The sequence below is a fragment of the Pseudomonas sp. CG7 genome, from assembly GCF_023701885.1.
GTDB lineage: Bacteria > Pseudomonadota > Gammaproteobacteria > Pseudomonadales > Pseudomonadaceae > Aquipseudomonas > Aquipseudomonas zanjanensis.
The window spans coordinates 57,672-113,185 of record NZ_JABAEE010000008.1; the positions used below are offsets into that span (position 1 = coordinate 57,672).

Consider the following 55,514-nt stretch of genomic DNA (forward strand, 5'->3'; position numbering starts at 1 on the left):
TGATTGGCCTGATCGTGGTGATTGCGCTGTTCAAGTTCATTTTTTGAGCGTGGCGGCGGCGGTCTTTGGTTTGGTGTTCATTTTTTTCAGACGTGAAAAAGCCCAATCTTTGCAGATTGGGCTACGTCATTGCGGCCAAACGTTTCGCTTGCTTCATGACGACATCCATTCAGGGATATCCCGCATGGCGTGTAAAACTCGCCATACGTCAATGTGCTCATTGCGCTCTACGTAGAACACCAGATAGGGATAACGCTTCAGCGGCCAGCAGAGTAATCCGGAAATATCCAGCTCATGGGCGTACCTGGACATACCCGATGCCGGATGGCGGCTGATATGCGTATAGGCATTTTCCAGGGCGTCGATGAAATTGAGTGCCGCCTGCTCGGCCTGCTCACCTAGGTAATAGTTGATGGCGTCCTCTACATCCTGGCTGGCAAGAGCTCGCGGAATGACGGGTTTCGCCTTCATCCTCACCCTTTGCGCACCTTAGCCCGTAGAGATTCGAAGTAGTCGCCATTCACAGGAGCAGTGGGATCCGACTCAGCCCCGGCCAGTACCAGGCCACGAAGGTGCTGCCGATCCTGATCCTTGCGAATCAGTTCCCGCACATATTCGCTACTGGTGCTGTAGCCTCTCTGACTAACCTGATCATCTATAAAAGATTTAAGAGCGTCTGGCAGCGAGATGTTCATGGTACTCATGACTTTGCCTGTTTTTTGACAAAATTTGCCAAAGTATACACCCTTGGGCCTGCCTCGCCAGGGGCGAGCTCGCGGGGGGCCAACCATCAGACGTTCAGGTCGCATCGACATGACAGACATAGACACGGATAAGGCTGACTGGGAAACGCTTAACCTTGAATGGCATCAAGGCTTCGCGTTCATGGACGGCGTGCTGCTGGGCGACGGGCAAGTGCCTGATGTGTACATCATGCTCAGCCCTGAAGGCGCACGCCCCGGCGAGTTGGCACAAGCTGCCAACGCCGGGCACTATCCGCCCTCGCCCTTGCTGGCCGGTCAGCCGGTTTGGCGGCATCGACGCAGCCCTTGGGTCTTGCGCGACGTCCGGCGCGATTACTACCTGCTTCCAGCCTACCGGGCGCGCCACGGCTACCACGCGCTCCAAGCCTTGCCGTTTCGGTTCGACAGTGGCCTGGAAAGCCTCGGCCACCAGTACTGGCGTGACGCAGCCGGCGCCTATTGGTTCGGCGAGTACGCGATCAGCCAGATTCCCGAGGCCCGACCCGACAGCCTGGCCCTGTTGCCAGAGTCGCCCGCCTCAGTGACTTCAGCGTCCGCCCTGTTCAGCGACGGGATGAATATCTTTTTGCAGGGGCAACGTCTCGCCAGCGCCACGGCGCGGGTGCGGTATTGCAATCACCCGTCCTATCGAGTGATCGACGATCAGGTCTACAAGGGCTTCAAGCCCCTGCACCAAAAGGACGGCACGCCGCTGCCGGTGGCAAACCCGGACGACTTCCAGATGCTCGCCCAACGCTGGGGCACCGACGGACAGTCGATCATCGTGCAAGCGCAGCAAGGTTCAAGCATTTCCTACGAATACTTCTACCGCATCGACAATGCCGACCTGGCAACCTTCACCGTGCTGAATGAACGCTACGCCAAGGACAAGCAACGCGCCTATTACCTGACCGGCAAGAGCATCCGCTACGTTGGCGATTTCCACCTGCTCAAATGCTGGCAGCCGACGTTCGATGAATGCGGGCGCGTGGCCAGCGCCAGCGAATACGAGGATGATTATTTTGCCGTGGACGACAGTTTCGTCTATGCCGCCGGGACCCGCATGCGTGACGCCCATGGCCCAAGCTTTCGCCATTTGGGGTTCGACTATTACCGTGATCACCTGCACGTCTACAGGCGCCAGAAACGCCTCGATGTCGACGCGCAAAGCTTCGTCGTGACCCAGCTCTGTCGCAATGACCAGGATTACTCTCCCGTGCTGGCAGGCGACAAGCACGGCCCGCTGGGCTCAGACGGGATCATCGATGCGGCCATGCAAGAGGCCTGGGCACCTTATTTCGAGGCCCATCCGCAGTTGGAGGGTTACTGGTGGCACCGTTTGCGGGCAACAACCGAGGCCGCCCAAACACACGCGCAAACGCAGCCGCTACAGGCCATCGGTCTCGGATTCGAACTAGGCGACCAGGTGTATTTCCATGGCCGCGCGATCAGCGGGTTGGACGCAGCGAGTTTCAAATTGCTCGACACGCACCTGTGCGGCGATGCCCAGGGCTTGTATCTGATCCCGTTTCATAACGCCGAAACGCAAGTGCCTGAACGGTTTTCCCAAGAACCCGCGGAGCACTTCCGCGCGCTCGGTGGGCCCTACCTGACCGACGGAAAAACCGTGTTCTGCCACCGGATTTTCTACCATTCTCCCGAACCGATTCGTAAGGCCCATGTGGCTACCTTTGAGTCCTGCGGTCATGGCTGGGCCCAGGATCAAAATGCGGTGTATTACTACGGCGAGGCGAAAAAACGCCTACATCCCTCGGATACCCGCATTCTCGGCACCTATGCCGTCAGCCCTACCCTGATCCTCTCGGAAGGCAAACCGCTGGATGTACCGTTCGACCCCGACGAAGTCCGCGTGCCCCACCCTGATTTCCTGCAACTGGGCACGCGCAAGTTGTTCTGTCACCGACGGCCCGTCAGCGCCAAGCGTATCGACCTGGCCACCCTGGAATTCCTGAGTGAGCGCTATGCCCGAGACAGGAACCGAATGTACTACTACGACGGTTATGCAACCCTGACCGAGGTCGATGAAGCACAGTATCAGGAATCCCTCGGCCAGCCGGTGGCAAGCGTCTAGAACTGCGTCACCACCGTCACCCCTGCCGTGTCGAACCGGTCCATGTTCATAAGCGCATCAATGGATTGTTCGAGGCTGATGGTCTTGCCCACCAGTTTTTCAGGCGCCAGCTTGCCGGACGTGATCATGTCCATCATTGCGCCGTAACGGTGAGCCTGCATGCCATGGCTGCCGCAGATCTCCAGCTCATAGGCAATGACTTTGCTCATCGGGATCGCCGGCGTGCTGTGATCGGCCAGCATCAAACCGACCTGGACATGCCGGCCACGCCGTCTCAGATTGTTGATGGAGTTGAAGCAGGTCGTTGGATGACCGAGCGCATCCAACGAAACATGAGCGCCGCCCTTCGTCATCTCAAGCACCGCCTCGGTCACATCCGCCACACGGCTTGCATTGACCGTCGCAACGGCACCAAGCGACTGGGCAAGCTTGAGCTTATCGTCGGAGATATCAATCGCGATAACGTTCGCCCCGACAGCGTGGGCGATCATCACCGCTGACAGCCCCACACCACCACAACCATGAACCGCCACCCACTGGCCCGCCGTGACCTTGCCTTGATCGACCACCGCACGGAACGACGTGACGAACCGACAACCCAGGCTCGCCGCCGTGGCGAAGTCCATGTTGTCCGGCAGCGCAACCAGGTTCAAATCCGCCTGGTGAATCCCAACATACTCGGCGAAAGAGCCCCAATGGGTGAACCCCGGCTGAAACTGACTGTGGCACACCTGCTGGTTGCCGCTATTGCATTCCGGGCACGCGCCACAGCCACCGACAAAAGGCACGGTAATGCGATCGCCCACCTTCCATCGGGTGACGTCCTTGCCCACCTCCGCCACGATCCCGGCCAATTCGTGGCCGGGCACATGGGGCAGCCGGATATCAGGATCATGACCTTTCCAGCCATGCCAGTCGCTTCGGCATACGCCCGTGCCGAGGACCTGGACAACCACACCGTGACGCTCGGGGGTTGGATCTTCGACGGTCATCACACGTGGGGGTTGGGAAAAGGCTTCGTAAACGACGGCTTTCATGCAGGATCCCTCTACTTTGGAAAAGCGCTTTGCCTGAACCCTGGCTCGCGGACTGGCCTGGGCACAAACAAACGTCAACAGTAGCCACAAACGCTCCTGCACGTAAGAGCCTCTGTCGCTTAGAGGTTGCAGCTGTATTGATATTCGAAGGGGAAGAATACGGTATCGACCACCAAGGAGAACGGTGCGTCGATCAGCAGGAAAGGAATCAGCTTTCCTTTGGACGTGCCCACCAGCCACCAGTCAAAGCGCAGGCCGATGTAGGGGCATCGGTGCTTGTCGTAGTCCATTCGCATCGCGGTGGCCATACAGCCGCTTAGGCTGGTGATCAGCACCAGTAGAACCGCTTTCCGTAGCACGTAGTGTCCTTATTATGCTTTTTGCCCGGCTGCGCAGGCAGGCTTAGTCGGATCTTCAGCACCGGATGCGAAGGAACATGGCCACAAATTTTGCGCAGGCACAAAAAAGCCGATCTATCTGATCGGCTTAACTGCCTGATTTTACTCAGTAAATATGGTCGGGACGGAGTGATTCGAACACTCGACCCCTAGCACCCCATGCTAGTGCGCTACCGGACTGCGCTACGCCCCGACTAGGCGTGAATCTTGTTCCGCTTCTCAGCGGAACGCTCAGGAATATAACGCAAGCTTTTGAAAACTGGAAGTATTTAAAAGCAGAAATTATTTCTTGAGCACCACCAGTACATCTTCGAGCTCGGCGATCATCTGGCGGATCATCTGTTTGTACTGGGTGGTATCGTCCTTGGCCTCATCACCGGAGAGGCGCAGGCGTGCGCCGCCGATGGTGAACCCCTGGTCGTACAGCAGCGCGCGGATCTGCCGGATCATCAGCACGTCTTGTCGCTGATAATACCGGCGGTTTCCGCGGCGCTTGACCGGGTTGAGTTGAGGAAACTCCTGCTCCCAATAGCGCAGCACGTGTGGTTTTACCGCACACAGCTCGCTGACTTCACCAATGGTGAAGTAGCGTTTGCCCGGGATGACGGGTAGTTCGTCGTTATGACTTGGTTCCAGCATAAGCCTCAACTCGGGCCTTCAACTTCTGCCCTGGACGAAAGGTGACCACACGGCGAGCCGTGATCGGGATTTCTTCTCCCGTTTTCGGATTGCGGCCAGGCCGCTGGCGTTTGTCCCGAAGGTCGAAATTGCCGAAACCGGACAACTTGACCTGTTCGTTGTCTTCCAGAGCGTGCCTGATTTCTTCGAAAAACAGTTCGACCAATTCTTTGGCCTCCCGTTTATTCAGGCCCAGCTCCTCATACAGACGTTCCGCCATCTCAGCTTTCGTCAGAGCCCCCATACGTCACTTCCTTAACGTGGCGTTCAACCTGGTTTCGAGCGAGGTGAGGATATTTTGCGTTGCGGTATTCACCTCATCGTCATTAAGAGTGCGCGATGGATGCTGCCAGGTCAAGCTGACTGCAAGGCTTTTTCTATGCGGATCAATACCTTTACCCTGATACACGTCAAATAGCCTGAGGTCCGTTAGCCATTCGCCTGCATTTTCACGAATTACCTCCAGTACAGCACTGGAAGCGACCTCACGGTCGGCCAGCAACGCCAGGTCACGACGCACTTCAGGAAAGCGCGATAACTCCTGGAATTTCGGCATTTTCCCCTGTGCCACTTCGGCCAGGACCAACTCGAAAACGAAGACAGGACGATCGAGGCCCAGGGTTTTCGACAGTTCCGGGTGAATGGCACCGACATAGCCGACTTCACGCCCGTCTCGCTCGATCCGCGCAGTCTGCCCCGGATGCAGCGCCGGGTGCTTGCCCGGTACGAAAGTGAATGCGTCGAGCGCGCCGGCGAAGCCCAGCACCGCTTCCACGTCAGCCTTGACGTCGAAGAAGTCGACGACATCGCGACCTTGCGCCCAGCCTTCCGGCACGCGACTGCCACAGACGACACCGGCCAACATCGGCTCTTGCTTCAAGCCTTCCAACTGGCCGACAAAACGCAGGCCGCTTTCGAACAGGCGCACGCGATCCTGCTGGCGGTTCAGGTTGTGCTGGAGCGACTTGACCAGGCCCGGCCACAGGGACGAACGCATGGCGGCCATGTCGTTGGAGATCGGGTTGGCCAGCAACAGCGGCTCGACGCCCGGACTGAACAGCTCGAACTGGCGTGGATCGATGAAGCTGTAGGTGATCGCTTCCTGATACCCACGGGCCACCAGCAGGCGGCGCAGTTCCGGCAGGTCGCTGCGGGCTTCAGCCTTGGCTTGTGGGGCCAGGCGGGCTTGCGGGTAGCGAACCGGCAGGCGGTTGTAGCCGTACAGGCGGGCCAATTCTTCGATCAGGTCAACTTCCAAGCTGATATCGAAGCGATGGCTTGGCACTTCGACGCGCCACTGCCCTGCCCCAGCGGCGCTGATGTTCAGGCCCAGGGCGCTGAGCAGGCGTTCGACTTCGGCCGAATCCATTTCCATGCCCAGCATCTGGGTGATGCGCTGGGCACGCAGGGTGATCGGTGCAATCTTGGGCAGGTGCTGTTCGCTGACAGTCTCGATGACCGGCCCGGCTTCGCCACCGGTGATATCCAGCAGCAGGCCGGTGGCGCGCTCCATGGCTTCACGGGCCAGCTGCCAGTCCACGCCTCGCTCGTAGCGGTGCGAGGCGTCGGTGTGCAGGCCATAGGAACGAGCCTTGCCAGCGACGGCGATCTGGTCGAAGAACGCGCTTTCCAGGAATACATCGCGGGTGGTGGCGGATACGCCGCTGTGCTCGCCACCCATCACGCCGGCAATCGCCAGGGCGCGGGCGTGGTCGGCAATCACCAGGGTGTCGCTGCGCAGGGTCACTTCCTGGCCGTCGAGCAGCACCAGCTTCTCGCCCTCTTCGGCCATGCGTACGCGGATGCCACCGTTGATTTCGGCGAGATCGAACGCATGCAGCGGCTGGCCCAGCTCCAGCATGACATAGTTGGTGATGTCGACGGCGGCGTCGATGCTGCGCACGTCGGCGCGACGCAGGCGCTCGACCATCCACAGCGGCGTTGGCTTGGACAGGTCGACGTTACGGATCACCCGGCCCAGGTACCGCGGGCACGCCGCCGGCGCCAGGACTTCAATCGAACGCACTTCGTCATGCACGGCCGGCACGGTCGCGACCGTCGGACGCGTCACAGGAGCGGCATACAGCGCGCCGACTTCACGGGCCAGACCCGCCAGGGACAGGCAGTCGCCACGGTTCGGCGTCAGGTCGACCTCGATGCTCGCGTCGTCCAGGCCCAGGTGTTCACGAATGTCCTGGCCCACCGGCGCATCGGCCGGGAGTTCCATCAGGCCATCGTTGCCTTCGCCAATCTGCAGTTCGGCCTGGGAGCACAACATGCCGTTGGACTCGACGCCGCGCAGCTTGGCTTTCTTGATCTTGAAGTCGCCCGGCAGTTCGGCGCCGATCATGGCGAATGGGATCTTCAGGCCCGGGCGCACGTTGGGCGCGCCGCAGACGACCTGGAAGGTTTCCGCGCCATTGCTGACCTGGCAAATCCGCAGCTTGTCAGCGTCAGGGTGCTGCTCGGTGCCCAGCACCTCGCCCACCACCACACCACTGAATGCACCGGCGGCCGGTGTCACGCTATCGACCTCGAGGCCGGCCATCGACAGGCGAGCAACCAGCTCGTCCTGGCTTACCTGCGGGCTTACCCAGCCGCGCAGCCATTGTTCACTGAATTTCATCCTGCTCTCCTAAAGGTTCGTTACGACTAGCGAAATTGCGCGAGGAACCGCAAGTCGTTGTCGAAGAACAGACGCAAGTCGTTCACGCCGTAACGCAGCATGGCCAGGCGTTCCACGCCCATGCCGAAGGCAAAGCCCGAGAATTCTTCCGGATCGATTCCGGACATGCGCAGCACGTTCGGGTGAACCATGCCGCAGCCCATGACTTCCAGCCAGCCCGTCTGCTTACAGACGCGGCAGCCTTTGCCGCTGCACATCACGCATTCCATGTCGACTTCCGCCGAGGGCTCGGTGAATGGGAAGTACGAAGGGCGGAAACGCACGGCCAGTTCTTTCTCGAAGAACACCCGCAGGAATTCTTCGATGGTGCCTTTGAGGTCGGCGAAATTGATGTCGCGATCAACCAGCAAGCCTTCGACCTGATGGAACATCGGCGAGTGGGTGATATCGGAGTCGCTGCGATACACACGGCCTGGGCAGACGATGCGGATCGGCGGCCGCTGCGATTCCATGGTGCGGACCTGTACCGGCGAGGTATGGGTGCGCAACAGCATGTTCGCGTTGAAATAGAAGGTGTCGTGCATCGACCGGGCCGGGTGATGGCCTGGGATGTTGAGCGCCTCGAAGTTGTGATAGTCGTCTTCGACCTCGGGGCCTTCGGCAATGCCGTAGCCGATGTGGGTGAAGAACTGCTCGATGCGTTCCAGGGTCCGGGTGACCGGATGCAGGCCACCAGAAGTCTGGCCACGGCCAGGCAGGGTCACGTCGATGGACTCGGCGGCGAGCTTGGCGGCCAGGTCCGCCTCCTCGAACAACGCCTTGCGCGCATTGAGGACCTCTGTGACACGCTCCTTGGCAACGTTGATCAGCGCACCGACCTGCGGACGCTCTTCGGCTGGCAGGTTCCCCAGGGTCTTCATCACCTGAGTCAACTCGCCCTTCTTGCCAAGGTAGTGAACCCGGATTTGCTCCAGGGCATTGATATCTTCAGCGCTTTGCACAGCCTCTAGTGCTTGAGCGACCAGCGCGTCCAGGTTTTCCATGTACAGACTCCAGATACAAAATAGGGGAAGAGCTTTAAGGCTCTTCCCCTATTTATGACGTTTGACACCTGGGCCCACAGAGGTGGGCCCCGGTGACTGCCGGGGGTACTTAAGCCAAGGTGGCTTTAGCTTTCTCGACAATCGCAGCAAACGCCGCTTTTTCGTTCACTGCCAGATCAGCCAGAACCTTACGGTCGATCTCGATGGACGCTTTTTTCAGGCCAGCGATGAAACGGCTGTAGGACAGGCCGTTAACACGAGCACCAGCATTGATACGAGCGATCCACAGAGCGCGGAACTGACGTTTTTTCTGACGACGGTCACGGTAGGCGTATTGGCCTGCCTTGATTACCGCTTGCTTGGCAACACGGAATACGCGGGAACGCGCGCCGTAGTAGCCTTTAGCAAGTTTCAGAATTTTTTTGTGACGTTTACGGGCAATGACGCCACGCTTTACACGAGCCATGAGTTACTTCCTCTATTCTTGATCCAAAAATTAACGAAGGCGCAGCATGCGCTCGACTTTTGCCACGTCAGACGGATGCAGCAAGCTGCTACCGCGCAGTTGACGCTTACGCTTGGTCGACATTTTGGTCAGGATGTGGCTCTTGAAAGCGTGCTTGTGCTTGATACCGTTAGCAGTTTTCAGAAACCGCTTAGCAGCACCACTTTTGGTCTTCATCTTTGGCATGTTCGGATACTCCGCATTCAGTTGATAAACATAATCGCAAGGCCTGCCGTGCCCTGGTGATTACTTCTTCTTTTTCGGGGCGATGACCATGATCAGCTGGCGTCCTTCCATCTTAGGATGCTGTTCGACCGAACCGTACTCGAGCAGGTCTTGTTCAACCCGCTTGAGGAGTTCCATCCCCAGCTCCTGGTGGGCCATCTCACGGCCGCGGAATCGCAAGGATACCTTGGCCCTGTCCCCATCACTCAGGAAACGTACCAGGTTGCGCAGTTTTACCTGGTAATCCCCTTCCTCCGTCCCTGGACGAAACTTGATTTCTTTTACCTGAATCTGCTTCTGGTTTTTCTTCGCCGCGGCAATCTGCTTCTTCTTTTCGAAGATCGACTTGCCGTAGTCCATCACCCGGCAAACCGGTGGGACTGCGTCCGCGGAGATTTCTACCAGATCAAGCTTGGCTTCTTCAGCAATACGAAGCGCTTCATCAATCGAGACGATGCCAATCTGCTCGCCGTCAGCGCCAATTAACCGAACCTCGCGTGCCGAGATATTCTCGTTGATCGGGGCTTTCGGTGCAGCTCGTTTATCTTGTCTCATTTCACGCTTAATAATAATTACTCCAAATCTGGGCGACCACGCCGGGAAACCGCTTGCGCGAGGAACTCAGCGAATTCGGCGACGGGCATCGAGCCCAGGTCAGCACCTTCACGAGTACGCACAGCGACAGTCTGCATCTCGACCTCCCGATCTCCAATAACCAAGAGAAAGGGAACCTTGAGCAAAGTATGCTCGCGGATTTTAAAGCCGATCTTTTCATTTCTCAAGTCGGACTTGGCACGAAATCCGCTTTGATTGAGAGTTTTTTCGACTTCGGCGGCAAAATCTGCCTGTTTATCAGTGATATTCATGATCACTGCCTGGGTCGGCGCCAGCCACGCAGGGAACGCGCCCTCGTAGTGTTCGATCAGAATCCCGACGAAACGCTCGAACGAACCGAGAATCGCGCGGTGAAGCATGACCGGGTGCTTGCGACTGTTGTCTTCGGACACATATTCAGCGCCCAGACGGATCGGCAGGGTGAAATCGAGCTGCAAGGTACCACACTGCCACACGCGACCGAGGCATTCTTTCAGCGAAACTTCGATCTTCGGACCGTAGAAGGCGCCCTCACCCGGCTGCAGGTCGTACGCAAGGCCCGCGCTATCAAGGGCGGCGGCCAGGGCCGCTGCGGCGCGATCCCACAGCTCGTCGGAGCCGACGCGTTTTTCCGGACGAGTGGACAGCTTCATCTCGACCTCGGTGAAGCCGAAGTCGCGATAGACGTCCATGGTCAGCTTGATGAACGCGGCGGATTCGGCCTGCATCTGCTCTTCGGTGCAGAAAATGTGCGCATCGTCCTGGGTGAACGCCCGCACGCGCATGATGCCGTGCAGCGCACCCGATGGCTCGTTGCGGTGGCAAGCACCGAACTCGGCCAGGCGCATTGGCAGTTCGCGGTAGCTCTTCAAGCCCTGGTTGAACACCTGCACGTGGCACGGGCAGTTCATCGGCTTGATGGCGTAGTCGCGGTTTTCCGACTGGGTGGTGAACATGTTGTCGGCGTAGTTGGCCCAATGCCCGGATTTTTCCCACAGGCTGCGGTCGACCACTTGCGGCGTCTTGATCTCCAGGTAGCCGTTCTCACGCTGGACCTGGCGCATGTACTGCTCAAGCACCTGGTACAGGGTCCAGCCGTTCGGGTGCCAGAACACCATGCCCGGGGATTCTTCCTGGGTATGGAACAGGCCCAGGCGCTTGCCGATCTTGCGGTGATCGCGCTTCTCGGCTTCTTCGATGCGCTGGATGTAGGCCGCCAGTTGCTTCTTGTCCGCCCAGGCGGTGCCGTAGACGCGCTGCAACTGCTCGTTCTTCGCGTCGCCACGCCAGTAGGCGCCGGACAGCTTGGTCAGCTTGAAGGATTTCAGGAAGCGCGTGTTCGGCACGTGCGGGCCACGGCACATGTCGACATATTCTTCGTGGTAATACAGGCCCATGGCCTGCTCGTCCGGCATGTCTTCCACCAGACGCAGCTTGTAGTCCTCGCCACGGGCCTTGAAGACTTCGATGACTTCGGCGCGCGGGGTGACTTTCTTGATGACGTCGTAATCTTTCTCGATCAGCTGTTGCATGCGCTGTTCGATGGCGGCCATGTCGTCCGGGGTGAAAGGACGTTCGAAGGCGATGTCGTAATAGAAGCCTTCATCGATGACCGGCCCGATGACCATCTTCGCGCTCGGGTACAGCTGCTTGACCGCATGGCCGACCAGGTGTGCGCAAGAGTGGCGAATGATCTCCAGCCCCTCTTCATCCTTGGGCGTGATGATTTGCAGCGTGGCGTCGCTGTCGATGACGTCACTGGCGTCGACCAGCTTGCCGTTGACCTTGCCGGCCAGGGTGGCCTTGGCCAGGCCAGCACCGATGGATGCGGCGACCTCGGCTACGGAAACCGGGTGATCGAACGAACGTTGACTGCCGTCGGGAAGAGTAATAGTTGGCATGGCGCCTCCTCTCCTAGTGGTGACCCCTACCAAAGGTCACGTGGGTTGGGATGAGCCAGTACAAGATCCAGTCCAGGCCATTCAATGACGAACGCCTGCCTTACAGCGGCAGGAGCCTTGCGGCCAACCGGGAAACCGAACCAGAGTGACTGGGATTCAAATCAGGGTTATTCGGGTTCTTTGCCACCGGGACGAACGATCATCCGCAGCCTGGAAATAGCCGAGCCCGGCATGCTAGCACAGATGAACGGTCATCGCCGCGTGGGAATTGAAGCAGACGTAAATCCAGGGTTTTTATGCCAGAGTGCTGAACTGAAGCGAGCGCAACGCCTCAGATAACAAGACATCGACCCGAAAGGAGCATCTTCGCATGCGTCTGAATACATTGTTCGCAGTAGTCGCCCCCCTCGCCCTGCTGCTTCCACTGACCGCCCATGCCGACTGGCCAAAGGGCGAGCGCGAAAAATACATGGCCCAATGCACGGAGGCGGCAACACCCCAGATCGGCGCGGCCGCGGCCAAGTCCCATTGTGCCTGTGGCGCCGATGCGATCAAGTCCTACCCTGCCTCGGACATCCAGGCCTTGATGGACAACAAGGCCACCCCGGAGCTGCAGCAAAAGGCACTGGGGCAGATCGCAAAATGCAAGGCCGACAACAAGCCGAAAAAGTAAGAAAACAGGCTTCCCGAACAGGCTTGGCAGGGTGGAAAAACCCTGATTTCAGGCTTTTTTGAACGATTTATTCAGGTTTTACAGCTTTTTTTATTGTCTTTACTTTCGGCTGAAAGCCTTTAAAACCGGGCCTTTCAGCGGGTAAAGGCGATAAAGTAAACACGACTGATTGGCAAACAGCGCCTGCGGGGGGCTCCCAAATCGAACATTTCGACTATGATACCCGGGTGTGCCCAGTTGGCCTGAGCAGCACAGTACACTGAAAATATATGTTTCTTGGAGATACACCATGTCTAATCGCCAAACCGGCACCGTTAAATGGTTCAACGATGAAAAAGGCTTCGGCTTCATCACTCCTCAAGGTGGCGGTGACGACCTGTTCGTACACTTCAAAGCTATCGAAAGCGACGGTTTCAAAAGCCTGAAAGAAGGCCAGACCGTTTCCTTCGTGGCTGAGAAAGGCCAAAAGGGTATGCAAGCTGCACAGGTTCGCCCAGAGTAATTTCTCGGCGCACTAAAAAAACCCCGTCCATGTGACGGGGTTTTTTATGGGCGATTGAAAAGCGTCGATCAGCCGCAGTTCACTCGATTGATCACCAGGCTGGCATCGGTATTGAGGTTCAGGCGATCGGAGCGATATTCAAGCGTCACCATGTCGTTGGGCTTGAGGATCCGCGCATTCTGCGCGCCGGCACGGGTACGGGCCTGCTCCAGCAGCTCTGGCGAAGCTTTCTTTCCAATGGCGAACTCAGCGGCCTTTGCTTCGCAGCGGCTGTGACCGGTCTCGGCCGCCACAGGTTCAGGGGTCGATCCAGAGGTGTTGCTGCAACCGCTCAAGATCATGGCGGCCAGCAAAGTACTCAATGACGCGAGCTTCCAAGGCATGAAGCCTCCTTTTTTCGATGAATAAACAGTGAGCGTGCGACAACCTAAACAGCGCTTGGTTGCAACACCGCAGCCATCAGACTGGGAAAGCTGGCAGTTTGCCTGAGCCTGTTCCCGCTGTTCAGGCTTGAATCGTGACTGGATATGAACGCGACTCAATAAACGTCGATGTAATCGAAGGGTGGATTGGGCCAGTTGTCCTTCAGCGCGTTGTAGATCTGCATGACCCAAACCTCGTCACTGGCAGCGACGCGCCCGAGGTAGCCCGAACCCTTGGCCCAGGTCTCGAGGCGAAACCGTAAACCGTCAATGTCGGTGCCGCCGACCACCCCCGAGGACAAATAGGCGATGCCGCCTTTGGTCACGCGCAGCTGGGTATGCTCGTCATCACTGGCCGAGGCCAGCAACTGACGAACCGCCTCGACGGTCAGGCCATCAGGAGCGTTCAAGTCGATCTGCACGGTGGGGCTCCTTAAAAATAAAAGACCAAGTGTCGCACAGCCCTCCCCCAATGCCTAAGTCGCAGTGCCAAATTCTCGGCAAAAATGGTTAACTCAGCCTACAGACCTCCAACTCGCGAGCCCGACCATGAGCACCGTCAGCATCGAAGCCACCATCAATGCCAAATGGTCGCAGGGCCACAGCTCCTATAGCCCGGGCAGCCCGGAGGAACTGGCGCTCATCGGTATAGAATTGTTGGTGAAGGCGCTGGGAACGGAAGTCGCCCGCGATTTCATCCAGCAGGCCTTCGAGCGTTACCCGAGCATCGTCGACGCCGTGGATTGAGGCTCATGCACCCGCAGCTCCGGCCTGCGGGCACATGACAAGCTAGTTACTTCAGGCGCGCCAGGCGCTCGGTCAGCAGGTCGAAGAAGCCCTGGGCATCGCCGTTTTCCACCCAAAACGCGTTCTTCGGTGCCTTCAAGCCGTCGTACCAATCGACGATGGTCTGCCCGAACGTCGGCCCCTCGCGGCTGTCCACGACGACATTGACCGAACGGCCGGTGAACAATTGCGGCTTGAGCAGGTAGGCAATCACCGTCGCGTCATGCACCGGCCCGCCCGTCATGCCGTAGTGCTCCATGTCGCCCTTGACGTATTCGTTGAGGATATCGCCCACCAGCTTGCTGGCGTTATTGTTCAACGCCGCGATCTGCTTCAGGCGCGCTTCGCTGGTGAGGATCTTGTGGGTCACGTCCAATGGCAGGTAGGTCAGCTTCACGCCGCTCTTGGCCACCACCTCGGCCGCTTGCGGGTCGGCGAACAGATTGAACTCGGCCACCGGCGTGATATTGCCGCCGTTGAAGTGCGCGCCGCCCATGATCACCACTTCCTTGATGCCCTGGACGATATCGGGCTCCTGGACCAAGGCCAGCGCCAGGTTGGTCTGCGGACCCAGCATCGCAATGGTGATGCTGTGGGGCTTGGCAGCCTTTAGCGTGTCGATCAGGTAGTTGACGGCATTGCCCTCGGCCAACCCCTTCTTCGGCTCATGTACCGTGACACCCGACAGGCCTTCCTTGCCATGGATGTTTTCGGCGTAGATGGGCGTGCGCATCAACGGTTTCGGCGCACCGGCGTAGACCGGCACGTCTTCGCGCCCCGCCCATTCACGGGCCAGGCGAGCGTTGCGCGAGGTCTTGTCCAGGCGCACATTGCCGGCAACGGTGGTCAGCGCACGGATATGCAGTTCCTCGGGCGATGCCAGGGCGAACAGCAGCGCCACCACGTCGTCAGCGCCCGGATCGGTGTCGATGATCAAGTCAATTTTTTCCGCCGCCTGGGCGCTCGTTGCGGTGATCAGTGACAAAAGCAGCAGACTCCGGATCAGTTGATGCATTTTCTGAGCATAGCGGTGCATGGCGCACTCCTTGTGCAGGGTTGAACAGGATTAGAACGTCACTCCAGCGACCAGCACGATATTGCAGTACGGCGAGCATTCGCCGGTGCGAATGATCGCCCGCGCCTGTCGGCTGATGACCTTGAATTGCTCATGACTGACCAGCGCCCGCTCGCCCAGCGCACCCTCTGCATTCAATGTTTGCAGGGTCGTCAGGGCCGACGGTTGCTTGTCGAGGATTTCCTCGGCCAAAACATGGCTTTCCACCTGCATTTCGCTGAGCACCACCTTCAAGGTGCTGACAAAGTCAGGAATGCCATGGGTCAGGGCCAGGTCGATCAACTCGACCTGGGGCGGCACAGGCAGGCCGGCATCGCCGATGACCACCTTGTCGCCATGGCCGAGGGAAGCGATCAGTCGTGACAGTGCCACATTCAACAACGGCGTCTTTTTCATGATTTGAAAGCCTGTACGTCCAGCAATGTGGGAATTGAAGGTTGCGCGCCGGATCGGGTGACCGACAGCGCGGCGGCGGCCTGACCGAAACGAATCGCTTCGACTTCGTTCTTGCCGCCAGCCAGGGCTGCCGCGAAGCCGCCGACAAAGGTGTCTCCGGCCGCCGTGGTGTCCACTGCCTTGACCCGCGGGGCCGGGAAATGTTCGAAGCTGGCACCGTTGGCGAACATCAAGCCCTGGGCCCCCAGGGTCACGATCACCTTGCCGGCACCGGCGGCGATCAGATGCGCTGCGGCGGCTTCGGCGGTTTCCAACGATTCCACCGCCAGCCCGCTCAGCACCGCGGCTTCGCTTTCATTGGGAATCAGATAATCGACGCAGGCATACCAGTCGGCCGGCAACGCACGGGAAGCCGGCGCGGGGTTGAGAATGACGATTTTGCCAAGCTCACGGCCGCGCTTGAGGGCATGGCCGACGGTGGCGTCCGGCACCTCGAGCTGGCAGATGATGACATCGGCGCTTTGCAGCACTGCATCGACACTGTCCAGGACCTCGGCGGTAAGTGCTCCGTTGGCGCCGGCGACGATGACGATCGCATTCTGGCTGTTGTCATCGACGACAATCAGCGCCACGCCACTTGAATCCTCCACCACGCGCACCGCCTGGCAGTCGATGCCCTCGACCAGCAACGCGCCGCGCAATTGCTCGCCGTAGGCATCGCTGCCCACGCAACCCACCATCGATACCTGCGCCCCCAGGCGCGCGGCAGCGACCGCCTGGTTGGCGCCCTTGCCACCCGGGATGGTGGCGAACGATTGACCAATCAGCGTTTCACCACCACGGGGCAGGCGTGGCGCCCGGGTCACCAGGTCCATGTTCAGGCTGCCTATTACCACTACTTTTGCTGGCATGCATCACTACTCATCAATTCGGTTCAGCGGTATTGGGCGAATGTACCGGACAGCGGTGCAGTCGACTCTCGCAGGACAATACTCGGCGTCACGATACGCTGGTCGGTGGCAAGGCTCGGCGTCGCGATACGCAGCAGCAGCACTTCGGCCGCCATCTCGCCAAGCTGCAGGATCGACTGCCCCACCGTGGTCAACGCCGGATAGACATAACGGCTCATCTGGATGTCGTCGAAACCGATGACCGACAGTTCGCTGGGCACGCGCACGTTGCGTTCGGCGGCGGCACGCAGCACACCGATGCCGCTCATGTCGTTGGCCGCAAAGATCGCGCTGGGCGGCTGCCGCTCAAGCAGTTGCGCAGCGGCGCGGTAGCCGCCGGTACTGGTGAAATCGCTCTCGAGCATGCGCTCGATGGGCAACTCGATCCCCGCCTCTTTCAGCGCTCGGCAGTAACCGGCCAAGCGCATTTGCGCCACGCTGGTATTGGCCGGGCCGCCAATGAAGGCAATATCGCGGTGCCCCAGCTCCAGCAGATGCCGGGTCGCCAGGTAGGCACCGTATTCATGATCGATGCGCACCAGGTCCGCATCGACACCATCAAGCCCGCGGTCGACGATCACCATGGGCGTGCGCACGTTGGCCAGCCCCTCGGCCAGGCCGACATCACCGCCGGTGGACGCGAAGATCAGCCCATCGATACGTTTTTCCAGCAATACCCGCAGGTAGCTGCGCTGCTTGTCCGGGTTGTCGTCGGAGTTGCACAGGATCACGCAATAGCCGTTGCGCTCACAGTAATCCTCGATGCCCCGGGCCAGTTCGGCAAAGTACGGGTTGAGGCTGTTGGGCACCAGCAGGCCGATGGTCGCCGTGGTCTTGGCCTTGAGCGACCGGGCCACGGCGCTGGGCACGTAGTCCAGGCGCTCGATGGCCGCCTCGACCTTGAGCCGCACCTCCTCGCTGACCGGTCGCGTCTTGTTCACCACGTGGGACACGGTGGTGTAGGAAATACCCGCGAGCGCCGCTACATCCTTGATCGTCGCCATGGTTCAAGCCCGCCGACTGGCGCGCTGGCTGCGGTAGGTATCGAGCACGACCGCCACCACGATCACCGCGCCGGTAATGAAGCGTTTGGTCGGCTCGGTGGCGCCAATCTGCGCCAGGCCCGCCGCGAGCACGGAGATGATCAGCACGCCAAAGAAGGTGCTGATGACCGAGCCGCGCCCACCCATCAGGCTGGTGCCGCCAATGACGACTGCAGCGATCACCTGCAGTTCGAGCCCAGAACCGGCGTTCGGATCCGCGGCCTCCAGGCGAGAAATCTGGAACAGCGCCGCCACACCGGCCAGCAGCCCCATCAGGCTGAACACCAGGATCTTGTAAGGCTTTGGGTTGATGCCGGCCAGGCGCACGGCTTCTTCATTGGTGCCGATGCCGATCAGGTAGCGACCGAACACCGTGCGGGTCAGCACCGCTTGGGCAACGAAGATCACCAGCAAGGCGATGATGAACGAAGGCGAGATGCCAAAGGCGATGGGGTTGGACAGCCAGGCGAACGAGTCGCCGATGTAGGCAGTCCGGGAACCGGTCATCTGGTACGCCAGGCCCCGGGCCATTTCCAGCACGCCGAGGGAGACGATGAACGATGGAATCCGCCATGCCACGGTGCTCGAACCGGTGACCGTGCCCGCCAGCGCCGCCACGGCCATGCCGAGCAAGGCCGATGGCCAGACGCTCCAGCCCCAGCCGAGCACGGCCACGCTGACCGTCGAGGCTGCCAGTGCGAGCACCGAGCCCACCGACAGGTCGATGCCGCCGATGATCAGGATGAAGGTCATGCCGACCGCCAGTACCATGAGGTCGGGAATCTGGTTGGCCAAGGTGCTGAACGTGTCATAGGACAGGAAATGGCTGCTCAGGACCGAGAACAGCGCGACCATGGCCAGCAGCGCGCCAGCCAGGCCCAGGTAAGTCCCGAGGCCATAGAAGTTGCCACTCGATTTGCCGACGGCAGATGCGGTTTTCATGAAAAATCCCTAGGCGCTGCTTCGTTGAGCAACGCATCACGTTTCTGGTAGCCGGCGAATGCGGCGGCAAGCAAGTCATCCTGGGTCCAGCTGTCGCGCTCGAAGGTGTCGATCAAGCGTCCGGCGGACAGCACGCCGATCCGGTCACAGATCAGCATCAATTCCCGCAGGTCACTGGACACCACGACCAGCGCCTTGCCCTGGCGCGTCAGCTCGCCGAGCAGTGCATAAATGTCGAATTTGGCACCGACGTCGATGCCACGGGTCGGCTCGTCGAACAGCATGACCGCACAGCCGCGTTCGAGCCAACGACCGATCACGACTTTCTGCTGGTTGCCGCCCGACAATTCGGACACCAATTGGGTCGGGCTGGAACTGCGGATGCGCATGGCATCGACCTGCCGCTGGGCCAAGGCCAATTCGGCATCGCCATTGACCAGGCCGGCGCTGGAAATCTCCGGCATGTTGCCCAGGGCAATGTTGGCGGCGATCGATTGGGTCAGCAGCAGGCCTTCGCCCTTGCGGTCTTCGGTGATCAACGCAATGCCATGGGCCACCGCATCGGCCGGCGAGCGAATGCTCACGACCTGAGCCGGCGAACCCAGCGCCACCGTACCACTGTCGGCCGGGTCGGCACCGAAGATCAGCCGCAACAGCTCGGTGCGCCCTGCCCCGATCAGGCCGGAGATGCCGAATATTTCGCCACTGCGCACTTCGAAGGACACGTCGCGGACCTTGTCGGAACGGGTCAGGCCTTTAACCGTCAACGCCGGCGCACCGATCTGGCGTGGGCCAAGGTCGATATGCTCGCCCAGCTCCCGACCGACCATCAGGGTTACCAGTTGCTCGCTGTCGTAGTTGGCCATCGGCTCGACGCAGACCAGGTTGCCATCGCGCAGCACGGCAATGCGCTGGGCAACTCGCGCCAGTTCTTCGAGGCGATGGGAAATGTAGATGATCGACACGCCGCGCGCCTGCAGGCGCGTGATCTGCTCAAACAGCAGCTCGACCTCGCGGGCCGTGAGCATGGCGGGCGGCTCATCGAGAATCAGCACATGGCAGTCGCCGATCAGGTTGCGGGCGATCTCGACCATCTGCTGGTGACCGATCCCCAACTCGCCGACCAGCGTGTCGGGATCGATGGCATCGAGGCCCACCTGGGCCATGGCCTCGATCGCCGCCTTGCGCAACTGCTTGCGGCTGATCCAGCCACCGTGGCTGGGCAGGTTGTCGAGAAACAGGTTTTCAGCCACGGACAGGGTCGGCAGCAGGTTGAGTTCCTGCATCACCATGCGCACGCCCAGCTCTTCAGCCTGGGTCCGGCTGCCAGGACGATAATCCTGCCCCTGAAATTGCATCTGCCCGGTCGTCGGCGGCACCAGCCCACCGATGATCTTGGACAAGGTGCTTTTGCCGGCGCCATTTTCGCCGGTCAGCGCCAGCACTTCACCGCGCATCAACGTCAAAGTGATATCGGTCAGTACCGGCTGGGCATAGGTCTTGCCGATACCGCTGACGCACAGGACAGCGTTCGGGTCGCGAACGGACATAACAAACTCTCCAATGCGCTCGCCCGGATGGGCGAGCACCGTTGTGTCGCCAGGATTACGGCTTGGTCACCAGCTCGACCGGAGTTTCGATAACGCCGTTGGTGCCGCTGTCGACTTTTTCGCCCTTGAGCATCTTCAGCGCTGTTTCGATGCCTAACACCGCCTGCTTGGCAGCGAACTGGTCGGCAGTCGCCAGGACACGTCCGTCCTTGAGCATCGGCTTGATGGCGTTGATGTTGTCGTAGCCCACCACCTGCACCTTGCCGGCCTTGCCCGCCGCGCGCACGGCCGATACGGCACCGACCGCCATGCTGTCGTTACCGGCCAGCAGTGCCGTGATGTTCGGGTATTCGCTGAGCATCGACGCGGCCACCTGATTGCCCTTGTTGATTTCCCAATCGCCGGATTGCAGGGACACGACCTTGACCTGCGCCGCTTCCATCGCATCCTTGAAGCCCGCGGTGCGGGCCTGGGCGTTAGTGGTGGTGGACACGCCTTCGATGATGCCGACTTCGTCACCGGCCTTGAGTTGCTTGGCCAGGTATTCGCCCACCAGACGCGCGCCCTTGCGGTTGTCAGGGCCTACGAACGGCACGGTGATGTTCTTGCTCTTGACCACGGCCGGATCAAGCTGGTTATCGATGTTGATGACCGTGATGCCGGCATCCACGGCTTTCTTGATCACCGGCACCATCGCCTTGGAATCCGCGGGCGCGATGATCAGCGCATTGACCTTGGACACGATCATCTGCTCGACGATACGGATCTGGTTGGCGGTGTCGGTTTCATCCTTGATTCCGTTGGAAATCAGGTCGAAATCGGCGGAGTGTTCCTTCTGATAAGCCTTGGCGCCGTCTTCCATGGTCAGGAAGAATTCGTTGGCCAGGGATTTCATGACCAGGGCGACCTTGGGTTTTTCTGCGGTCTGGGCGAATGCCGAGGAGAGAGGCAGCGCAGCGGAGGCGGCCGCGAGCATGGCAACAGCGAGAAGGCGTCCAGCGAATGGCAACTTCATGGGTTCACTCCGATCTTATGATTATTGTGAGCAAATCAGTGCACGGAACGCCGCGCAAACGTTTGCGTGAAGTGAACTATGGTAAGGCTTCGGGGATTTGTCAACGTTGCGATTTGATCCGCAACGTCGCCATCCAACGGAGAAGCTCAGGCTGTCGTGTTGACCACCGTACCCGAGCCGGCACCCTTGGCCAGCTCCGTGACCAGGCGGCCGGTGACTTCCAGCAACGCGCCACTGGTATCGGCGATCTGCCCCTGAACCGCCATGACCGCTGAGGTCTTGGCTTCCTCCGTCGAATAGTTGCGCGCCTCGGCGGCGGCCAGTTGCTGTTGCTGCTCACGGAGCTGTTGCTGCAGCTCTTGCATCCGCTTGAGCAGCACCTGGACGGCCACGCTCTGGGTGCTGCCACCCTCCTGCGCCTGGTCGGTTGCTTCGGCGCTGGCACCCAGGCCCGTGCGGACCTTGCCCGAGGTTTGCGTCGTACCCAAGGCCTCATCGGCGGCCTGGGCTTCTGCCTCGCTCAGCGCCTTCAGGGTGGCTGCGGATTTGCCGCCGATGGTCACGGCTGCCGCACTGGGAAAGCCGATGGAAAAGGCCATGTCAAAACTCCATGAAGGGGGATTCCTACGAAGGACATCGTCCGCCGAAGCACTTTCTTTAGCGCTCGCTGAGATCAGCCGATCGCTTCGCCACCCTGAACGAGTGACACCTGTTTATTTAACGGAGAAAAAAATCCTTTCTCCTACACCAAAACGAAAAAAGTGCTGTCAGACGATCTTCTTGAATTTTAAGTAGTTGCGTAAATGCCTACGGTTAAATACTGTATGCACGTACAGCTTAATAAGGATAATCCTGTGGCCACTCCCTCCGCTGCAACCCCCCCCTTAGATTCCTATCCGCGACTCGGCCTGCGGGTCTCGAAAATCATCAATGCCCCCACCGCACAAAAAGCCAAGGCCGCACTGATCTTCCGCCTTCCCGACGAGCCTGTGGATGAGTGGGAGCGCCTCCTGGAAGAAATCGACGAGAACGACAACGTGACCCTCGCCTATCGCGACGACGGTGGCGTGCAGGTTTTCTGGGTTGTGCCGAAGGAAGATTGAGCGTGATGAGTGTTCGCTGCTTAGCTTTACTGCTTGTGTTTATCGCCACGGGCGCGCAGGCCGGTGCCCCGCGCACCTTCAACGAAGCCAAGAAAATCGCCTGGAAACTCTACGCCCCGCAATCCACGGAGTTCTATTGTGGCTGCAAATACACCGGCAACCGCGTGAACCTGGCCGCCTGCGGTTATGTACCTCGCAAGAATGCCAGCCGCGCCGCTCGTATCGAGTGGGAGCATATCGTTCCGGCGTGGCAGATCGGCCATCAGCGTCAATGCTGGCAAGCAGGCGGTCGCAAGAACTGCACCCGCTATGATCCGGTCTATCAACGGGCCGAGGCCGACCTGCACAACCTGGTGCCGAGCATCGGGGAAGTGAATGGCGACCGCAGCAATTTCAGTTTCGGCTGGCTGCCGGAGCAAAAGGGCCAATACGGCTCATGCCTGACCCAAGTGGATTTCAAGGCCAAGAAGGTCATGCCCCGCCCTTCCATCCGAGGGATGATCGCCCGGACCTACTTCTACATGAGCAAGCAATATGGCCTGCGCCTGTCGAAACAGGACCGGCGCCTGTATGAAGCCTGGGACAAGACCTACCCGGTCGAAAGTTGGGAACGCCAGCGCAACCAGAGCGTGGCGTGCGTCATGGGGCGTGGGAACGAGTTCGTGGGGCCGGTGGACATGAAGGCCTGCGGTTGACCTGCCCTTTGTAAACACCACAAACCCACTGTGAGAGCGAGCTTGCTCGCGATAGGGGCATGTCAGTCAACATCTATATTGGCTGATCCATCGCTATCGCGAGCAAGCTCGCTCCCACAGGTTTTGTGGCGTAACTGAGTTTTTGGGCTGCCCGGTTATTGAGCCGTCGGGTAATCCACCACCAACGCCTCGATGTTGCGTTTCTTCGCCCGGACCAACGCGGCCGTGACCTGTTCCTGCTTGGCTTTGGCTTCAGCCTCGGAGCTCAAAGGGCCGACCAGGACGCGCTCCTTGCCGTTTTCCCGCACCACGGTCGACATGAAGCTGTGCTCGATGCGCCAACCGGTCAGGTCGCTGACAGCCTGCGGTGTCTGCCCGCGACCCTCGACGGCCCACTGCGGTGCGGCAGCGGCGGCCGGTGCGGAGGTCACGGCGGGTTTCGGTTTCGGTGCTTCGACGTCACGCCCTTCCCCGCATCCTGCCAGTGCCAATACCGCAATTACCCAAGCCAATTTGCGCACAACGTTTCCCCTGGAAGACATGAGGCACGGATTTTAGCACCCGTGCCCATCAAGATCGCCGCAAACAATGCTCAAAACACGAGAATCCTGCCCGGCGTCTCTGTATAGTCGCACCCTGGGAATTAATGCAGCATCTGCACGTCAGAAAGAGGCACCCACATTGTGACACTTAGCACTAATCTATAAGCAGTACCGACATCTGCACTGTCTGAATCAGGTGCCCTATAAAGCAATCAAGGAGAACACCATGCTGATACTCACCCGCAAAGTCGGTGAAAGCATAAACATTGGTGACGACATCACGATCACCATTCTGGGCGTTAGCGGCCAACAGGTCCGGATCGGCATCAACGCCCCGAAGAACGTTGCGGTGCATCGCGAAGAGATTTATCAGCGTATTCAGGCCGGCCTCACCGCGCCCGACAAGCCGCAAACTCCCTGAGCCTTGCAAGCAGTCCGCAGCCAGCCCGTTTGCATCGTCGCAATGGCTGGCTAAAGATTCTGGTCGACCGCGCCGTACCCTGCCCTCCTCGCCTTCTTTCGTCCCGCCCGTGAACCGATACTAATGGCATGACCTCTAGCATGGCTGTCAGACGTTTCGTTTTAATGATGACGAAGCAGGCGTTCGCGGCCGGTCAGCCCAGGCCCACGCCGCGCGCCATGCCTGTGGCGGCGACCACCATCAAGATCAGCAACAAGGCTTCGATGTGGCTGATCCGCGCAAGTCGGCCTGCTTTCGAAGGATCGATCGCCGTCCCTTTGCCCAGCGCCATCCGCCATTTGATCAGGGCGATCATCGGCACGATCTCCAGCAGCAGGATCAGCAGCAGCAACGTCATCTTCAGATGAAACAGCGGTTGGTGCAGGTAATAGTCCGTGCCTTTTTCGAACCCGCCGAACGCTCGCATCCCACCGGTCACCAACAGCACCAGCGCCGACAAGCCCCACACGTTGTCGGCGACCAAGACACCCCGCACCGCATCCACGCCGCCCGCCAGGCGTCGTAGCGCCGTGCCGCGCGTCAGCACCGCCCAGACCCCGAGGGCGCACGCCAGCAAATGGATTGCCGCAAGCGACCAATGAGCCAACATGGAAGACTCCTGACAGAGAGAACGTCGAATCGACCTGACAGTACTAGCTCATAAAGCAATGATTGCCAGGGTTGGCATGCAAAAAACTGCGGGGGGTATCAGTGACAAAAGTGCTGCCTGACACACCGCATTCGCGAGCAGGCTCGCTCCCACAGGGGTATTACAGGCTTTAAGGATCTTAGTCCGCCAATCGCCAGGTCGTCCCGCCCTTCCCGTCTTCCAGTACCACGCCCATGGCGGTGAGCTGGTCGCGGATGCGGTCGGATTCGGCCCAGTCCTTGTTGGTCCGGGCGGTCAGGCGCGCCTGGATCAAGGCTTCGACCTCGGCGGCGTCCACCCGGCCTTCGGCGCCGGCCTGCAGGAAGTCATCGGCTTCGAGCTGCAACACACCCAGCACGCTGGCCAGTTCTTTCAGGCGGGCCGCGAGACCGGCCGCGGCATTGAGATCGCTCTCACGCAGACGGTTGATTTCGCGCACCATCTCGAACAGCACCGCGCAGGCTTCCGGCGTGCCGAAGTCGTCGTTCATCACTTCGGTAAAACGCGCCACGAACCCTTCGCCACCAGCGGGCGCCACGGCAGGCAGGCCCTTCAACGCATGGTAGAAACGCTCCAGGGCCCCCTTGGCGTCCTTGAGGTTGTCTTCCGAGTAGTTGATGGCGCTGCGATAGTGGCTGGACACCAGCAGGTAACGCACGACTTCCGGGTGGTACTTGTCGAGCACGTCGCGGATGGTGAAGAAGTTGTTCAAGGACTTGGACATCTTCTCGCCATTGATGCGAATCATGCCGCAATGCATCCACGCGTTGGCGTAGGTCTTGCCGGTGGCCGCTTCGCTCTGGGCGATTTCGTTTTCGTGATGCGGGAATTCCAGGTCGCTGCCGCCACCATGAATGTCGAAGGTCTCGCCCAGGCAGCAGGTGGACATCACCGAGCACTCGATGTGCCAGCCCGGACGCCCGGCGCCCCATGGCGACTCCCAGCTCGGCTCGCCCGGCTTGGCAGCCTTCCACAGCACGAAGTCCAGCGGGTCTTGCTTCGACTCGTCGACTTCGATGCGTGCGCCGATGCGCAGGTCTTCGATCTTCTTGCGCGACAGCTTGCCGTAGCCCATGAACTTGGCGACACGGTAGTACACGTCGCCATTGCCCGGGGCGTAGGCATAACCTTTGTCGATCAAGGTCTGGATCATCGCCAGCATGCCCGGGATGTGGTCCGTGGCACGGGGCTCCAGGTCCGGCTTGAGGATATTGAGGCGCGCCTCGTCCTCGTGCATGGCCTTGATCATGCGCTCGGTCAGCGCATCGTACGGCTCGCCGTTTTCACGGGCACGGTTGATGATCTTGTCTTCGATGTCGGTGATGTTGCGCACGTAAGTCAGGTCGTAGCCACTGAAACGCAACCAGCGGGTCACCAGGTCGAAGGCGACCATGCTGCGACCATGGCCGATGTGGCAGTAGTCGTACACGGTCATGCCGCAGACATACATGCGGACCTTGTTGCCATCCAGCGGCTTGAAGACTTCTTTGCTCTTGGTGAGCGTGTTGTAGATCGTAAGCACAGGGTTTCCCTTAAGACTTGATCACTGACCCCAGGAATCGCGCAAGGTCACGGTACGGTTGAATACCGGAGCACCGGGTTTCGAGTCCTTGATATCCGCGCAGAAGTAGCCTTCGCGCTCGAACTGGAAACGGTCTTCCGGCTGTGCGTTGCCCAGCGAAGGCTCGGCACGACAACCCGTAAGTACTTGCAGGGAGTCAGGGTTGATGTTGTCCAGGAAGCTGGCGCTGTCTTCGGCCTTCTCCGGGTTCGGCGAACGGAACAGGCGATCGTACAGGCGCACTTCGCACTCGACGCTGGCGGCGGCCGGCACCCAGTGGATCACGCCCTTGACCTTGCGACCTTCCGGGTTCTTGCCCAGGGAGTCGGGATCGTAGGAGCAACGCAGTTCGACGATGTTGCCGTCGGCGTCCTTGATGGCTTCGTCGGCGCGGATCACGTAGCTGCCACGCAGGCGCACTTCACCGGCAGGCTCCAGGCGCTTGTAGCCTTTTGGCGGCTCTTCCATGAAGTCGTCACGGTCGATGTAGATTTCCCGGGCGAATGGCAGGACGCGCACGCCCAGGTCATCTTTCGGGTGGCGCGGCAGCTCGAGGGTCTCGACCTGGCCGTCCGGGTAGTTGGTAATGACGACTTTCAGCGGCCGCAGCACGCACATGGCGCGGGGGGCGCTGTGGTCCAGGTCGTCACGGATGCTGAATTCCAGCATGCCGAAGTCCACCACGCCGTCGGACCGGTTGGTGCCGACCATCTCGCAGAAATTGCGGATCGATTTGGGTGTGTAGCCGCGACGACGGAAGCCCGACAGCGTCGACATGCGCGGGGCGTCCCAGCCATTGACATGCTTCTCGTCCACCAGTTGCTTGAGCTTGCGCTTGCTGGTGATGGTGTAGTTCAGGTTCAGGCGACTGAATTCGTACTGGCGCGGAGTGGCCGGCACCGGCAGGTGCTCGAGGAACCACTCGTACAACGGACGGTGGCTTTCGAACTCCAGGGTGCAGATCGAGTGAGTGATGCCTTCGATGGCATCCGACTGGCCATGGGTGAAGTCATAGTTGGGGTAGCTGCACCATTTGTCGCCGGTCTGGTGGTGATGGGCGTGACGGATGCGGTACATGATCGGGTCGCGCAGGTGCATGTTCGGCGAGGCCATGTCGATCTTGGCGCGCAACACCCGGGCACCGTCCGGGAACTCACCGGCGCGCATGCGGGCGAACAGGTCCAGGTTCTCTTCCACGCTGCGCTCACGGAACGGGCTGTTCTTGCCCGGCTCGGTCAGGCTGCCACGGTATTCCTTGGCCTGCTCGGGGGTCAGGTCGCACACATAGGCGTTGCCGGACTTGATCAGCTCCACTGCCCAGTCGTGCAACTGGTCGAAATATTGCGAGGCGTAGCGCACCTCACCGGACCATTCGAAACCCAGCCACTTGACGTCGCTTTCGATTGCGTCGATGTATTCCTGGTCTTCCTTGGCCGGGTTGGTGTCGTCGAAACGCAGGTGCGTGACGCCGCCGAACTCCTGGGCCAGGCCGAAATTCACGCAGATCGACTTGGCGTGGCCGATGTGCAGGTAGCCGTTGGGCTCCGGAGGAAAACGCGTGACGATCTGTGTGTGCTTACCCGAGTCCAGGTCCGCCTGGATGATCGGGCGCAGGAAATTGACCGGCACGGCCGGGCCGGTCTTGGAATTCGAGGTAGGGTCGACAGTGGGCTTGCTCATAGGATCCTTGAACAGACAAGTGCGCGGCCGGGTGCGGCCTGATAAATCAAAGCCCGTATCATAGCCGATGCTGTCAAGCACCTGACAGGCCAGGCCGGCAAACGATTGAATTTAATCGACGGCCAGATGAAAAACAGCCTCGAATTTCGTGCCTGGCGCGCTAAACTGCCCAACCTGGCGATTGCAGCCGGACCGGTTGCGGGCGTTCGCGCCCCGAAACCCACGAATTTCTTGAAAGAGTAGTAATCATGACCCAAGTCAAACTGACCACCAACCATGGCGACATCGTCCTGGAACTGAACGCCGAGAAGGCTCCGATTACCGTTGCCAACTTCGTTGAATACGTCAAGGCAGGCCATTACGAGAACACCGTTTTCCACCGAGTGATCGGTAACTTCATGATTCAAGGCGGTGGTTTCGAGCCGGGCATGAAGGAAAAGATACACAAGCGCCCAAGCATCCAGAACGAAGCCGACAACGGTCTCTCCAACGACAAGTACACCGTCGCCATGGCCCGCACCATGGAACCGCATTCGGCCTCCGCGCAATTCTTCATCAACGTCGCCGACAACGCGTTCCTCAACCACAGTGGCAAGAACGTCCAGGGCTGGGGCTACGCGGTATTCGGCAAGGTCACCGCTGGCACCGACGTGGTCGACAAGATCAAGGGCGTCGCCACCACTTCCAAGGCTGGCCACCAGGACGTCCCGGCAGAAGACGTGATCATCGAGAAAGCCGAGATCATTGAGTGATACTGCTGATTTCAGACTTGCATCTGGAAGAGGAGCGCCCGGACATCACCCGGGCGTTTCTGGATTTACTGGCCACACGCGCCCGTTCGGCGCAAGCGTTGTACATTCTGGGCGACTTTTTCGAAGCCTGGATCGGCGACGATGCCATGACGCCGTTCCAGCGTTCCATCTGCCAGGCCCTGCGCGAATTGAGCGACAGCGGCACGGCCATTTTCCTGATGCACGGCAATCGCGATTTCATGCTGGGGCAGGCCTTCTGCAAAGCGGCCGGCTGCACCCTGCTCAAGGACCCGAGCGTCGTGCAGTTCAATGGTGAGCCGGTGCTGCTGATGCACGGTGATAGCCTCTGCACCCGCGACGAAGGCTACATGAAGCTGCGGCGCTGGCTGCGCAACCCGGTCACGCTGTTCATCCTGCGTCACCTGCCGCTGGGCAGCCGCCAGAAACTGGCGCGCAAGCTGCGCAGCGAAAGCCGCGCGCAGACACGCATGAAAGCCAATGACATCGTCGACGTCACGCCTGAAGAGATCCCACGGATCATGCAGCAATACGGCGTGAAGACCCTGGTCCACGGCCACACCCACCGCCCCGCCATCCACAAGTTGCAACTGGGCGAACACGCCGCCCGACGCATCGTGCTGGGGGATTGGGACAAGCAAGGCTGGGCGTTGCAGGTGGATGAACAGGGGTTTGCGTTGGCGCCGTTCGGGTTTGGTAATGCGCAGTTGGCATTGCCAGGAACCTGAAGCATACATAGATCCTGTGGGAGCGGGCTTGCTCGCGAAGGCGATGTGTCAGTCAACATAAAAAATGACTGTCATGCCCCTTTCGCGAGCAAGCCCGCTCTCACATTGGATTGCATCCAACCCTTGGATCAATGCCCTGCCGATGCAGGCCCCGCCTTCGCCGCGAACGGCGGTTTGGCCAGCCACACCAGCACGATCAACCCCATGAACGCCCACCCCAGCAACGTGAAGTACTCCACGGTGGAGAGCATGTACGCCTGGCTGTTGAGGATCTGGTCGAGCTGGGCATAGGCCGGCGCACCCGCGCCGCCGAGCTGGTTGAGGGCTTCGCGGGTGGTGGGCTCGAAGGTGCTGATGCTTTCGCTCAGGTAGGCGTGATGCTGGTCGGCCCGGCGGATCCAGATCCAGGTGGTCAACGACGCGGCAAAGCTGCCGCCCAGGGTCCGCAGGAACGTCGCCAGCCCCGCGCCGTCGGCAATCTGGTGCGGCGGCAGGTCCGACATCAGGATGCTCAAGGTCGGCATGAAGAACAGCGCCACGCCAATCCCCATGAACAACTGCACCAGCGCAATGTGCTGGAAATCCACTTCATTGGTGAAGCCGGCGCGCATGAAGCAGCTCAGGCCGATGGCCAGGAACGCCAGCCCGGCCAGCAAGCGCAGGTCGAACTTGTGGGCGTACTTGCCGACGAAAGGCGACATCAGCACCGGCAGGATGCCGATGGGCGCCACCGCCAGCCCGGCCCACGTCGCGGTGTAGCCCATCTGCGTCTGCAACCATTGCGGCAGGATCAGGTTGATGCCGAAGAACCCGGCATAGCCGCCCACTAGCACAATGGTGCCGATGCGGAAGTTGCGATAAGCGAACAGCCGCAGGTTGACCACCGGATGGCGATCGGTCATTTCCCAGATCACGAACACCGCCAGGGCAATGACTGAAATCAAGGCTCCGATGACGATAAAGTTCGACTCGAACCAATCCAGGTCGTTGCCCTTGTCGAGGATCACCTGGAGTGCACCGACGCCGATGATCAACGTGATCAACCCGACGTAGTCCATCGGTTGATGACTGGTGACCACAGGCCGCGCCTTGAGCTGCTGGCGCACCACCATCACCGCAAAGATCCCAATTGGCACGTTGATGAAGAAGATCCACGGCCAGCTGTAGCTGTCGGTGATCCAGCCGCCGAGGATTGGCCCGGCAATCGGCGCCACCACCGTGACCATCGCCAGCAGCGCCAGGGCCATGCCCCGCCTGGCCGGCGGGTATACGGCAATCAGCAGCGTCTGGGTCATCGGGTACAACGGCCCGGCCACCAGCCCCTGGACCACACGAAAGCCAATCAGCTCCGGCATCGAAGTGGAAATGCCACACAGGAACGAAGCGAGCACGAACAGCATCGTTGCCCACAAAAACAGCTTCACCTCGCCAAAGCGTCGGCTCAGCCAGCCGGTGAGCGGCAGGGCGATGGCGTTGCTCACCGCGAACGAGGTGATCACCCAGGTGCCCTGCTCCGAGCTGACGCCCAGGTTGCCGGAAATGGTCGGCAAGGCGACGTTGGCGATAGTGGTGTCGAGCACTTGCATGAACGTCGCCAGCGATAGCCCGATGGTGCTGAGCAACAGGCTGGGCGGCGTGAAAGACGCGTTATTGCTCATTGCGAGAATCCTATGAAGCGAAGGTGGCGAATTACTGGCGCCCCGATGAAATGGAATTACGCCCTGTGGCGAGGGAGCTTGCTCCCGCTGGGCCGCGAAGCGGCCCCAAAACCCGCCGAATGCGGAGCATCAGTCACACCGCACCCGCCGGCTTTACGACTGCTTCGCAGCCGAGCGGGAGCAAGCTCCCTCGCCACAGGCGTTCGACGAAGCTAGTTCAGCGCTGCGCGGTCTTGCTCGCCGCGGCACTGTTGGCGTGGCTCAGGCGGGTGCTCCTCGCGTCGGCATCGGCCAGTTGTCGGTCATAGACCTGGGTGCTGAACGAAGCTTTCTGCGGTGGCTGCTGGGCCAGCACCGGGCCGCTCTGGTCGTGCAGGTTGACGCTGACCTGGGTCGACAGGCCAACCCGCAGCGGATGCTTGGCCAGCTCCTGGGCATTGATGTGAATACGCACCGGCACCCGCTGGACGATCTTGATCCAGTTACCGGTGGCGTTTTGCGCCGGTAGCAAGGCAAACGCGCTGCCGGTCCCGGCGCCCAGGCTGTCGATGGTGCCGCTGTACTTCACATCGCTGCCGTACAAGTCGGTTTCGATGTCCACTGGCTGGCCGATGCGCATGTCACGCAGTTGGGTTTCCTTGAAGTTGGCATCGATCCACAGTTGATCCAGCGGGATCACTGCCATCAGCGCCGTGCCCGGCTGCACCCGTTGCCCCAACTGCACGGTGCGCTTGGCGACATAGCCGGTGACTGGCGCGATCAAGGTGCTGCGAGCATTGGTCAGGAAGGCCTGGCGCAGTTGCGCGGCCGCGGCTTGCACATCGGGATGGGATGACACCACGGTATCGTCCACCAACGCGCTGGTCGTCTTGAGCTGTTGCCGGGCATTGGCCAGGGCGTTCTGCGCCGAGGTCAGGTCATCCCGGGCGTGGGACAGTTCTTCCTGGGAAATCGCCCCGCCGGCCGCCAGGTTCTTGCGTCGGCTGTAGTTTTCCTGGGCCTTCTGCACTTCGGCCTCTTGGGCATTGACCTGCGCCCGCATGCCGTCGACGTTGCTGTACAAGCCACGGACCTGGCGCACGGTCCGGGCCAGGTTGGCCTGGGCACTTTGCAGCCCGACTTCGGCATCGTTCGGATCGAATTGCACCAGCACCTGGCCTTCACGCACCAGGTCGCCGTCATCGGCACCGATGCTCACCACGGTCCCGGTGACTTGCGGAGTGATTTCCACCACGTTGCCATTCACATAGGCGTCGTCGGTGCTTTCGCTCCAGCGACCATACAGTTCATGCCAGCCCCACACCCCCAGGCCCGCGAGGATGACGATCAGCGTGAGGGCCAACAGCATGACCTTGCGCTTGCGTGGGTTGCCGCTGTCTTGGGTTTGTGCGGATTGAGTCGTTTCGGCAGTCGCCATGACAAGTACCTCGAATCAGTGGGTCGGCGTGGCAGGGGTCGGCGTGGCCGCCGCCAGGGTCTGGGCTTCGAAACCACCGCCCAGGGCCTGCATCAGTTGGATCGACAAATCGATCTGCTCGGCATTCAGGTTCGCCAGTTGGCGCTGGGCCTGAAGCAATTGCTGCTCGATGCTCAGCACGTCCAGGTAATTGCCGATGCCCGAGCCGTAGCGCTGGACCACGGTGTCGTAGGAGTTCTGCGCGATGTCGGTGGCATGTTGCTGGGCACCGATCTGGCGAGCGATGTCACGCAACTGGTTGATGGTGTCGCTGACATCGCCAAGGGCCGTGACCAGGCTCTTGTTGTACTGCGCCACCGCCAGGTCGTAATCGGCGTCCCGGGCATCCAGGTCCACCCGCAAACGGCCGCCGTCGAAGATCGGCAGCGACACGGTGGGCGCCACGTTGAAGAAACGGCTGGGCGAACCGAACATCGCATCGCCCAGCAACGACTGCACTCCCGCCGCCGCGCTCAGGTTGAGGTTGGGATAGAACTGGGTCTTGCCAGCCTCGATGTTCTTGCTCGCCGCCTCCACCCGCCAGCGCGCCGCGACCAGGTCGGGACGGCGGCCCAGCAGCTCGGCCGGCAGGTTCGACGGCAAGGCGACCGCGCTGGCTTGCAGCACGTTCGGCCGGGCGATTTCGTTGCCGCGGTCCGGCCCCTTGCCCAGCAGCACGGCCAGGGCGATCTTGGCGCTCTGCAGGCGTTTCTCGGCGTCGATCAGGGTCGCATCGGCGCTGGCTTCCAGGCTTTCGGTCTGCTGGAACTGATATTCGCTGTCGATCCCGGCGCTGAGACGGCGCTTGCCCAGATCGAGCATTTGCCGGGTGCGCTTGAGGTCCTCGGCGGCCAGGTCATGAATGATGTGGGCCTGGCCCAGGTCGCTGTAGGCCCGGGCCACGTCGGCAGCCAGGGTCAGCTGCGCGGCCTGGCGATCGATCTCGGCGGCGCGGGCCTGGCCCAGGGCGGCTTCCCCGGCGGCACGCTGGCCACCCCAGAGGTCGAAGTTGTAGTTGAAGTCCACGCTCAGCGAACGCAGGGTGCTGTAGGCCCCGCCCTGCCCTTGCGGGTCCTGGTCACGGGCCAGGCGCGAACGGCTGACGCTGCCGCTGGCATCCAGGGTCGGCAGGCGTGCCGCGTTGGCGGCATAGGCCGCGGCACTGGCCTGGTGGACCCGGGCGCTGGCGACTTGCATGTCCGGGCTGTCGCGCAAGGCTTCACGGATCAGGCCGTCGAGTTGCGGGTCGCCGAGGCTTTTCCACCAGTCGTTTTTCGGCCACGCGGCCGGCGACAGCGCGACCCCATTCAACGATTGACCAGCCTGGAGACTCTTGGCCTCGAGGCTGACGCCTTCGGTCTTCAAGCCACTGTAGCTGGCACAACCGGCGAGGCTCATGGCCAACAGCACCAGGCTCAAGCGGGTACGCAAGGTTTGACGTTTCATTTCTCCCCCAATCGCAACACGGTGATGGGATCACCGGCGGCGAGCAGTATTTTCTTGAGGATGTCTTCGAGGGTTTGCAGCTCCTCGCGGCTAATGGCTCCGGCCAACTGATTCATGGCGTCGGCACCAATGAACGGCAGGCGATCGGCGAGGGCCTGGCCAGCTTCGGTCAACACCAATTGCACCTGGCGCCGATCCTCTGCCGAGCGCTGGCGGACCAGGAAACCTTTCTGCTCCAGGCGATCGAGCATGCGCGTCATCGAGCCGCTGTCCAGGGACAGGTAGCGACACAGCTCGACCGGCGTGTCGATGCCGTGCTGGGCCATGATGATCAACACCTTGAACTGCGCGGCGGTGATGCCGACGGGTTCCATGTGGGTGTCGATGATCCGATCCTTGAGCAGCGCGGCGCGGCCGAGCAGCATGCCGAGGTGGCAATTGTGAAATTCGTCAGGGGTGAAATGCTTCATCCGGGCACCGTTTGCTGCCTAGGCAGTGAATGTATGTCGAAATATTACTGCTTAGGCAGCAAATGTCAAACAAATCGTTAGCGTGCTATTCACCAACAGACGAAACGCAGACAAACCTGTAGGCGAACAAATGTGGGAGCGAGCTCGCTCGCGATAGCGGTGTGTCAATCAACGACGAGGTTGAATGTCATGCCGCTATCGCGAGCAAGCTCGCTCCCACAGGGGGACTTGGGGATGAAGTTAGAAATCGCGCTTGTAGAAGATATCCAGCGAGCTGGCGACGCCGCTGGCGGCTTCGAGGTAGACCTTCTTGCTGAGCTTGTAGCGCAGGGCGATGGTGTTGGCCGGTTCGAACACACCGACGCCGTAGCGCAGGCTGAGCTTTTCCGAGAGGTTGCCGCTGGCGACCACGCTGGTGGTGTTGCCGCTGCCCTGGGTGTCGAGCTGGAAATCATCGATGCCCAGGTTATTGGCCAGGCTGCTGGTCACCCCCGAACTGCCCATCAACCCCAGGCCCAAGGCGGCCTGGGCGAGCATGTTGTTGTCCTCGCCCGTGGTGCTCAGCGGTCGGCCCAGCACCAGGTAGGACAATGCCTGCTCCTGGCTCATGGCCGGGTCGGAAAAGATTTGCGTGGTCGGTTGCTCGGCGCTGCCGCTCAAGCGGATGCCGGCGACCACATCGTCGGTCTGGCGGATCGCTTCGATGTCCAGGTAGGGCTGGTCGATGGGGCCGGCGAACAGCAGCCGTGCCCGGCGCACCGTCAGCCGTTGCCCGTAGGCACGATAGCGGCCGTCGTTGAGCCACAGTTCACCGCGAGTGTCCATGTTGTCGCCGATGTGCACCTGGCCCTGGACGTTGGCCGTCAGGCCGAAACCCGAGAATGCGAGTTTGTCCTGGCCGACGATCACGTCGATGTCCATCGCCATGGCCAGCGGCGCCTTGCCCTCTTCGGTCTGGTGGCCGACGATCACCGTATCATCCGAGACCTTGACGGTGGACGGTGGCAGTTCGCGAACAGTGATCTCGCCTTTGGGTACCAGGACCTTGCCGGCAATGGAAAGCTGCTCGCCCTGCATCGTGATGTTCAGGTCCGGTGCCACGTCGAGCACCGCATAAGGCTCAACGGTGACCGGCAGTTGCGAGCCCTTGAGGGCCAGGTTCATGGACAGGGCCTCGCCCCAGCCGATGTTCCCGGTCAGGCTGCCCTGCCCGCGCTTGCCACTTTTCCAGTCGCCGTCGAGCCGTACCGTTTCGCCGGCGATCATCGCCCGCACTTGCAAGGCTTCGAGGCTGACCGGCAGCTCCGGCCCGGAGACTTCACCGTCGCTGAGCACCAGGTTGCCGTTGACCTGGGGCGCGAGCAAACCACCGGACAACGTCCCGCTGCCGTTCAGGTGACCGGTGAGGGTTTCCACCATCGGTAAGAACGGCCGGGCCACGGACAAGGCCAGGCCAGTGAGGCGGAATGAGCCGCTCAAGGGCTTGCTCGCCGGCAGCGGGTTGATTTGCGCCTGGAGCATCAGTTCGCCGAGCCTGGCACCGACGAAATTCAGGTCGGTGTCGAGGCGCTTGGGAGTCAGGCGGCTGTTGAGCGTCAGGGTCTGGTACGGGAAGTCCAGCCATCGCGGCTTATCACTCGCCTTATCCCGAATCCGCAAGGTGCCGCCACTGGCATCCACCAGGATACGGCCATTCGGGCCGCTGGCCGGCAGGTCCAATTGCAGGTCCGCGTTGAGCCGGCCCTGCCAGGCAAAATCCTTGGGCATCCACTGGGCCAGGCTTTCGATGGGGAATTGCTTGAGGTGATAACGCAGCTTTGGCTCCGGCATCAGCCGTTGGTCTTCACCGCACAGGCTGGCCTCACCGGAACGCCAGCAATGGGCGCCGACGTTGAGCGTGCCATCGGCCAGGCGCTCGAGTTTCGCCGGGGCTTGCAGGCGCCAGGCTTGACCGCCGGCCTGCACCTCGCCGCTGGCCAGGCGCCCGCGCCAACTCCCCTGGTCGAGGGCGCCGTCGAGTGCCAGGGCCGTGTCGAGCTGCGGCCCCTGCAAATCCAAGCTCAGTGATTGCCGCTTGATGTCGCCCTGCCCGCTGACGGTCAGCACGCCTAACGACGTTTCGCCGGCGCGGATGCCACTGGCCTTGAGGTCGAGCTTGCCGCGCTGGGCGCTGTCGAGGGTCGCATCCAGGTTCAGGCTTTGCAGGCGATTGTCCTGCAACGCCAACTGCGAGCCTTGCAGGCCGAGCTTGCCCTGGGGCGCCTTGAGCGTGCCGGCCATGTCGACCCGGCCGACCACTTGGCCGCGCAGTTGCGGCCAGAGCTGGGCCAGGCGCGAGAGCTTGATGTCGATCTGGCCGGTGATTTTCTGTTGCAGGCTCGCGCTGCCGTTGATGCGGTTGTCCCCCAGGCGGATATCCAGCGCGCTGAGGTTCCACTGCTCGCCGGCACCGCTGGCCTTGGCCTGGAATTGCGCCGGTTGGCCGCGCAGCTTGCCCTTGAGGTCCAGGTCCGCGTCGAGGTCGAGGCGGTCGTTCTTCATCGCCCCTTTGCTGCGCAACGGCCCGGCCAGGGTCCCGGGCAGTTCGCCCAGCCAGTACGCCGGGTTGATGGCCGCCAGTTGCAGCGCCGTGTCCCAGGCAATGCCGTCGGCAAACTGCAGGCTCAGGTGCCCTTCGGCCTTGCCCTGCCCCGCGGCGAGCTTGAGCTGTGGCAGATGAATTTGCGTCAGGTCGCCGCTGAAGGGGCTGTCCAGGCTGGAGGCTCCAGCCGGTCCGTCCAGGGCGGCTTGGAAGTTGCCCAGGGATTGACCATCGGTGTATGAGACTTCGCCGTTGAAGCTGCGCAAGGTCACCTGCGGCTCGTCGATCAGCGGATAAAGGCGATGCCAGGGGAAATCCAGCCAGGCGACTTTCGCCTCGGCGTCCAGGCCTTCGCGCCAGTCCAGCCGCCCGTTGAGTTTCAGGCTTTGCTGATCGCCGGCGGCCAGGTCCAAACCGGCGATGTGTGCGCCATTGGCGTCCACGGTGCCTTGTAGCAGCAACGCCACCGGTCCTTTCTCGGCCGGCAGGGTCGCCTTGCCGAGCAGTTGGTAGCCGTTTTTCAGATCGCCTGCGCCGGTCAATTCCAGCTGGTTGAGCAACAAGGTGTCGGGCAGGTCGGCGCTGGCCTTGAAGCCGGCGGCGGTGATGCGCACCTTGGCCGGCAGGTAGTCCGCCAACGGTTGCAGCTCACCGGTCAACTGGCCTTGCAGGTAGCCGCTGCTGTCGGCCGTGAGGTTGAGGGTCTTGAGCAGGTTGCCGTCGACTTTCAGGTCCAGTGCCCAGGGCGCCGCACCTGGCGCCGGCAAGGTCAATCGGCCTTCGGCGTTCAATGGCCAGTCGCCGCCCGGCTTCAACAAGCCGGACAGCTGCAGACCCAGCGCGTCGCGCTGTAATTGCACCGAATCAATCTGCAGGCCCTCGGCGGTCCAATGGGCAACCAATTGCAAGCCCTTGAGCTGCTCGCTCCCGTTGAACGACAGGCTGCCGACTTGCACATCGCCCAGTTCGATCGCGAGCGGCAAGTCCAGGTCCGGCAAGCTGATCGGGCCGCTGCTTGGCTCATCGGCCGAGGCTGGCAATTGCAACGCGATCTGGTCGGCCTTGAGCTGTTCGATGCACAGGGTCATGCGCGCCAGGCACAGCGGCGACCAGGCGAATATCAGCCGATCCACCTCCACCCGACTGTCGCCCTGCTGCCACAGCAGCCGATCGGCGCTCCACTGCCCGCCCAACCGGCCCTGGAAATTCTCCACGCTCAGCCCAGGCACCAGGCCAAGGGCCCAGCGGCTGCCAAAGGCCGTGCCCAGCGCCACGCTCAAGGCCAGCACGACCGCCAGCAATACCCCGGCGAGCGCCAGCAGCGTTGTCTTCAAACCACGCGTCACAGCTCAGGCCCCATGGAAAAGTGCAATCGAATGCCGCCCTCGTCGTCCATCGCATGGGCCAGGTCGAGGCGGATCGGCCCCACCGGCGACACCCAACGCACGCCAACACCCACGCCGGTCTTCAGGCTCGGCAGCTCAAGGCTGTTGAAAGAGTTGCCCTGGTCGATGAACGTCGCCACCCGCCATTTTTCCGCGATGGAATATTGATACTCCAGGCTGCCGGCGACCATGTAGCGACCACCGATACGGTCGCCCTCGGAGTTCTCCGGAGACAGGCTCTGGTAGTCGTAACCACGCACGCTCTGGTCGCCACCGGCGAAGAAGCGCAGGGATGGCGGAATGGATTTATAGCCATTGGTGGCGCTCCCGCCGATCTGCGCCCGAGCCAGCAGCCGATGCTTGTCGAACACGGTGGTCAGGCCCTTGACCATGGCGGTGCCGTACAACAGGTTGTTGTCCGAACCCAGGCCTTCCTTGGCGACCTTGGTGTCGAACTGCAAACGGTAGCCGTTGTGCGGGTCGATGCGGTTGTCGCTGCGCAGGTAGGAATAACTCACGCCGGGCATCAGCAACGTGCTCAGGCCCGCATCGTCGCCGAGGCGGTACTCCTCGCGCTGCCACTTGAGCGACACCACCCGCTGCCAGCCGCTGGGCAACTTGCTGTGCCATTCCGGGCCCACGGTGAGCAGTTTGCTGAGGCTGTCGGTGCCGGCCAGTTCTTCATATTGATAACCGCCGGCGTAGCGCATCTTGTCGGTCAGCGGCGGGTCCAGCGGCACGTCGTACCACAGGCCGACGTTCTGCCGGGGCGCCGACACTTCCGCTTCCCAGCCATAACTGTGGCCCTGGGGGTTGACCCAGTGACGCGTCCAGTTGGCTTTGGCCCGGGGACCGACGTCGGTGGAAAAGCCCAGGCCCAGGCCCATGGTGCGCGGCTTGCGCGTGTCGAGCTTGACCGCCACCGGAATCACGTTATCGGTGGCAGCGGTGGGCGCGGCATCGACGCGCACGCCTTCGAAATAACCGCTCGATTGCAGGGCCTGGTTGAGTTCTGCGATGAGTTCGGAATCGTACGCCGTGCCGGCCTTGAACGGCACCATGCGTTGCAGCAAGTCTTCGTCGAACGGCGTGTCGCCCTTGAAGCTGACCGGACCCAAGGCATAACGCGGGCCGCTGTCATAGACCAGCTCGATATCGGCGAGGCCTGCCTGAGGATCTACCAGGAGTTTCTGCTGGGTAAAGCGCCCATTGAAATAGCCATAGCGCGAGGCCTGGTTCTGGATGACCCGCTTGGCGTCTTCGTAACGACCATGATTGAGCACCGCGCCGGGTTTCAGGCCGGCGTTGCCGGGTACGCGAAAAGCCTTGAGCGAAGCCGCCGGGCCATCGATGCGCACAGTGACATTGCGCAAGTGCACCGGCTCGCCGGGGTCGATGGTCAGCACCAGGCGCGGATCCTTACCGCCCTTGACCTCACTGTCGATCTGCGGCTGGTAGTAGCCCAGCGCCTGGGCGGCCTTGCGCGCCTGTTCCTCGGCGCCGCGACTGAAGCGCAGCAAGGCCTCCTCGTCACGATCACCCAAGCCACCGATGTAACCTTCTACGTTGGCCTTGAGTTCGTCGTTGGACGGCTGGACGCGTACTTCCAATTCACTTTTTGCCAGGGCCGCGCAGCTGAGGGACAGCAAAAGCGCGCCACTGATCATTCTTCCTGAGCGGTTCATGGCGCGGATGCTATCACGAGCGTAGGTGCCTGATAGAGCCGGACATTTCCTAAAAGTTCGCCCGACTACGCCGTTGCGCTTTGCAGAACCTGCGGGTTGGCGTGGAAGAACACATGCTCGCGGATCGGTCCTACCGCCACTTCCCCGATTTCCTCGTAACCTTGGCGTTTATAAAACTCCAGGTAACGCGGGTTGCCGGTGTCCAGCACCACGCCCCGGGAATGTTCGTCCACCGCACACCAGTTATGCACCGCCGTGAGCAACTGTTCGCCGAAATGCTTGCCCTGGAACTGTGGGTGCACCCCCAGCAGCGGCAGTACATGGACCGCATCGGACGGCAGGCAGGCCAGCACCGCCGCGTGATAGTCCAAGTAGCGCCTTGTGCAACGAAAACCAGTGCTCAAGACCATGCGCAGGCGCCAGGCCCAGCTTTCAGTGATGCCCAGGCGCCGCTGCGGCGGGGCGATCAGGGCAATGCCGATCAGGCGGTCGTTGACCAGCAGGCCGATGGCCGGCAGGTCCTGGAGAAAATGCTGCTTGACCAGCTCACGCACCGTGGCCCGTACCCGCTGTTCATAACCGGGACGCTCGGATTCGAACAGGTAGCTGAAGGTCGGCTCATGGCGATAGGCCTGGTACAGCAACGAACGGGCTTCACGGGAATAACCACTGTCGAGCATATGGACGTCGGCGATGGCGGTTTCAGGCATGGCGTTGGATCTCCTGGGGCGAGGCTCGGTGAGGCCCTGCTCTTATTGAGTACGAACTCGATAGGGTCGTGATCGTTCCTACATGCAAAGGACATTAGCAGCGCATTTGTCCTACTGCCACGCTGGCTCCCTTCCCACATGTCAGCTAGCATCGCAGTTTTGCCAGGACAGCCGACCATGAAGATCGTCTCCTTCAACATCAACGGGCTGCGCGCCCGCCCCCATCAGCTGGCGGCGCTGATCGAGAAGCATCAGCCGGATGTGATCGGGCTGCAGGAAACCAAGGTCCACGACGAACAGTTTCCCCTGGCCGAAGTGCAGGCCCTGGGTTACCACGTGCATTACCACGGACAAAAAGGCCACTACGGCGTCGCCCTGCTCTCCCGCCAGGCGCCGCTGAGCCTGTACAAAGGCTTCGAAGGTGACGACGAAGACGCCCAGCGGCGCTTCATCTGGGGCACCTTCGCCGATGCCAACGGCGTGCCGGTGACCATCATGAACGGTTATTTCCCACAAGGTGAAAGCCGCGACCATCCGACCAAATTCCCGGCCAAGGAACGTTTCTACAGCGATCTGCAGCATCTGCTGGAAAGCCGCTTCAGCAACGACCAGCCGGTGGTGGTAATGGGTGACGTGAACATTTCCCCGGAAGACTGCGACATCGGCATCGGCCCGGACAACATGAAGCGCTGGCTGAAGACCGGCAAATGCAGCTTCCTGCCGGAAGAGCGCGAATGGATGGCCCGCCTGAAGAACTGGGGCCTGGTGGACAGCTTCCGCCACCTGAACCCGGACGGCACCGACCGCTTCAGCTGGTTCGACTACCGCAGCCGCGGTTTCGAGGACGAACCCAAGCGTGGCCTGCGCATCGACCTGATCCTCACCTCCCACGGCCTGCTGCCACGGGTCAAGGATGCCGGCGTGGACTATGAGTTGCGGGGCATGGAAAAACCGTCGGACCATGCGCCGATCTGGTTGCAGTTGGGCTAAGTCCGAAGCATCCACATCCCCCTGTGGGAGCGAGCTTGCTCGCGATAGCGGTCTAACTGTCACATAGATCCTGAATGTGCCGCCGTCATCGCGAGCAAGCTCGCTCCCACATTGGACTTCGGTGCCCCGTCGCACCCCTGTCACCTTTCAGTAACCTGACCGACTTAATCTTCCGGCACTTCCTCGGGTTCAGCAGGTGCCGGCATGCGGCTGTGTGTTGTCTTTTTCATGGGCCTCTGGCTGCCGTTCGTGGCATGGGCCGGCAATTTGCCCATTCCCGAACACGGCCCAGCCTTGCGCCTGCAGGGTTCCAATACCATCGGCGCGGCGCTGGGGCCGGCGCTGGTCAGGGGATTGATGGAAGACCAAGGGCTGCTCAGGGTCAGCAGCGAGATCACGGGGCGCGACAATGAGCAGCGCATCGTCGGCCAGACCGCCGATGGCCGACGGGTGCAGGTCGATATCGCAGCCCACGGCTCCAGCACCGGCTTTGCTGCCCTCAAACAGGCCAGCACCGACCTGGCGGCATCCTCCCGGCCGATCAAGGACAGCGAACTGAAGGACTTGTCGTCCCTGGGCGACCTGAAAAGTCCTGCCGCCGAACAAGTCATCGCCATCGATGGCCTCGCGATCATCCTTCATCCCCACAACCCACTGCGCCAACTCGATACCGTACAGCTGGCACGAATATTCAGCGGCGAGGCAAACACCTGGGACGCCGTCGGCGGCACGGGCGGGCCGATTCATCTGTACGCCCGGGATGAGCAGTCCGGCACCTACGACACCTTCAAGGAACTGGTCCTTAGCCGACAGGGAAAACGGCTGGATCCTACAGCGCGCCGCTTCGAGTCCAGCGAACAGCTGTCCGACGCGGTCAGCCAGGACCCGCAAGGCATCGGTTTCATCGGTTTGCCCTACGTGCGCCAGGCCAAGGCGCTGGCCATTGTCGACGGCGCGTCCCAGCCTATGCTGCCGCTCAACCACCTGATCGCCACCGAGGACTACCCGCTTTCCCGGCGCCTGTTCTTTTATCTGCCACCCTGGGGCACCAACCCCTGGGCCGAAGCATTGGTGGCGTTTACCCAAAGCGACAAAGGCCAGGCCATTGTCGCGGCCAACGGTTTCATCGCCCAGACCGTCCAAGCCATGGCCGTCGCACCGAATGCACTGATGCCCGAGGGCTACCAGGCCCTGAGCCGCCATGCCCAACGCTTGACCGTGAATTTTCGCTTCGAAGAAGGCAGCGCCAGCCTGGACAACAAGGCCCACCAGGACCTGGGGCGCGTGCTCGACTATATAAAGCAGCATGGCAAAGCCGACCGACGCGTGACCCTGGTGGGCTTTGGCGACGCCAAGGACGACCCGGCGCGGGCCGATCTGTTGTCCAAACTGCGCGCCATGGCGGTGCGACGGGAATTGGTCAAATACGGCGTGGCGCTACGGGAAGTGCGAGGGTTCGGGGCGTTGATGCCGGTGGCCGCCAACAGCGAGGATGAAGGACGGGTCAGGAATCGGCGGGTGGAGGTTTGGGTTTACTAGCAACGACGCCATCAACCGCCTACCCGCTCTTGTGGCGCGGGAGCTTGCTCCCGCGGGGTCGCGAAGCGGCCCCCTGCATTTTGTATCAAACCAAAAAACTTGGGCCTGCTACGCAGTCCAGCGGGAGCAAGCTCCCTCGCCACAAAAGCTTTATGTTTATCGCATTAATCTCGGCGTAAGACCGAACGACCTCACCTTGCGCCATTGCCTACAACTACGCCAGAATCCGCCGGCTTGTGCGCCTTGAGGGCGGGCTTTACTGTTTCCGGGTCGCTGAAAATCAGCGATCGGGTTTGGTAGCCCGGGTAAAACTAAGGCGCACAGCTCCGGCATATTCATTATGGCGGCTGTGCGCGGGGCGCCCTTGTGGCGCGCTGGGTTTGCCTTGGTACCCGGGCTACCAACCTGCGTATAGCCGCCACCCAATGTTTGGTAGCAAAAGGTTGCGGCTCCCATTACCAAGGAGTTTCATCCATGTTCAAAGCAACCCCAAACCCGCCGGACAAACATCCAGCCGACTCGGAAGCACTCGACAAAGCGGCGGCAGACCGCGCCCTCGATTACTACCTCAAACCCAAATCCAGCAAACCGCAAACCGACCCAAGCCCGCTCTTCACCCTTATCAACGGCATCGACACCGAAACCCTGCTCGCCAACCTCAGCGAAAACCTGGCCTCGGCCAACGCCATGCTCAGCGACCTGGCCTTCGACCTGGAAGGCTCAAGGCGCCACATTGCCCTGGGCATCCAGCAATTGATCGAATTGAGTGGACAGCTGGCAAACCGAGCGCTGGACAACGTCGAAGCGCGCCCGTCGACATAGCGCATCACCCCGTGGCGAGGGAGCTTGCTCCCGCTGGGTCGCGAAGCGGCCCCAAGCATTTTGTGTCTAACCAAAAGCTTGGGCCTGCTGCGCAGTCCAGCGGGAGCAAGCTCCCTCGCCACAAGGGCATGTGTGTCATGACTGAACGAGCGGCCTGTTACCGCCCCGCCAACTCCATGATCATCCGCGACAACAGATAAATCCTTGGCACCACGCTCTCGACTTCGGCGTATTCCTCCGGCGTGTGGATATTGCCACCGACGATGCCGAACCCATCCAGCGTCGGCGTACCGACCCCGGCTGACAGACTGGCGTCCGCCGCGCCGCCGCTGCCTTCTTCGGTCAGTTTGCGCCCCAGTTCGCCATAGATGCCCTGGGCCATGGCCATCAATCGGTCCGACTCCGCCGTCTGCGGCATCGGTGGCAGGCCGCGCTTGAGGCTGGTGGTGACTTCGGTATCGGCGATCAACTTGTCCTGTGAAACACGGGCCAGGTCTTTTTCGATACGGTCGAATTCTTCCGGCACCGCCGCCCGCACATCGGCCTTGGCGCTCGCCTGGTCGGGGATCACGTTGGTCCGGGCACCGGCCTTGAGCACCGTGAAGTTGATGGTGGTTTTCTTTTCCGCGTCGCCGAGCTTGCCCAGTTGCAGAATCTGGTGCGCAGCTTCCATCGCCGCATTGCGCCCCAGTTCCGGCGCGACACCGGCGTGGGATGCCTTGCCCTTGACCTCCACCAGCGCCGTGGCACTGCCCTTGCGCCACACCACCAGGCCGTCGGCCGGGCGACCCGGCTCGAGGTTGAGGGTCACGTCGTGGGCCTTGGCGGTTTTCTTGATCAGGTCGGTGGCCACGTCCGAGCCGGTCTCCTCGCTGGCGTCGAGCAGGAAGGTGATTTGCGCGTAATTCTTGAAATCGAGGTTCTTGAGCACTTTCAAGGCGTAGATCCCGGCGACGATGCCGCCCTTGTCATCCATCACCCCCGGCCCGTAGGCGCGGCCATCCTTGATGTGGAACGGGCGTTCGGCGGCCGAGCCCTCCTTGAACACCGTGTCCATGTGGGCCATCAACAGGATTTTTGCTTTACCGGTGCCCTTGAGGGTCGCCAGGATGTGCTGGCTACCGTCGGAATTCGGCACCTTTTCGATGGTGGCGCCCAACTGCTTCAGTTCGTCGATGGCAATGTCACCGACCTGGGTCAGCCCCGGCACATAGCCGGAGCCGGAGTCGATATTCACCAGCCGCTCCAGCAGCTTCAGGGCCTCGCCCTGGTACTGCTGCGCATCGGTCAGGATTTGTTGATGGGGTTGCGCGAAGGCCATGGGGGTGAAGGCGCCAAGGGCCAGGCTCAGGCCGAGGCTGACGGCCAGACGGGAGCGAACAGCGGTCATCGTCATGATTTCATCCTTGTTCCGTATCGAGAGAGTGCCATGGGCACCCTACCTGACAACGGGGCAAGGCTCTAGACAGCAGGTGGCCATCTCAGAGGGAAACAACCGATGCTTCCAGCACCTGCCGATGTCGGTGGCAGGTGACCCGGTTGCGCCCGCTGGTCTTGGCTTCGTACAACGCCTGGTCTGCATCGTTGAGCCAGAGGGTAGCGTCGCCATACGCCGGGTTGAACGCCGCCAGGCCAATACTCAGGCTCACTTTAAGCGCCGGATCCTGCTCGTAGCCGAGGGTCGCGAAGCGCTCTCGCAAACCATCCATCGCCTGCACAGCGTTATGCAGGGTCAGGTCCGGCAAGACCACGCAAAACTCGTCGCCACCATAACGCCCGACAATGTCGGCGGCGCGCAGGTTCTGCCTGAGCAGCTTGCCGAGTCGGCGCAGCACGACGTCGCCGGCGCCGTGGCCGTAGGTGTCATTGATGGCTTTGAAATGGTCGATGTCGATCAGCGCAATCGCGCCATGGGTGGTCCCGTCCGCTGGATGGCGCCCGCAACGCTGGAACTCCTCGTTGAGGCGGTCTTTCCAGGCGCCATGGTTGAGCAACCCGGTCAGGCTGTCGGTACGGCTCAGGGCCAGCAATTCACGCTTCTGTCGCCCCAGGGTGTAGGCCTGGCGAAAACAGATCCAGCCCAGTGCCATCGGATACAGGCACAGCAGCGGCAGACAAGCGTAGATCTGTGCCGGACTGGTCATGGGCACGCCGGTCAGCGGGAAGATCACCGTGCCCACGGCGATGCCCGCCACTTGGGCCACAACCCCGACGAGCAGGAAACGCAGCCCACCGATGGCGACGCTGTTCATCGCCATCATCGCCAGCGTGACGGCCGTGGGCAGCGGGTTGAATTGCATCGCCACGACCCAGAAGCCGCCGAGAAAGGCATCGATCAACAAGTTGCGGTGTTCGGCGTGGTACGGCACCGCGCATCGGCGAGCCCACCCATAGGACAGGTGCGGCCAGAGCAGGCCGTTGAACAGCATGAAGCCCCAGACCCAGGGCGGCGGATCGAGGGGATAGAGCGCGGCGCTGACCAGCAGCAACCCCAGCGTCAGGCCCAGGATGCGCGATACGTAGAGCCTCCTGGCCAACGACAGTCCCTTTTTTCCCGTCTTTTGCATAGACGCCTCTGCACCGCGGGTTTCCCGAATCATCGGGATGGGCTTGCCTGGAGTCTATCAGGGCGGCATCAAATAGCCACCACTGAATGCAGGGGTATTTTTCTTCGGCAAAATGCGGGGGCTCTGCTCGGATTTTGGCTATATATGACAAGGAAATCCGTGACGCCTCGCAAAGCAGGGTTCCTGGGCAACGATGTTCCTGGGTTAAGCTTCACTGAACACCGCCTGATCCGTTTGATTACATTCTGTCGCAGCCCATGGAGGGCAAAACATGCTGGTGTTGTTCGTGGTTATTGCTGTACTTATCGCCTGGAGTTGGTTGACCTATCCCGGCATCGGCCATGTGATCTACGACATGAGCATGGCCTTGGAAGCACGCCTTTACCGGTTGCGCAAAATCACCGTGCCCATCAGTGAAATGACCGTGTCGACCTGGCAGGGCGGGCCTTATGAAGCATCGGCGAGCATCCTGATGCTGCACGGCTACAGCGGCGACAAGAACCTCTGGCTGCGGGTTGCCCGACAGTTTGTCGGTGATTACCGAGTGGTGATCCCCGACCTCCCCGGCCATGGCGAAACCGGCTTCAAGGCCGGCGGCGGCTACGACATCCCGACCCAGGCCCGGCGGGTGATCGAGTTGCTCGACGCCTGCGGCCTGGACAAGGTCCACGTGATCGGCAATTCCATGGGTGGGCATCTCGCCGCGTGGCTGGCGGCCACTTCGCCTGAACGTGTGCTGACCCTGGCGCTGCTCAATCCGGCCGGCGTCACCTCCCCCCAACCCAGTGACATGGACCGCCAACTGGCCGCCGGTCGTAACCCGTCCCTCGTGCATTCGCGGGAGGAATTCATGCCGTTCTACGCAATGACCATGGCCTCGCCGCCCTGGGTGCCGGGCATGGTCATGGCCGCCGTGGCCGAGCGTTATGTACAGCAGCGCGAAGAACTGGCGGAGATCTACACCGACTTTCGCGCCAGCCCGCCAATGGAGCCCCACTTGGCCGCCATTCGTGCCCCTTCGCTGCTGCTCTGGGGTCGCCAGGACCGGGTGATCGACGTCAGCAGCGTGCCCGTATGGAGCAAGGGCATAGCGGACCTGCGTGTGGAAATCTGGGACGGGATCGGCCACCTGCCCATGATCGAACAACCGGGGAAAACCGCGGCGCTGTACCGTGACTTTCTCAAGGGATTGGGGCAGTGATCATGATGCAAGCAACGCCCCGTGGTGAACCGGTGGGTCAGTCCCTGGCAGAATGAAGTCCTGAAGATTCTTCGTTTGCCGGGACCGGCGAAGGCTGCGATCTTTCGTCCAACTTTCCCACAGCCCTCGCCAGGAATTCTCACGATGAGCTTCGTCAGCCCCGACCTGATCCGTCAACGCTTCTCCAAAGCGATGTCCGACATGTACCGCGACGAGGTGCCGTTGTATGGCGCACTGATGGAGCTGGTGGAACACACTAACGCCCAGGTCCTGACCGAACAGCCGGAACTGGCCGCCCACCTGCGCAACACTGGCGAACTCGAGCGCCTGGACCTGGAACGCCACGGCGCGATCCGCGTCGGCACCGCCGCCGAGCTGGCGACTCTGGGGCGACTGTTCGCGGTCATGGGCATGCAGCCGGTGGGCTACTACGACCTCACGCCAGCCGGTGTACCGGTGCATTCCACCGCGTTTCGCGCCGTGCATGAAAGCGCCTTGCAGGTCAGCCCGTTCCGGGTGTTTACCTCGCTGCTGCGCCTGGAACTGATCGAGAACGCCGAGCTTCGGGCCTTTGCCGAATCGGTGTTGGCCAAACGGCAAATCTTCACCGCTGGCGCTCTTGAGCTCATTGACCTGGCCGAACGCCAGGGCGGCCTGAGCGAAACCCAAGCCGAGGACTTTGTCCTACAGGCCCTGGAAACCTTTCGCTGGCACCACAGCGCCACCGTCACTGCCGAACAATATCGGCAACTGAGCGCCCAGCATCGCCTGATCGCCGACGTGGGGGCGTTCAAGGGCCCGCACATCAATCACCTGACGCCGCGCACCCTGGACATCGACCTCGTCCAGGCGCGGATGCCCGTGCATGGCATCACCCCCAAGGCCGTGATCGAAGGCCCGCCCCGTCGCCAATGCCCGATCCTGCTGCGCCAGACCAGTTTCAAGGCGCTCGATGAGCCCGTTGCCTTCACCGACCAGCCCCAGACCCGGACCCAGCCCCAAGGCAGTCATAGCGCCCGCTTCGGCGAAATCGAACAACGGGGCGCCGCGCTCACACCCAAGGGCCGTGCGCTCTATGACCAATTGCTCAACGCCGCACGCGATGCGCTAGGGGCGTTTCCCAACGAAGCCAACGCCGAACGCTACAACGTGCTGATGGCCGAACATTTCGTCGCATTCCCGGACAACCACGATGAGCTGCGCCAACAGGCATTGGCGTATTTCCGTTATTTTCCGACGCCCAAGGGCCTCGCCGCCAAGGGCACCCTCAAGGCAGCGACCTCCCTGGAACACTTGCTCGAACAGCAATACCTGCGGGCCGAGCCCTTGGTGTACGAAGACTTCCTGCCCGTCAGCGCCGCCGGCATCTTCCAGTCGAACCTCGGCGACGCCGCCCAGAGCCATTACGCCGGGCAATCCAACCGCCAGGCCTTCGAGGCGGCGCTGGGGCGAGGGACCATCGACGAGTTGGGGCTGTATGCCCAGACGCAACAGCGCTCTATCGATGAGTGCAGGGCTGCATTGGGCGTGTAGGAATACGCCGAAGGATAAAACGGCAAGAAGTTGCCTGGGGGGCGTGCAGCGTGGCGCGCCATCCTGGGCGGTTCTGCCCGGGTGGCGCGGTGTCCGGGTGAGCCGCGAGGATCTGTCATGCGCCGGGCAAGGATTTGTGCGCTTTGTGGCCCTGCTGGTGGGAATTGCCATACACTCTCAAATCAACTTATTGATATATATGGTTTTTTTGAAAGTGGCACAGCTCTTGATAACCGTCAGGCCACCTCGGGGCGAGTTCCGTCCCAGGCTCTATCGTTATCCAGGACGGAGAGCATCCCTTGCCTACCCCCGCGTACATGTCCGTTACAGGCACCAAACAAGGTCTGATCACTGCCGGTGCGTTTACCGCCGACTCAGTGGGCAACACTTATCAAGAGGGCCATGAAGATCAGGTCATGGTGCAGGCTTTCGAGCACCAAGTGACAATCCCACGCGACCCTCAGTCCGGCCAGCCAACCGGTCAGCGCATACACAAACCGCTGATCATCACCAAGGTCTTCGACAAAGCATCACCACTGCTGCTGGCAGCCCTGACGAGCGGCGAACGCCTGACCGACGTCACGATCCAGTGGTACCGCACTTCGGCCGCCGGCACTCAGGAGCATTACTACACCACTAAGTTGGAGGACGCGATCATCGTCGATATCAAGGACTACATGCTCAACTGCCAGGCCCCAGAGAACGCACATTTCACCCATCTGGAAGACGTGCACTTCACGTATCGCAAGATCACCTGGACCCATGAAGTCAGCGGTACCTCGGGGTCGGATGACTGGCGTGCACCCACCGTCGGTTGAATCAGAGATAGCCGCTCACGCATCGGCCAACGCTGTTGGCCAGTTGGCAAACAAATAATTGAAAGTCATTAATTCAGGACGGTGTTCGCCCAGTGCGACGGCCTCGGCAATCCATGCACTGGTAAAGAGCCTGACACTGGGCGAACGGGGACAATAATAATGGAACTTTCAGACTATGTCCGGGAGACTGTTTAAATAATTCTTTAATGTTGAAGCTTGCATATTTCTGTAGGAGCTGGCGAAGCCTGCGATCTTTTGACCTTTCGCTCAAGACTCAAGTGTCTGGGGAAAGATCGCAGCCTCGTTGCACTCGACAGCTCCTACACAGTGTACGCAAAGCTTCTGCGTATCCCGGCGGGAGCAAGCTCCCTCGCCACGGTGTTTAGAGGCGGCTTATGCGCTGGCTGCACAAACAGTTATACAAAACATGGACAAGTACACAAAAGTTATCGGCAAAAATTTAAACAGCCATTAAAAACTCTTTTTTAATACCCGCCGGCATGACGCACTTCATCCACGCCGTCCGGTTTTTTGCGCATCAGTGTCCCCCGCATCAGGGTCACCGTGTTGCTGTTTGCGCTTGGCCGGGTCATTGGGCCGCAAGGCATCGTTATCGCGTTCCACTTCGCCGGGCAATGCTGGCGCGTCCGGGTTGGGCCGGGTTTGATCGGGGCTGTGGTTCATGGCGAACTCCTGGGGTCGTTCGGGATTCAGGCATCGGGGTCGGCGACTTCTTCGGCGACATTGGCATCCGGAGAGCGAAGGTGCAGTTGCTTGGCCTGGGTCTGCAAATCCTGCCAGCGTGCCAGATCGATGGCGCCGCGGCCGAACAGGTCATCGGCCACCTGCCTCAACTCAGTGAAATGAGCATCGGGGGACTGCTGCCGGTAGGCCTGGTCGTCGAACAGTCGCTGCCAATCGGCCAGCGACGGAAGCTTGAGGTCATCGCCCATGACGGACTCCTGCGAGACATTCATAGGTTATGAGGGTCGGTGTTCGCGGGGAGTTCCAGTGATTTTCAGTAGCCGGTCATTTCCAGGTAACCCGTGCCGCCCTGGTTGCCACTCAGCCGTACCGGGCCTTCCCAATAGGGAATGCGCAAGTCCATCCAGGCCTTGGGATTGAGTGCCTGGGTGATGATGTCGAGTTGTTTGCCGGGGATCTTGATGGCCCAGCGTACCGGCATCGAGCGCCCGGAGACCTTGGCCGTGTCCAATGGCACGAGACTGATCTCCTCGGCGCGCAGGGTTTGCGCCCGGCCCTGGGCATCGATCCAGGTGCCCGTGAGGTAAGGCGCGCCGTGCTTGTGGCGCATGCGATAGAGCATCAGGTGCTCGCCATTGTCCAGGTGCAGGGAGAACCAGTCCCAGCCGGGCTGGTTGGCTGTCAGGGGCTGGCTGCTCCATTCGCGATCGAGCCAGGCCGGGCCGCTGACCGTGTAGCGCTGGCCGTCGATTTCCAGTTCACCATTGGCCTGGAAAAACGGCTGGCTGTAGTAGTACGACGCCTGGCCCTGTTCGGATTTCTGGCTGAAACCTTGATCGCCCTGCAACACCAACGGACGGTTCGACGTCAGCCGCAAGGCATAGCTGAAGCGTCGGTCCCGAGCCTTCAATTGCATGTCTGCCAACGGCTCGGCCGCTGAAGCCTGGGTGCCGAATTGCCAGTCGTCGATCCAGGCCTCGAAGGGGGCCACCTTTACCCCGGCCTGCCCCACCCCACCTCGCGCATAACGCTCGGCGGCATGGTGCACGCTGTCGGAAGTGACCGCCGCATGACCGAGCCAGATCGTCTGGTTGCGCCAGCCGCTGGCTTGGGGTGCGGCATTCAACGCGCTGCGAAACAGCGTCCATTGCACGCCGAACTCCCGGCCTTGGGCATCCTTGAGGTTGGCGGTGACGTACCACCACTCGATGCGAAAACCTTCATGAATACCGTGGTCGGCCGGGAAACTGAACACCCGCCCAGGCACGACCGGCGTGAACGCGACAGCCTGGTCACCGAGGCCGGCGAAGCCCTTTTGCGCCGGCGCCGAGTCATCACAACCGCTGAGCAACGCCAGCAGCAACAGGCCGGCTTTAATTTTCATGGGCAAAGGTCCTCAGCAAATCCGCCGGCTGCGTGCGGTACAACGCATACAGCGGCCAGGCCGATGCCAGGAGCGTGGCGAGCATCGCCAGGGCCAGCAACTGCGCCAACTGCAATGGGAACACCCGCAACGGCAGGCGCCAGCCGAAAGCCTGCACATTGATCACCGCGTCCAGGCACCAGGCCAGGGCAATGCCCAGCGGCAAGGCCAGGACCAGGGTCAACAGCGCCAGTAGCCAGGTCTGGCCGAGGTTGAGCAACATCAATTGCCGACGCGTCACCCCCAGCGCCCACAGCGGCGCCAACTGGCCGAGACGACTCTGGCTCTGGGTCAGCAGGCTGATGAACAACGCCACCCCGGCTACCGCCAGGGTCAGGCTGTTGAGGGCGGCGGTGGCGGCGAAGGTGCGTTCGAACACCTGGGTCGACCAGCCCTTGAGCCGGGCCTGGTCGACGATGCGGCTGTCATCCAGGCCGAACCGGCCCTGCAATGCCGTCACTAGCGCCGGGATCGCGGACGGCTCGATGCGCAGGTTGAAACGGTTGGGCGTCAGGTTCGGCCAGTGCGCCAGCAAGTGCTCGACGTTGACAAGCACATGGCCCTTGGGATTGCCGTAATCGGCGTAGACACCGACGATGCGCAGTGCCCAAGGTCCGTGCGGCGTCGGCAAGGCCAACTGATCGCCGATCCTCACCTTGAGGCGTCGGGCCAGTTGTTCGCTGAGCATGAGGGTGTCGGCGGCGGCCAACTGCTCCCACGGCTTGTCGCCGGACGATTCCAGCAGCGGCCAATGCTGGCGATAGTGAGGGTGGTCGAGGATGCCATGGATATCCGTCGGCCAGCCCTGCAACGGGAGCGAGACTTGCCAGAGGGGCACAACGGCAATAATCGCCGGTTGCTGCTTGAGCCAGGTATGCAGCTCTTCGGCCTGGGCCGGGGTTTGCGGGTTGATGTACAACTCGGCGCTCAGCCGTTGTTCGAGCCAGTTGCTGAACGTCTGGCGAAAGCCGGCGGTCATGCTGCCGGCGCCGATGTTCGCCGCCAATGCCAACAGCAGGGCCATCAGCGCCAGGCTCAGGGGCGGCAATTGTTGGCGGCAATCGGCGAGAACCCATTGCCCGAGCACCGAGCGGCTGCGGCGCAACAACCACGTCAGCACGCCGCTGAGCAACACCGGCAAGGCCAGTGCCGCGCCCAGCAACAAGGCGGTCATCAGGACAAAACCGCTGGCCAGGCTGTCGCCCCAGACCAACGCCGATGCGGCAATCAACGCCGCCACCGTCGCCACCCAACCCTGGCGTCGCAGCCAGCGCCCATGGGCTTGATGCCAGGCTTGGGGATTGGCCAGCGCCAGCAAGGGCAGGCGCGCCGCCCGCAACAGGCTGTCGGCGCCGGCCAGCAGCGCGCCAAGCACGCTCAGGCCGCCCCCGCTGAGCCACCACACCGGGCTGAGGTTCAAGTGCCCGGCCACTTCAGCACCGTACAAGCCCCGCAGGCTCGCCGCGACATCGGGCAATAACAGGCTCGCCAGCCAATAGCCGCTGAGCACCCCGGCGATTCCACCGAGCAAGGCCAACCCGCCCAGTTCCATCGCCAGGCTGGTGACCAGTACCCGCGCACTGACGCCACAGGCCCGCAGGGTTCGCAACAGGCTGCGGCGCTGTTCCAGAGCCAGGCCGATGGCCGCATGAACGATGAACAGCCCCACCACGAAGGATAAAAAGCCCAGGGCGTCGAGGTTCAGGTGGAAACTTTCGGTCAGGCGCGAGAGGTTGTTTTCTTCATCGGCGCGCTTGAATTGCAGTCGATCGCCGAACGCCTCCGGCAACGCGGCGCTGAACGTCGCGGGCAACAGCAGCCGCGACAGGTGGTCCGGCATTCCGAGTACCGCTTGGGCAAACCCGATGTCCATCAACAGCATGCCCGGCGCCATGTCCTCTTGGACATGCAGCGGCGGCAGGGGTCGTCCATCGACGGTTTGGGGCTGGTCGCCCTCACCCAGCCCCCGTGCCTGCAAAGTCTGCGGGGCGATCCAGGTACGACCGGGACTGGTAAAGAACTCCACCACCTCGCTCATCTCCCGCGCCTGTCCCGCCAACGCCGCACCGGGCGGCAGCGACACCGGGTCGATGCCCATCAGTTGCAGACGCTGGTCCTCGTGCCCCTTGAGCACCACCCGGGCCTGCAACACCGGCGACACCGGCCAGCCCTGGCGCCGCAAATCGACAAACCATTGCTGAGGGAAGATGCCGCCGCCGGGTGCAGTGAGGCTGGCCTGGGGTTCGCCGCCGATCAGTTGGCTGGCCCGGGCGTAGTTGTCCCGGGCCTGACTGTTCAGCGCTTGCACGCCGGTGAGCAGACTGGTGGCGAGCCAGAGGCCAGTCAACACGCTGAAGAACTGCACCGGGTGCTGGCGCCAATGGCTGAGCAGGGCCTTGAGGGCCTGGCGAAAAATCATCACCCCTGGGCCACCTGCGCCAACCGTCCGCCATGCAATACCACGCGTTGGGCCAGGCGAGCCGCTACCCGGGGACTGTGGGTCACCATCAACAGGCTGGTGGGGCTGCCCTCCAGCAGTTCCAGCAACAGTTGCAGCACTTCGTCACTGGTGGCTTCGTCGAGGCTGCCGGTGGGTTCGTCAGCCAGCAACAAGGGCGGTCGAGAAGCCAGCGCCCGCCCCAGCGCCACCCGTTGCTGCTGGCCGCCGGAAAGCTGCTCGGGGTAACGCCGCAGCAACCCTGAAAGCCCGAGCCGCTGCACCAGATGGGCTTGCCAGGCCGCGTCATAGCGACCGCACAAGCGGGCCTGGAACGCCAGGTTGTCTTCCACCGACAAGCTGCTGATGAGGTTGAACTGCTGGAAAACCAAGCCAATTTCCGTGCGCCGCCAATTCGCCAGCTGGCTTTCACTCATGCCGTCGAGTCGATATTCGCCACTGCGAATGCTCCCGCGATCGACCTTGTCCAGCCCGGCAACCAAATGCAGCAAGGTACTCTTGCCGCTGCCAGACTCCCCCATCAGCGCCAGGCTGCTGCCGGGCATCAGGGTCAGGTCGACGCCCTGCAGCACCGGCAACGGGCCTTGGGGCGTGGGGTAGCTTTTAAAGACATCGCGGACTTCAAGCATGGACAGCCTCGACGGGTGGGCGTGAGGCTCAGGATAGCGGAGGTTGGGCACACT

General features: G+C 61.4%; 56 protein-coding genes and 1 tRNA gene (1 of these 57 only partly in view). 16 read left to right on the plus strand and 41 right to left on the minus strand.

The window, feature by feature from the left end; genetic code table 11:
- On the plus strand, positions 1-47 hold the 3' portion of the coding sequence (locus HGO40_RS30770) for a small membrane protein YohP (RefSeq protein ID WP_442087941.1). The gene continues 40 nt to the left of window position 1, outside the view; 47 of the gene's 87 nt are visible here — the last part of the coding sequence; its start codon lies off the left edge, out of view; the stop codon is at positions 45-47.
- A gap of 106 nt (positions 48-153) precedes the next feature.
- On the opposite strand, the gene HGO40_RS05445 is transcribed toward HGO40_RS30770, so the two are convergent.
- Positions 154-471, minus strand: a complete 318-nt coding sequence (locus HGO40_RS05445; protein ID WP_250962201.1) for a type II toxin-antitoxin system RelE/ParE family toxin — start codon at positions 469-471, stop codon at positions 154-156.
- Between the two features lie 2 nt (positions 472-473).
- Positions 474-704 carry a type II toxin-antitoxin system ParD family antitoxin gene (locus tag HGO40_RS05450; protein WP_250962202.1) on the minus strand — a complete coding sequence of 77 codons (231 nt, stop codon included), beginning with the start codon at positions 702-704 and terminating at the stop codon, positions 474-476.
- A 109-nt stretch (positions 705-813) separates the two neighbouring features.
- Here HGO40_RS05450 and HGO40_RS05455 point away from each other — a divergent pair, with 109 nt between their 5' ends.
- Complete coding sequence (locus HGO40_RS05455; protein ID WP_250962203.1) at positions 814-2,835, plus strand: DKNYY domain-containing protein; 2,022 nt, start codon at positions 814-816, stop codon at positions 2,833-2,835.
- Here the strand turns inward: HGO40_RS05455 and HGO40_RS05460 are convergent.
- The 11 genes from HGO40_RS05460 to thrS all read right to left on the minus strand — a co-directional run bounded on the left by HGO40_RS05460 (position 2,832) and on the right by thrS (position 11,842).
- Positions 2,832-3,872 carry a zinc-dependent alcohol dehydrogenase family protein gene (locus tag HGO40_RS05460; protein ID WP_250962204.1) on the minus strand — a complete coding sequence of 347 codons (1,041 nt, stop codon included), beginning with the start codon at positions 3,870-3,872 and terminating at the stop codon, positions 2,832-2,834. The genes HGO40_RS05455 and HGO40_RS05460 overlap by 4 nt on opposite strands.
- A gap of 119 nt (positions 3,873-3,991) precedes the next feature.
- Positions 3,992-4,231, minus strand: coding sequence for a YceK/YidQ family lipoprotein (locus tag HGO40_RS05465; protein WP_186706641.1), 240 nt, complete (start codon positions 4,229-4,231; stop codon positions 3,992-3,994).
- A 155-nt stretch (positions 4,232-4,386) separates the two neighbouring features.
- Positions 4,387-4,463, minus strand: a tRNA-Pro gene (locus HGO40_RS05470).
- A gap of 89 nt (positions 4,464-4,552) precedes the next feature.
- Entirely contained in the window at positions 4,553-4,909 is a 357-nt protein-coding gene (locus HGO40_RS05475; RefSeq protein WP_003179985.1) for a MerR family transcriptional regulator, read from the minus strand.
- Entirely contained in the window at positions 4,890-5,192 is a 303-nt protein-coding gene (gene ihfA, locus HGO40_RS05480) for an integration host factor subunit alpha (RefSeq protein WP_002553164.1), read from the minus strand. Before ihfA ends, HGO40_RS05475 begins: the two co-directional genes overlap by 20 nt.
- A 3-nt stretch (positions 5,193-5,195) precedes the next feature.
- Positions 5,196-7,574 (minus strand): phenylalanine--tRNA ligase subunit beta, encoded by a 2,379-nt coding sequence (gene pheT, locus HGO40_RS05485; protein ID WP_250962205.1) that lies wholly within the window; start codon positions 7,572-7,574, stop codon positions 5,196-5,198.
- A 26-nt stretch (positions 7,575-7,600) separates the two neighbouring features.
- The gene (pheS, locus tag HGO40_RS05490; RefSeq protein ID WP_186706639.1) at positions 7,601-8,617 is read right to left on the minus strand and encodes a phenylalanine--tRNA ligase subunit alpha; all 1,017 of its coding nucleotides are present in this window, start codon (positions 8,615-8,617) and stop codon (positions 7,601-7,603) included.
- 109 nt (positions 8,618-8,726) lie between these two features.
- The gene (rplT, locus tag HGO40_RS05495; protein WP_002553161.1) at positions 8,727-9,083 is read right to left on the minus strand and encodes a 50S ribosomal protein L20; all 357 of its coding nucleotides are present in this window, start codon (positions 9,081-9,083) and stop codon (positions 8,727-8,729) included.
- 30 nt (positions 9,084-9,113) lie between these two features.
- Positions 9,114-9,308 (minus strand): 50S ribosomal protein L35, encoded by a 195-nt coding sequence (rpmI, locus tag HGO40_RS05500; RefSeq protein ID WP_002553160.1) that lies wholly within the window; start codon positions 9,306-9,308, stop codon positions 9,114-9,116.
- Positions 9,309-9,368: 60 nt separating this feature from the next.
- Positions 9,369-9,920: a translation initiation factor IF-3 gene (gene infC / locus HGO40_RS05505; protein ID WP_169432615.1), complete on the minus strand. Its 552-nt coding sequence runs from the start codon at positions 9,918-9,920 to the stop codon at positions 9,369-9,371.
- A complete protein-coding gene (gene thrS / locus HGO40_RS05510) occupies positions 9,920-11,842 on the minus strand; it encodes a threonine--tRNA ligase (RefSeq protein ID WP_250962206.1) in 1,923 nt (640 codons plus the stop codon). Before thrS ends, infC begins: the two co-directional genes overlap by 1 nt.
- Positions 11,843-12,212: 370 nt before the next feature.
- Between thrS and HGO40_RS05515 the strand changes: the two genes are divergently transcribed.
- Both HGO40_RS05515 and HGO40_RS05520 read left to right on the plus strand, forming a co-directional pair.
- On the plus strand, positions 12,213-12,515 hold the full coding sequence (locus HGO40_RS05515) for a hypothetical protein (RefSeq protein ID WP_095962812.1): 303 nt from the start codon (positions 12,213-12,215) through the stop codon (positions 12,513-12,515).
- A 289-nt stretch (positions 12,516-12,804) separates the two neighbouring features.
- The gene (locus HGO40_RS05520) at positions 12,805-13,017 is read left to right on the plus strand and encodes a cold-shock protein (protein WP_003179963.1); all 213 of its coding nucleotides are present in this window, start codon (positions 12,805-12,807) and stop codon (positions 13,015-13,017) included.
- Between the two features lie 68 nt (positions 13,018-13,085).
- Here the strand turns inward: HGO40_RS05520 and HGO40_RS05525 are convergent, their stop codons facing one another.
- Complete coding sequence (locus HGO40_RS05525; protein ID WP_250962207.1) at positions 13,086-13,400, minus strand: I78 family peptidase inhibitor; 315 nt, start codon at positions 13,398-13,400, stop codon at positions 13,086-13,088.
- Between the two features lie 155 nt (positions 13,401-13,555).
- Positions 13,556-13,861, minus strand: a complete 306-nt coding sequence (locus tag HGO40_RS05530; protein WP_250962208.1) for a hypothetical protein — start codon at positions 13,859-13,861, stop codon at positions 13,556-13,558.
- Positions 13,862-13,988: 127 nt separating this feature from the next.
- On the opposite strand from HGO40_RS05530, the gene HGO40_RS05535 reads away from it, so the two are divergent.
- Positions 13,989-14,186 carry a hypothetical protein gene (locus tag HGO40_RS05535; RefSeq protein ID WP_250962209.1) on the plus strand — a complete coding sequence of 66 codons (198 nt, stop codon included), beginning with the start codon at positions 13,989-13,991 and terminating at the stop codon, positions 14,184-14,186.
- A 46-nt stretch (positions 14,187-14,232) separates the two neighbouring features.
- Here the strand turns inward: HGO40_RS05535 and HGO40_RS05540 are convergent, their stop codons facing one another.
- From HGO40_RS05540 to HGO40_RS05575, 8 genes are all read right to left on the minus strand, one after another.
- Complete coding sequence (locus tag HGO40_RS05540; RefSeq protein WP_003203636.1) at positions 14,233-15,261, minus strand: nucleoside hydrolase; 1,029 nt, start codon at positions 15,259-15,261, stop codon at positions 14,233-14,235.
- Positions 15,262-15,291: 30 nt separating this feature from the next.
- Entirely contained in the window at positions 15,292-15,696 is a 405-nt protein-coding gene (gene rbsD / locus HGO40_RS05545) for a D-ribose pyranase (protein WP_250962210.1), read from the minus strand.
- On the minus strand, positions 15,693-16,607 hold the full coding sequence (rbsK, locus tag HGO40_RS05550; RefSeq protein WP_250962211.1) for a ribokinase: 915 nt from the start codon (positions 16,605-16,607) through the stop codon (positions 15,693-15,695). Before rbsK ends, rbsD begins: the two co-directional genes overlap by 4 nt.
- A 23-nt stretch (positions 16,608-16,630) precedes the next feature.
- Positions 16,631-17,650, minus strand: coding sequence for a LacI family DNA-binding transcriptional regulator (locus HGO40_RS05555; protein WP_250962212.1), 1,020 nt, complete (start codon positions 17,648-17,650; stop codon positions 16,631-16,633).
- Positions 17,651-17,653: 3 nt separating this feature from the next.
- Positions 17,654-18,631 (minus strand): ABC transporter permease, encoded by a 978-nt coding sequence (locus HGO40_RS05560; protein ID WP_250962213.1) that lies wholly within the window; start codon positions 18,629-18,631, stop codon positions 17,654-17,656.
- Entirely contained in the window at positions 18,628-20,181 is a 1,554-nt protein-coding gene (locus HGO40_RS05565) for a sugar ABC transporter ATP-binding protein (protein WP_250962214.1), read from the minus strand. The genes HGO40_RS05560 and HGO40_RS05565 overlap by 4 nt, the downstream gene beginning before the upstream one ends.
- Positions 20,182-20,236: 55 nt before the next feature.
- Positions 20,237-21,196, minus strand: a complete 960-nt coding sequence (locus HGO40_RS05570) for a sugar ABC transporter substrate-binding protein (protein ID WP_250962215.1) — start codon at positions 21,194-21,196, stop codon at positions 20,237-20,239.
- Positions 21,197-21,342: 146 nt separating this feature from the next.
- Positions 21,343-21,795 carry a hypothetical protein gene (locus tag HGO40_RS05575; RefSeq protein WP_250962216.1) on the minus strand — a complete coding sequence of 151 codons (453 nt, stop codon included), beginning with the start codon at positions 21,793-21,795 and terminating at the stop codon, positions 21,343-21,345.
- Between the two features lie 204 nt (positions 21,796-21,999).
- Here HGO40_RS05575 and HGO40_RS05580 point away from each other — a divergent pair, with 204 nt between their 5' ends.
- Together HGO40_RS05580 and HGO40_RS05585 are read left to right on the plus strand one after the other, a co-directional pair.
- On the plus strand, positions 22,000-22,299 hold the full coding sequence (locus HGO40_RS05580) for a DUF1654 domain-containing protein (protein WP_250962217.1): 300 nt from the start codon (positions 22,000-22,002) through the stop codon (positions 22,297-22,299).
- Between the two features lie 5 nt (positions 22,300-22,304).
- Complete coding sequence (locus HGO40_RS05585) at positions 22,305-22,994, plus strand: endonuclease (protein WP_186706626.1); 690 nt, start codon at positions 22,305-22,307, stop codon at positions 22,992-22,994.
- A 155-nt stretch (positions 22,995-23,149) separates the two neighbouring features.
- Here the strand turns inward: HGO40_RS05585 and HGO40_RS05590 are convergent, their stop codons facing one another.
- Positions 23,150-23,515, minus strand: coding sequence for an SPOR domain-containing protein (locus HGO40_RS05590; RefSeq protein WP_250962218.1), 366 nt, complete (start codon positions 23,513-23,515; stop codon positions 23,150-23,152).
- Positions 23,516-23,762: 247 nt separating this feature from the next.
- Here HGO40_RS05590 and csrA point away from each other — a divergent pair, with 247 nt between their 5' ends.
- Positions 23,763-23,957, plus strand: coding sequence for a carbon storage regulator CsrA (gene csrA / locus HGO40_RS05595; RefSeq protein WP_003179932.1), 195 nt, complete (start codon positions 23,763-23,765; stop codon positions 23,955-23,957).
- Between the two features lie 193 nt (positions 23,958-24,150).
- Here csrA and HGO40_RS05600 read toward each other — a convergent pair whose 3' ends face one another.
- The 3 genes from HGO40_RS05600 to HGO40_RS05610 form a co-directional block, all read right to left on the minus strand.
- Positions 24,151-24,606 carry a DUF2214 family protein gene (locus HGO40_RS05600; protein WP_250962219.1) on the minus strand — a complete coding sequence of 152 codons (456 nt, stop codon included), beginning with the start codon at positions 24,604-24,606 and terminating at the stop codon, positions 24,151-24,153.
- A 178-nt stretch (positions 24,607-24,784) separates the two neighbouring features.
- The gene (gene cysS / locus HGO40_RS05605; protein WP_250962220.1) at positions 24,785-26,167 is read right to left on the minus strand and encodes a cysteine--tRNA ligase; all 1,383 of its coding nucleotides are present in this window, start codon (positions 26,165-26,167) and stop codon (positions 24,785-24,787) included.
- Between the two features lie 21 nt (positions 26,168-26,188).
- Positions 26,189-27,886, minus strand: coding sequence for a glutamine--tRNA ligase/YqeY domain fusion protein (locus tag HGO40_RS05610; RefSeq protein WP_250962221.1), 1,698 nt, complete (start codon positions 27,884-27,886; stop codon positions 26,189-26,191).
- 248 nt (positions 27,887-28,134) lie between these two features.
- On the opposite strand from HGO40_RS05610, the gene HGO40_RS05615 reads away from it, so the two are divergent.
- Positions 28,135-28,638, plus strand: a complete 504-nt coding sequence (locus HGO40_RS05615; RefSeq protein ID WP_250962222.1) for a peptidylprolyl isomerase — start codon at positions 28,135-28,137, stop codon at positions 28,636-28,638.
- Entirely contained in the window at positions 28,635-29,384 is a 750-nt protein-coding gene (locus HGO40_RS05620) for a UDP-2,3-diacylglucosamine diphosphatase (RefSeq protein WP_250962223.1), read from the plus strand. Before HGO40_RS05615 ends, HGO40_RS05620 begins: the two co-directional genes overlap by 4 nt.
- Before the next feature lie 128 nt (positions 29,385-29,512).
- Here the strand turns inward: HGO40_RS05620 and HGO40_RS05625 are convergent, their stop codons facing one another.
- From HGO40_RS05625 to HGO40_RS05655, 7 genes are all read right to left on the minus strand, one after another.
- On the minus strand, positions 29,513-31,042 hold the full coding sequence (locus HGO40_RS05625; RefSeq protein ID WP_250962224.1) for a DHA2 family efflux MFS transporter permease subunit: 1,530 nt from the start codon (positions 31,040-31,042) through the stop codon (positions 29,513-29,515).
- A 217-nt stretch (positions 31,043-31,259) separates the two neighbouring features.
- A complete protein-coding gene (locus HGO40_RS05630; protein WP_250962225.1) occupies positions 31,260-32,459 on the minus strand; it encodes an HlyD family secretion protein in 1,200 nt (399 codons plus the stop codon).
- A 15-nt stretch (positions 32,460-32,474) separates the two neighbouring features.
- Entirely contained in the window at positions 32,475-33,944 is a 1,470-nt protein-coding gene (locus HGO40_RS05635; protein ID WP_250962226.1) for an efflux transporter outer membrane subunit, read from the minus strand.
- On the minus strand, positions 33,941-34,414 hold the full coding sequence (locus HGO40_RS05640) for a MarR family winged helix-turn-helix transcriptional regulator (protein WP_186706617.1): 474 nt from the start codon (positions 34,412-34,414) through the stop codon (positions 33,941-33,943). The genes HGO40_RS05635 and HGO40_RS05640 overlap by 4 nt, the downstream gene beginning before the upstream one ends.
- Before the next feature lie 240 nt (positions 34,415-34,654).
- Complete coding sequence (locus HGO40_RS05645; RefSeq protein ID WP_250962227.1) at positions 34,655-38,341, minus strand: translocation/assembly module TamB domain-containing protein; 3,687 nt, start codon at positions 38,339-38,341, stop codon at positions 34,655-34,657.
- Positions 38,338-40,065 carry an autotransporter assembly complex protein TamA gene (locus tag HGO40_RS05650; protein ID WP_411385062.1) on the minus strand — a complete coding sequence of 576 codons (1,728 nt, stop codon included), beginning with the start codon at positions 40,063-40,065 and terminating at the stop codon, positions 38,338-38,340. The genes HGO40_RS05645 and HGO40_RS05650 overlap by 4 nt, the downstream gene beginning before the upstream one ends.
- Positions 40,066-40,130: 65 nt before the next feature.
- Complete coding sequence (locus HGO40_RS05655; RefSeq protein WP_186706615.1) at positions 40,131-40,775, minus strand: GNAT family N-acetyltransferase; 645 nt, start codon at positions 40,773-40,775, stop codon at positions 40,131-40,133.
- Positions 40,776-40,952: 177 nt separating this feature from the next.
- On the opposite strand from HGO40_RS05655, the gene xthA reads away from it, so the two are divergent.
- The 3 genes from xthA to HGO40_RS05670 all read left to right on the plus strand — a co-directional run bounded on the left by xthA (position 40,953) and on the right by HGO40_RS05670 (position 44,126).
- A complete protein-coding gene (gene xthA, locus HGO40_RS05660; protein WP_250962228.1) occupies positions 40,953-41,765 on the plus strand; it encodes an exodeoxyribonuclease III in 813 nt (270 codons plus the stop codon).
- Between the two features lie 204 nt (positions 41,766-41,969).
- The gene (locus HGO40_RS05665) at positions 41,970-43,304 is read left to right on the plus strand and encodes a substrate-binding domain-containing protein (RefSeq protein ID WP_250962229.1); all 1,335 of its coding nucleotides are present in this window, start codon (positions 41,970-41,972) and stop codon (positions 43,302-43,304) included.
- 474 nt (positions 43,305-43,778) lie between these two features.
- On the plus strand, positions 43,779-44,126 hold the full coding sequence (locus HGO40_RS05670; RefSeq protein ID WP_250962230.1) for a DUF6124 family protein: 348 nt from the start codon (positions 43,779-43,781) through the stop codon (positions 44,124-44,126).
- Positions 44,127-44,283: 157 nt separating this feature from the next.
- Here HGO40_RS05670 and HGO40_RS05675 read toward each other — a convergent pair whose 3' ends face one another.
- Together HGO40_RS05675 and HGO40_RS05680 are read right to left on the minus strand one after the other, a co-directional pair.
- A complete protein-coding gene (locus tag HGO40_RS05675) occupies positions 44,284-45,522 on the minus strand; it encodes a M20/M25/M40 family metallo-hydrolase (protein WP_250962231.1) in 1,239 nt (412 codons plus the stop codon).
- An 85-nt stretch (positions 45,523-45,607) separates the two neighbouring features.
- Positions 45,608-46,693 carry a diguanylate cyclase gene (locus tag HGO40_RS05680; protein ID WP_250962232.1) on the minus strand — a complete coding sequence of 362 codons (1,086 nt, stop codon included), beginning with the start codon at positions 46,691-46,693 and terminating at the stop codon, positions 45,608-45,610.
- A gap of 271 nt (positions 46,694-46,964) precedes the next feature.
- Between HGO40_RS05680 and HGO40_RS05685 the strand changes: the two genes are divergently transcribed.
- From HGO40_RS05685 to HGO40_RS05695, 3 genes are all read left to right on the plus strand, one after another.
- Positions 46,965-47,894 (plus strand): alpha/beta fold hydrolase, encoded by a 930-nt coding sequence (locus HGO40_RS05685; RefSeq protein WP_250962233.1) that lies wholly within the window; start codon positions 46,965-46,967, stop codon positions 47,892-47,894.
- 144 nt (positions 47,895-48,038) lie between these two features.
- On the plus strand, positions 48,039-49,427 hold the full coding sequence (hglS, locus tag HGO40_RS05690; RefSeq protein WP_250962234.1) for a 2-oxoadipate dioxygenase/decarboxylase HglS: 1,389 nt from the start codon (positions 48,039-48,041) through the stop codon (positions 49,425-49,427).
- Positions 49,428-49,726: 299 nt separating this feature from the next.
- Positions 49,727-50,245, plus strand: a complete 519-nt coding sequence (locus tag HGO40_RS05695) for an Hcp family type VI secretion system effector (RefSeq protein ID WP_250962235.1) — start codon at positions 49,727-49,729, stop codon at positions 50,243-50,245.
- 510 nt (positions 50,246-50,755) lie between these two features.
- Here HGO40_RS05695 and HGO40_RS05700 read toward each other — a convergent pair.
- The 5 genes from HGO40_RS05700 to HGO40_RS05720 all read right to left on the minus strand — a co-directional run bounded on the left by HGO40_RS05700 (position 50,756) and on the right by HGO40_RS05720 (position 55,460).
- Positions 50,756-50,929: a hypothetical protein gene (locus HGO40_RS05700; RefSeq protein ID WP_186708648.1), complete on the minus strand. Its 174-nt coding sequence runs from the start codon at positions 50,927-50,929 to the stop codon at positions 50,756-50,758.
- Positions 50,930-50,955: 26 nt separating this feature from the next.
- The gene (locus HGO40_RS05705; RefSeq protein ID WP_250962236.1) at positions 50,956-51,198 is read right to left on the minus strand and encodes a hypothetical protein; all 243 of its coding nucleotides are present in this window, start codon (positions 51,196-51,198) and stop codon (positions 50,956-50,958) included.
- Positions 51,199-51,263: 65 nt separating this feature from the next.
- On the minus strand, positions 51,264-52,334 hold the full coding sequence (locus tag HGO40_RS05710; RefSeq protein ID WP_250962237.1) for a lipocalin-like domain-containing protein: 1,071 nt from the start codon (positions 52,332-52,334) through the stop codon (positions 51,264-51,266).
- Positions 52,324-54,792 (minus strand): FtsX-like permease family protein, encoded by a 2,469-nt coding sequence (locus HGO40_RS05715; protein ID WP_284739010.1) that lies wholly within the window; start codon positions 54,790-54,792, stop codon positions 52,324-52,326. Before HGO40_RS05715 ends, HGO40_RS05710 begins: the two co-directional genes overlap by 11 nt.
- On the minus strand, positions 54,792-55,460 hold the full coding sequence (locus tag HGO40_RS05720; RefSeq protein WP_250962239.1) for an ABC transporter ATP-binding protein: 669 nt from the start codon (positions 55,458-55,460) through the stop codon (positions 54,792-54,794). Before HGO40_RS05720 ends, HGO40_RS05715 begins: the two co-directional genes overlap by 1 nt.
- Positions 55,461-55,514 lie beyond the last annotated feature (54 nt).

What these genes read in the sequence shown, in the direction of transcription:
- HGO40_RS05575 (WP_250962216.1), bottom strand. Translation starts at nt 21,795, where the DNA reads ATGGCCTTTTCCATCGGCTTTCCCAGTGCGGCAGCCGTGACCATCGGC.
- HGO40_RS05555 (WP_250962212.1), bottom strand. Translation starts at nt 17,650, where the DNA reads ATGGCGACGATCAAGGATGTAGCGGCGCTCGCGGGTATTTCCTACACC.
- thrS (WP_250962206.1), bottom strand. Translation starts at nt 11,842, where the DNA reads ATGCCAACTATTACTCTTCCCGACGGCAGTCAACGTTCGTTCGATCAC.
- HGO40_RS05700 (WP_186708648.1), bottom strand. Translation starts at nt 50,929, where the DNA reads ATGAACCACAGCCCCGATCAAACCCGGCCCAACCCGGACGCGCCAGCA.
- HGO40_RS05705 (WP_250962236.1), bottom strand. Translation starts at nt 51,198, where the DNA reads ATGGGCGATGACCTCAAGCTTCCGTCGCTGGCCGATTGGCAGCGACTG.
- HGO40_RS05720 (WP_250962239.1), bottom strand. Translation starts at nt 55,460, where the DNA reads ATGCTTGAAGTCCGCGATGTCTTTAAAAGCTACCCCACGCCCCAAGGC.
- rbsD (WP_250962210.1), bottom strand. Translation starts at nt 15,696, where the DNA reads ATGAAAAAGACGCCGTTGTTGAATGTGGCACTGTCACGACTGATCGCT.
- HGO40_RS05635 (WP_250962226.1), bottom strand. Translation starts at nt 33,944, where the DNA reads ATGAAACGTCAAACCTTGCGTACCCGCTTGAGCCTGGTGCTGTTGGCC.
- HGO40_RS05460 (WP_250962204.1), bottom strand. Translation starts at nt 3,872, where the DNA reads ATGAAAGCCGTCGTTTACGAAGCCTTTTCCCAACCCCCACGTGTGATG.
- xthA (WP_250962228.1), top strand. Translation starts at nt 40,953, where the DNA reads ATGAAGATCGTCTCCTTCAACATCAACGGGCTGCGCGCCCGCCCCCAT.
- HGO40_RS05540 (WP_003203636.1), bottom strand. Translation starts at nt 15,261, where the DNA reads ATGCACCGCTATGCTCAGAAAATGCATCAACTGATCCGGAGTCTGCTG.
- pheS (WP_186706639.1), bottom strand. Translation starts at nt 8,617, where the DNA reads ATGGAAAACCTGGACGCGCTGGTCGCTCAAGCACTAGAGGCTGTGCAA.
- HGO40_RS05625 (WP_250962224.1), bottom strand. Translation starts at nt 31,042, where the DNA reads ATGAGCAATAACGCGTCTTTCACGCCGCCCAGCCTGTTGCTCAGCACC.
- HGO40_RS05680 (WP_250962232.1), bottom strand. Translation starts at nt 46,693, where the DNA reads ATGCAAAAGACGGGAAAAAAGGGACTGTCGTTGGCCAGGAGGCTCTAC.
- rpmI (WP_002553160.1), bottom strand. Translation starts at nt 9,308, where the DNA reads ATGCCAAAGATGAAGACCAAAAGTGGTGCTGCTAAGCGGTTTCTGAAA.
- HGO40_RS05665 (WP_250962229.1), top strand. Translation starts at nt 41,970, where the DNA reads ATGCGGCTGTGTGTTGTCTTTTTCATGGGCCTCTGGCTGCCGTTCGTG.
- HGO40_RS05570 (WP_250962215.1), bottom strand. Translation starts at nt 21,196, where the DNA reads ATGAAGTTGCCATTCGCTGGACGCCTTCTCGCTGTTGCCATGCTCGCG.
- HGO40_RS05445 (WP_250962201.1), bottom strand. Translation starts at nt 471, where the DNA reads ATGAAGGCGAAACCCGTCATTCCGCGAGCTCTTGCCAGCCAGGATGTA.
- rplT (WP_002553161.1), bottom strand. Translation starts at nt 9,083, where the DNA reads ATGGCTCGTGTAAAGCGTGGCGTCATTGCCCGTAAACGTCACAAAAAA.
- HGO40_RS05675 (WP_250962231.1), bottom strand. Translation starts at nt 45,522, where the DNA reads ATGACGATGACCGCTGTTCGCTCCCGTCTGGCCGTCAGCCTCGGCCTG.
- HGO40_RS05535 (WP_250962209.1), top strand. Translation starts at nt 13,989, where the DNA reads ATGAGCACCGTCAGCATCGAAGCCACCATCAATGCCAAATGGTCGCAG.
- HGO40_RS05640 (WP_186706617.1), bottom strand. Translation starts at nt 34,414, where the DNA reads ATGAAGCATTTCACCCCTGACGAATTTCACAATTGCCACCTCGGCATG.
- pheT (WP_250962205.1), bottom strand. Translation starts at nt 7,574, where the DNA reads ATGAAATTCAGTGAACAATGGCTGCGCGGCTGGGTAAGCCCGCAGGTA.
- HGO40_RS05450 (WP_250962202.1), bottom strand. Translation starts at nt 704, where the DNA reads ATGAGTACCATGAACATCTCGCTGCCAGACGCTCTTAAATCTTTTATA.
- HGO40_RS05630 (WP_250962225.1), bottom strand. Translation starts at nt 32,459, where the DNA reads ATGGCGACTGCCGAAACGACTCAATCCGCACAAACCCAAGACAGCGGC.
- HGO40_RS05475 (WP_003179985.1), bottom strand. Translation starts at nt 4,909, where the DNA reads ATGCTGGAACCAAGTCATAACGACGAACTACCCGTCATCCCGGGCAAA.
- HGO40_RS05610 (WP_250962221.1), bottom strand. Translation starts at nt 27,886, where the DNA reads ATGAGCAAGCCCACTGTCGACCCTACCTCGAATTCCAAGACCGGCCCG.
- HGO40_RS05565 (WP_250962214.1), bottom strand. Translation starts at nt 20,181, where the DNA reads ATGTCCGTTCGCGACCCGAACGCTGTCCTGTGCGTCAGCGGTATCGGC.
- HGO40_RS05515 (WP_095962812.1), top strand. Translation starts at nt 12,213, where the DNA reads ATGCGTCTGAATACATTGTTCGCAGTAGTCGCCCCCCTCGCCCTGCTG.
- HGO40_RS05685 (WP_250962233.1), top strand. Translation starts at nt 46,965, where the DNA reads ATGCTGGTGTTGTTCGTGGTTATTGCTGTACTTATCGCCTGGAGTTGG.
- hglS (WP_250962234.1), top strand. Translation starts at nt 48,039, where the DNA reads ATGAGCTTCGTCAGCCCCGACCTGATCCGTCAACGCTTCTCCAAAGCG.
- csrA (WP_003179932.1), top strand. Translation starts at nt 23,763, where the DNA reads ATGCTGATACTCACCCGCAAAGTCGGTGAAAGCATAAACATTGGTGAC.
- HGO40_RS05455 (WP_250962203.1), top strand. Translation starts at nt 814, where the DNA reads ATGACAGACATAGACACGGATAAGGCTGACTGGGAAACGCTTAACCTT.
- HGO40_RS05525 (WP_250962207.1), bottom strand. Translation starts at nt 13,400, where the DNA reads ATGCCTTGGAAGCTCGCGTCATTGAGTACTTTGCTGGCCGCCATGATC.
- HGO40_RS05650 (WP_411385062.1), bottom strand. Translation starts at nt 40,065, where the DNA reads ATGAACCGCTCAGGAAGAATGATCAGTGGCGCGCTTTTGCTGTCCCTC.
- HGO40_RS05585 (WP_186706626.1), top strand. Translation starts at nt 22,305, where the DNA reads ATGAGTGTTCGCTGCTTAGCTTTACTGCTTGTGTTTATCGCCACGGGC.
- HGO40_RS05715 (WP_284739010.1), bottom strand. Translation starts at nt 54,792, where the DNA reads ATGATTTTTCGCCAGGCCCTCAAGGCCCTGCTCAGCCATTGGCGCCAG.
- HGO40_RS05520 (WP_003179963.1), top strand. Translation starts at nt 12,805, where the DNA reads ATGTCTAATCGCCAAACCGGCACCGTTAAATGGTTCAACGATGAAAAA.
- HGO40_RS05615 (WP_250962222.1), top strand. Translation starts at nt 28,135, where the DNA reads ATGACCCAAGTCAAACTGACCACCAACCATGGCGACATCGTCCTGGAA.
- HGO40_RS05580 (WP_250962217.1), top strand. Translation starts at nt 22,000, where the DNA reads ATGCCTACGGTTAAATACTGTATGCACGTACAGCTTAATAAGGATAAT.
- HGO40_RS05560 (WP_250962213.1), bottom strand. Translation starts at nt 18,631, where the DNA reads ATGAAAACCGCATCTGCCGTCGGCAAATCGAGTGGCAACTTCTATGGC.
- HGO40_RS05670 (WP_250962230.1), top strand. Translation starts at nt 43,779, where the DNA reads ATGTTCAAAGCAACCCCAAACCCGCCGGACAAACATCCAGCCGACTCG.
- HGO40_RS05710 (WP_250962237.1), bottom strand. Translation starts at nt 52,334, where the DNA reads ATGAAAATTAAAGCCGGCCTGTTGCTGCTGGCGTTGCTCAGCGGTTGT.
- ihfA (WP_002553164.1), bottom strand. Translation starts at nt 5,192, where the DNA reads ATGGGGGCTCTGACGAAAGCTGAGATGGCGGAACGTCTGTATGAGGAG.
- HGO40_RS05600 (WP_250962219.1), bottom strand. Translation starts at nt 24,606, where the DNA reads ATGTTGGCTCATTGGTCGCTTGCGGCAATCCATTTGCTGGCGTGCGCC.
- rbsK (WP_250962211.1), bottom strand. Translation starts at nt 16,607, where the DNA reads ATGCCAGCAAAAGTAGTGGTAATAGGCAGCCTGAACATGGACCTGGTG.
- HGO40_RS05655 (WP_186706615.1), bottom strand. Translation starts at nt 40,775, where the DNA reads ATGCCTGAAACCGCCATCGCCGACGTCCATATGCTCGACAGTGGTTAT.